Below are 57,671 nucleotides of genomic sequence, written 5' to 3' on the forward strand. Positions count from 1 at the left end.
TGCCTCCTTAATCGCGACCCGCTGATCATCACTGTATTCAATCTCAAGGTGGCGCTCCACTCGGTTAAGCTTCTGGTCAATTCCGGTCACCTTTTTCGGACGCTGATCAAGCAACCGTTTAAACTGCGCAGCAATCTCAACTTCCGCATCGTAAAGCTGCCGCATAAAAACCCGCCCCTGCTTATCGAGGATAACGTGTTCTGCCTTAATTAACTCCTGAAGGTGCACAGCTAATTTTTGCTCCTCGACGACACCCCCTAACAACTGTTGGGTTGTGATAATCAATTTCCGATCATCAACGTAGGTGTCTCCGTTTACCGCTGCGAGTTCCAACTGGTTAAACAATGCCCCCCGTAACCGGGACGGATTATCCGGTGCCATTCCAAGCTGAGGGGCTAAGGAATCAATTCGCCGAAAACTAACATCGGGGACTTCGATTGCAATCCGGTAAGGATCATCATGAAGAATATCCATGGTTGCTTCCCGAAAATGGTCATAAATTTTGCTAGCTAAACGCCCAGAAAAGCCGTAATTATTAAGCTCAATAACAGCCTGTTCAGCACCATTGTTCCGACGAAGCGTTTTCATCAGCGTTTTCTTTTGCTTTGCAGTTAATCCTAACCGGTTTGCTTGTTCCGGATCTTCCATTAAAACGTTAACCGCATCTGCTCCCAAAACCTTTACAATCCGAGCGGCTGTTTTCCGTCCAATTCCCGGAAAATCTTCTCCCGCTAGATAATCGATTACCCCCGCTTCGCTAGTTGGTGCCGTAGCGGTAACCATTTGCGCCCGAAACTGCTGACCGTACTTCGGGTGAGCAACCAGCTCGCCACTAAACTGATACGTTGCGCCTTGCTGGATAGTCGGCATATCCCCAACAACAGTTAACTCATCGTCATCCCATTTGAAATCTGTGTCAGTCACCGCTACCGCAATTACCTTATAAAATGAATCCGGTGCTGCGAAAATAATATGGGTGATTTTCCCCGTCAGAATGTGCATCCCCTGGTTTTCGCTACTCATCGTTCTTCTCCTGTTGGTGACGAACCGTCTGTTGCATAAATTTTTGGGTATCCGCTAGGCGGGCCTGCATTCGCTCATAAAATGCTGAATTCTGCCGCTTAACAAAGGCAAAGTCTGCTGCCGGATCCTTTCCCTGAACCGTTAAGACAACTCCCCGCTGAAACCGTGCCTGTAAATCCTGCCCATTAACCGTTAATGCTTTCGTATAGTAACTATACGCCTTTTCAAAGTTTCCCAGCGTCATAAAAATATTTCCCATCAATGTCAGGGGGGCACTGTCCCGTTTTAGCTGTTCGCTCGCAGTCAATGCAAATACAAGCGCCTGTTGATATTTCTTTTGAGCATAATATGTTTGGGCAATCATCATGTATGCTTGTCCCTTTAAATATTCATCCCGAACCTGCTGAAACTCTCCGAGAGCTTCTTGGTATAAACCACTAGCGTAATAAACGTTACCTAACCCGTAACGTAGTAAACTTTCAGCATGGTTATCACCGTTAAAATGGCTTAACGCCCGTTTTAACAGTTCCTCTGCCTGCGGATAACTCTGTTGTTCCGTAAGGGCTATCCCTAATTCATAGTACCGCTCAACCTCATCTGGATGTGCATCCACCGCAGCTACCAGTTGTTTAATGGCTTGTTGAATTTGGGCCTGTCTTTCTTTCCGTTCTCCCATAAAATTACCCCTTACACGGTATCACTTTCATCAATTTGCCGGTGTAAATAGCTAGTTTCATTAAAGGCGATGCACTTAAAATGTGCTCCCTTATCGCTCGTTTCGAAAATCGAAGTGCTTGTATTAACTAGGCCTCCCCGTTGACGCAGGTCCGCTAAGGAATAACCTAACAAGTGGCCTAACTCCGCACACAATACCCCCCCGTGAGTAACCACTAAGATGTTTCCCGTAGGAAATTTGCGGGCAATGGCCTGTAACCGGGGAGTCACCCGGTTGATTACGTCCACGTATGATTCCCCACCAATTCGCTCGGTTCGGTACTGATCAGGATGATGGCGGAACGCATTACATTCTTGCGGATACTTCGCTGCTGCCGCCTCAAATGTCATTCCTTCAAGTTTTCCCAAATTAAATTCTTTAAAGGCATCATCAACCGTTAAGGGAATCGTTGTCCCTAAATCGTCGATTAAAATGCGTGCGGTTGTTCTTGTCCTGGAAAGTGGGCTAACGTACGCGTGATCGAAGTGAACGCCCTTTAAGTAGTCAGCTAATTCCTGAATTGCTGTAATGCTTTCAGGGAGTAACGGGGAATCACCCCCAGCTCCCTGGTACCGCCGTTCAAGGTTCCATTGTGTCTTTCCGTGCCGAATAAAATAAAACTTTGTCATACTCTCTCTTCCTTCCGCTTTCATTATCACACATTGCCTGAACTAAAAAAAGCCGGACTTAATCCAGCTTTTCAATACTTCGTTCTTCCCGGCCGCACCTAGATTCCGTGACCTAAAGCCCTTATTAATGGGATTTGTTTCCTTACACATACTGGCGTAATTCACCCTTCCAGTATGCATGATCAATCGTTCCACTTCCCAGACACTCCTCGCCATCATAAAAAACAACTTCCTGCCCAGGGGTGACCGCTCGTGTTGGTTTATCAAATAACACATCAACCTTTGTGCGGTCAGTATTAAAGCGCACGGTTACCCCATCATCTTTCTGGCGATACCTGATTTTAGCTGTACAGTGAAATTCATCCCCACGGTTATCAATCGGCGCAATAAAATTTAACTTCGATGCATCTAATTCATCGGCAAACAATCCTTCGTTATCGTAGCCCTGTCCAACATACAAAATGTTTTTGCTAAGGTCCTTTCCAACGACAAACCACGGTTCGTTACTTGTTCCGTTTCCGCCAATTCCAAGCCCCCGCCGTTGGCCAATCGTATAGTTCATTAACCCGTGGTGTTCCCCCTTTACCTCACCGTCAAAGGTCATAATCTTTCCCGGTTGGGCTGGTAAAAACTCACTTAGAAACTTGCCAAAGTTTCGTTCCCCAATGAAACATACTCCAGTTGAATCTTTTTTATGGGCAGTCGCAAGCCCCGCCTCTTCCGCAATTTGCCGAACTTTGCTCTTTAGCATCCCGCCGATCGGAAAGAGCGCCCGCTCAAGATGGTGCTGTGTTAATTGACTCAAAAAGTAGGTTTGATCCTTGTTCGGATCAGTCCCCCGTAAGAGGTGCACCGTTCCGTTCGCATCCCGCCGAGTTTGCGCGTAATGCCCCATTGCGATGTAATCGGCGTCAAGCTTCAGGGCATAATCTAAAAACGCGTTAAACTTAATCTCTGGGTTACACATTACATCCGGATTAGGGGTCCGCCCTCGTTTGTATTCATCTAAGAAATATGTGAATACCCGGTCCCAGTATTCCTTCTCAAAATTAACCGAGTAGTACGGAACTCCGATTTTATTAGCGACTTTTGCGACATCTTCATAATCCTCTGTTACCGTACATACACCGCTATCCTTCTTTTCATCCCAGTTTTTCATAAAAACCCCCACTACGTCGTAGCCCTCCTGTTTTAACAGGTACGCAACAACGGAGGAGTCCACCCCGCCACTCATACCAACAACCACGCGAGTATGCTGCTTATCCTTCATCTCTCATCACCATCACTTCGTTAAATTCTGAATTAACGGATTGAAGGTCACGTAATTCAGTCTTCCTAATCATAGCACGCTGGCATGTAACTTACTAATTAAAAGAGAAGGTGCCCAAACAAAGAAAACGGACGTAATGAAAACAGTAAACCAAACGCCCCATGAATATTGCCGAGACGGTTTACGATTTTTCATTCAGCCCGTTTATGTTGGCACCCAATAATGCGGAAATAGTAAGGAAAAGATTCCTTATATTACAATTTCCTTACCTGCTAACATTTAGTTAACGCTCCGCGGTCAATTAATTCCTGCAACGTAAAATTTAACTGTTCGAGTTCGGTTGCATACTTCTCAGGTTGCTTAAAAATATTAACCGTTTGCATTTCGTTAGCAGTAACTACCGCCATCTTAAACCCAGTTAAATCTTGATTAACGGTAATTTTAAGCCGCACACTCCGGTTATCAGCTTCATCCGGATTAAGTTTCTGGTTAAGTTGAAACCGACCTGCTTTGGTTGAAACAAACCCAGTATCCCGCAAAGTATACTTCTTAATCGTTGTTGCTAACCCAAATCGGCGTGAATCACCCTTTAATTGAACCTGGTTTTCATATGTCATTTTATTTATCCCCTTTTCATTCGATTAATAATCCGCGCTAATTCTTGGACAACCGTGCTAATCTCTTCTTCCGTGTTCATCGGGCCGAAACTAAAGCGGATCGTTTCGCTTATCCGCGGTGAATCACCATACATTGCCCGTAAAACATGGGATGGTTCTAACGAACCCGCCGTACAAGCTGACCCTGCGGCCACCGCAATTCCAGCCAAATCAAGGTTGGTAATCAATGCATCATTGGGAATCCCCTTGAACCAGATACTTAATACGTGGGGCAAATAATCCACACCAAGCCCCCCATTAATTTCAAAGTCAAGCCCTGCTTCCGTCATTTTATCAATAAGGAATTCCTTTAGGGCCTGCTCATGTTCCCGTCGAGCACGTTTAGTGGTCGAATCAAGCAGTGCAACCGCCTTTGCAAATCCTGCGATTGCCGGAATGTTTTCCGTTCCCGCGCGCCGGTCTAGTTCCTGCTCGCCCCCCTTAATTAAAGGCGGGAAGTTTAAGCCCGTACGCCGGTACAAAAAGCCCATGAATTTAGGCCCGTTAAGTTTATGCGCCGAAGTTGCTAGCAAGTCAATGTGATCACGTTGAACGTCAATATCGAGTAATCCGTACGCCTGTACCGCGTCCGTATGAAACCACGCATTGGTTGGCGCTACGAGTTCGCCAATTTCATGAATCGGCATTCGGGCCCCCACCTCATTATTCCCCGTCATTATGGAAACAAGGATTGTATCATCCCGCAACGCCGCCTTTAAATCATTAATCCGAACCATTCCGCGTCCATCAACCGGAAGGTATGTTACTTCAAACCCGTGACGTTCCAAGTACTGCATCGGTTTTAAAACCGCTTCGTGTTCAACCGCAGTTGTAATGATATGCCGTCCTTCACTTTGACGAGCAAGTGCCGTTTGAAGAATTGCAGTGTTATCGCTTTCGGTCCCACCACTCGTAAAAACAATTTCATCATCCTGAGCAGCATTAACTGACTGCGCAATAGTATGCCGACTGTCATCAAGAATAGCGCGGGCTTCGCGCCCAAACGAATTAACGCTGGATGCATTTCCAAAAATTGTTTTCATCACCGTTGTCATCTGGTCAATCACTGCTGGATCCATGGGCGTAGTGGCCGCATTATCCAAATAAATTCGCTCCATTTTATCAATCCTCCGCCCGCTCAAAGAGATTGAGAATCATCTGGGCAGACCGTTTTCCAGCTTGGAGAATAAACTCATCAAATGATTGGCTTGCTTCTTCATCACCAGTATCCGACATCGCCCGAATGACCACGAATGGTACAGCAAACTGGTGGGCAACCTGCCCTACTGCGGCCCCTTCCATTTCACTACATAAAACATCGGGGTAAAGTTTCTTAATATGATTAATCTGTGCCGTTGAACTGATAAACTGGTCCCCTGAAACAATCAAACCACGCTTAACGGGCATCCCAACGCTCTGCGCCGCACTAACAATTTGGTTCGCCAACGTCGCATCCGCCTCAAAGAAACGCGGCTGATCCGGTAACTGACCAGGTGCATAATTAAAGGCAGTAGAGTTCACGTCATGGTACGCCACCTTTGTCGAGACCACCACGTCACCAACCTTCAATTCATCACCAATTCCGCCGGCCGAACCAGAATTAATTACACAGTCAACCTTAAAATGATCAATCAAAATCGCCGTCATCATCCCGGCCTGAACCTTGCCAATTCCTGATTCAACCATTGCTACAGCATGTCCGTTTAACGTTCCCGTTGAAAACGTTGCCCCCGCAATTACTACATCTTCGCGGCTCACTAGCCGCCGGCGTAACTCCTTAATTTCCTCTTCCATCGCACATAAAATTCCGTACCGCATAATGTGCCTCCTTAAAAATTAACAAACCGCATAAATAAATACGTTAACACAATTAAAATCACAAGCACTAGAATCACCCGGTTAAGTTTGCGTCCTAATCGCCGTGTTTTTTCATCATTAATGGCCTGTTGTTCCGCGAACCGGTGCTCTTTCCTAGTAGGGAGTGGTTCGTCCTCATCAGCTTGCCGGGCCCACTCAGGATTTTCCCGGTGAAAGTGTTCAGCTTGTTCACCTTGCGCTGCATCCCACTCCTGATCAAATTCTTCGTGTTGGCGCCGCCTTAACCGCTCATCGCCCATCAATGGTATCCTCCTTCAACTGCCAGTACCATAAAGCCATGATTGTTTTAGCATCACAGATTAACCCAGTTGCAATTTGCTGTTGCATCTCTGTAGGTGTCAGGGAAACAAGTTCGAGGAATTCATCGTCATCTTGGGGCAATTCATTGGTCACTGCCGCCAACCCCGTAGCGCAAAACAGGGTCATCTTCTCATCAGCAAAACCCGGTGACGTGTAAAACTGAGCAATCTGCTTTAAATGCGCGGCTTTCATCCGCACCTCTTCGTTTAGTTCCCGCTTTGCCGTTTGCAGGGGGTCCTCTCCTGGTTCAATTTTTCCGGCAGGAATTTCCAGCGTTACCTGCCGCAGCGGTTCCCGCCACTGTTTTACTAAGATAATCTTGCCATCTTCTGTAAGCGGAATTAGTCCCACTGCCCCATGATGATGAACAATTTCCCGGTTTGCTGGGCGACCATTAGGGAGGCGCACCTTTTCCAACGTAAGATCAAGAACTGCCCCGTGATAAACTGTTTGCTCACCTTCAACGTGTTCTTTAAAGTTGATTTTCACCGCCACCCTTCGATTAAATTCACCGTTTAATTGTAGCATACCCAAAAGAAAGGTGCGCTAAGATACGTAGCGGAAAGACACAAACGAAACATACAACACAAATTTCCCATCCTCGCTTGCTTCACCGCCACTAGTTCCTTCCCCCAAAACAACAAGGGGGCTAAGACCTACGTCCTAACCTCCTTTTACTGCTAAGTTATAAATTTTCCATGTGTTCGTTATACTTCCGGTAGGCTTTTTCATCGAAAACCCGGTCAATTTCACCAATGTATTCGGTTACGCCACCGGTAAATCCAGCCTTATAAACATACAAACCATCCTGCGGATCAGCTTCAAAAATCCCGCCAAAATCATAGTATGGTTTACCGGTCTCAACAGCCCAGTTAATCATATTCCACTGCATTAAGTAATTAGGCATAAGATTACGTTTAACGTTCGTCGAACCTCCATACATATGCCATACCCGGTCACCATAGTTAGCCGTGATTGCACCAGCCAGAACGTCCCCTTCATGCCGTGCAAGATAAATTCGAATATGATCACCTAGCTCATCCATAACCCGTTCAAAATATTCCTTTGGCCGATACGTAATATGTTGGCGTTCAGCCATCGCTTTGTGCGTTTCATAAAATGCATCTAGGTATTCCTGACTATCCCCATAATCAACCGTTACTCCTTTCCGCTTAGCCAAGCGAATGTTATACCGCGTATTTTTACGGAATCGCATCATTAACTCATCAACGTTTTCAGGTGTTACATCATTCAAATTCAATACCATATTCAACCGCGGCATAATTGTACCATGGCCAACAACGTTCTTATTCCGAACAGTAAATCCGGCTTCGCGTAACGCATGATCATATTTTTCTGTATATTCCACTTCCGGATCAGCACGTAAGACAAACACATCCTGTTGTTGTAAGTAGTCGCTCGCCTCATCATAAAGGCGCTTTATAAGCGCCACATCATAAACATCACATACAGGTCCCTTTGAACAGTATGCTAATTTTTTCCCGTCAGCTTGCTTGTTGGCAATCATCAAAATGGACATTGCCCCTTCGAGCCTACCGGCATCATCTGTAACGTACACATAGCACGGTTCCCAGTTTGACTTCACTCGTCCCCACTCAACAGTTTGAGTTAGCTTCCGGTTAGGACTAGCCGCCAAAAAATCCATGTACTGTTTCAATTCAGCCTGGTCGTTCATATTTACAATCGGCATTTTGCTCACCTCATTAAAATTTATCCTTCTAGTTGCGGTGCTTCAAAAGTTCTTGCGCTAGATAATAGTCACCAGCATATGAGACGTGTCCCCCGTTTTTATAAATAAACTTTTCCCGGCCCTTTGCCGCCAATAACACTACATCATCCGCACGGGCATTGTTAATCGCTGCAGTTACCGCCTGTTTTCGATCAATAATCTGATGAACCGTCACGTTGGGTGCAATGTGGGCGATAATCGCCTGCATAATTTTTCGCGGATCTACGTTAGCACTATCATCCTCGGTGATGTATGCCACGTCGGCTTCCTCGGAAACGGCCCGTCCAATATCCGCGCGCCGGGATTCTGCCTTTCCGCCAACTCCCCCAACAACAACCACAACTTGGCCGTGAGGGTGTGTGCGGCGTAAATACTGGAGGGCCCGCTTTAAGCTGATGTAGTTATGTGCATAATCAACGCAAACCGTAAGACCATCTTCCGCCTTAAGCATTTCCATTCGCCCAGAAATAGTTGTTTCCGCTACCCCAGCAACGGTGGCCGGCACATCAGCACCACACAACCGGCTCACAATGATTGCCGGAACAGCATTTTCGTGGTTAAACGCCCCGACCATCTTCATTTCATACTGTCCGTTCACCGGCGGAACGGCAGTATTCATATTTAATAACGAAAAAACCTGCTCGTTGGCCGAATCATTTGCATACCGATAATCTCCTTGGTGTTTTCCATACGTAATCACCCGGGAACACTTTGCCCGCGCCTTAGCTAATAATAAAGATGCATAATCCGTTTCTGCATTAATTACCATTACCCGGCTATTCTTAAACAACTGGGTCTTACAATACAGATAATCATCGAAAGAAGGATGTTCAACCGGACTAATATGATCAGGAGAAATATTGAGAAAAACCCCAATATCAAACATAATTCCATATACCCGGTTAGTTTTATATGCTTGACTGGAAACCTCCATTACGAGATATTTCATCCCATTATCAATGGCCTGCCGCATTGACCGGAAAAGGTCAAATGATTCCATCGTCGTTAGCTTAGATTCCGTGTAATGCATCCCATCAACCGAATTTTCAACGGAAGAAAACTGCGCCACTTTTCCTGGTACCATGTGCTGAAGAATATGCCGGGTAAAGTATACTGCCGTCGTCTTTCCTTTAGTTCCAGTGAAACCAATTAGACACTTAAATTCCTTATCAGGGTAACCATAAAATGCCCGGGCAACCACAGCCATCGCCTTTTTTATGTCAGTTACGATTAACTGCACCACGGTCGCCGGAATTTTAGAAAAAACGTCCTCCGTAACGATCACCGATACGCCTGCCTGAATTGCTTCATCGAGATACGCACGCTTAAAATTACGACCCTTACAAAAGAAGAGGGTGTGGGCATCACTTTGCTTTGAATTGTACGAAATAGCTGTTAATCCCGTTGCTGAATCAATCTTTGGAAAAGAATAAGTCCACTGCTTATTCTGAACGGCCTCCTTAAAAAGGTGTGCGTGTTTCAACAACTCAACAACTGCACTTTCCGCTAACATCTTGTCCCCACCTTCATTATTTTATAATAAATTATTATTCTTCTAATCCATCAGTCATTGCTTCCGGGAAATCCTGCCGAACAACTGCGGCACACCGCCCACATAACAGTGCCAACTCACTATCGGTTCCTAGATCTTCCCGGTACATCCGACACCGGGGGCAAACTTCACCGGTAGCATGCTCAACCGATACGGCAACTCCCTCACCCTGAAGTGCATCTGCCGGCGCTTCATCGAGGGGCCGAATTACTAACTGCGAAACAATCATTACCTGACGAACATCTACCCCAAGCCGCGCGATCAACTCCTGTACGGAAGTATTTACGTAAAGGTTAACCCGCGCTTCAAACGACTTCCCGATTAACTTTGCATTCCGGGCCTCTTCCAGCGCCTTAAGAACGGTTGACCGGACTTTCATGAACTGCTCCCAATCAGTAAGAACACGGTCCTCGTGATTTTGATGTACCACTGCCGGCATTTCAGCCAACTGAGCAAATTCTTCCGGTTCTTTTAGGTACTCCCACACTTCTTCGGTTGTATGCGGAATAACTGGTGTTAATAATTTAGCCAACCGAACCGCAATGTCATACATTACCGTTTGCATGGAACGCCGGGCGTGACTATCATGCGTTTCAATGTAAATAACATCCTTAGCAATATCCATGTAGAAAGCGGACAGGTCAACGGTTACAAAATTAAGAATCTGCTTGTAAATATCCATGAAATTATACGTTGCAAAGTCATCTAAGATAGTTTTTGTAAGCCGGTTAGCCTTCATTTCCATGTACTGATCAAGGGGAAGTAAATCATCAAAAGCAACGTGATTTTCCTGCGGGTCAAAGTCTGCCGTATTAGCCAACAAGAAGCGGAAAGTATTCCGTAGTTTCCGGTAACTTTCAGCAATCTGTTGAAAACTTCCCATCGAAACACGAACGTCCGCTGACGTATCAACACTGAGAACCCATAACCGGATAATCTCAGCCCCCATTTGTTTAATTACCTTTTCGGGGACAATAGTGTTTCCTAGCGACTTACTCATCTTTCGACCCTTGCCATCAAGGGTAAACCCTTGGGAAATAACCTCCTTGTATGGTGCCTTGCCAGTCATAGCAACGCTTGTAATCAAGCTGGAGTTAAACCATCCCCGGTATTGATCCGAACCCTCTAGAACCAGATCCTCTGGGTAAGTTAAGTAATCACGCTCAGCACAAACCCCCTGGTAAGAAGAACCGGAATCAAACCATACGTCCATAATATCCGTTTCTTTGGTAAATTGACCATTCGGTGAATGTGGGCTAGTAAATCCTTCTGGAAGCAGATCCTTCGCCTCACGCTCAAACCACACATTCGAACCATACTTAGCAACCAAGTCAGCAACGTGATTAACGGTTTCTTGCGTAATGATTGCTTCACCATCTTCACCGTAAAAAATTGGCAAAGGAACTCCCCAAACACGTTGCCGGGAAATGACCCAGTCTCCCCGGTTTTTAATCATATTATGCAACCGTTTCTGGCCCCACTCTGGATGGAACTGAACATCATTAAGAGCAGTAAGAATCTCATCGCGAATCTTATCAACTGATGCAAACCACTGTGGTGTCGCCCGAAAAATAATCGGCTTCTTTGTCCGCCAGTCAAACGGATAACTATGCGTGTATGGCATAGACTTTAACAAGAGTTCCTGATCTGCCAGCTTCTTGAGCGCAATATCATTGGCATCCTCGTAAAAGACACCGTCAAAGTCCGCACCCGCTTCAGCAGTCAAGTATCCCTGATCATTAACCGGCGCAAAAATTGGTAACCCATACTTCTTTCCGACTATGTAGTCGTCTTCCCCGTAACCAGGTGCAGTATGAACCAAACCCGTTCCATCATCGAGGGTTACGAAATCACCAAGCATGGTAATTAGCTTTCGGGAGGCATCAAACGGGTGCGCCGCAACAACGTTTTCAAGTTCCGCCCCCCGAACCGTCTTAATAACCTGAACATTCTTCCAACCAAAAAGCTCCGCATTCTTATTAACTAACTCGGCGGCCATCACAAACCGCCGCTCGTCATCATCATGTGTCACTACTGCATAATCGAAATTCGCTGCAATGGTAATTCCCTCTGATGCTGGAATCGTCCACGGGGTTGTCGTCCACACTATCATATACGTTTGGTCATTATCCAAAACACCCTTACCATCAATTACCTGCTCCGCAAAGAATGCTGATGGCGACGTTACATCGTGGTATTCAACCTCAGCTTCTGCTAATGCCGACTCTGATGACCACGACCACCGAACGGGTTTTAATCCCTTATAAATCAATCCTCGTTCAGCCATCTTACCAAAGACCCGGATTTCGGCTGCTTCAAATTCTGGCTTTAGGGTAAGATACGGGTTATTCCACTCGGCACTAATCCCAAGGCGCTTAAAATCCGCGCGTTGTTTATCAACCTGTTTAAGGGCATATTGCCGACATTTTTCCCGAAAATCGTTGACTGAAAGAGTCTTTCGGTCAACCCCTTCTTTTTTAAGTTGTTGCTCGATTGGAAGCCCATGAGTATCCCATCCAGGAACGAACGGCGCGTAATACCCCATCATTGATTTTGAACGAACAATAAAGTCCTTGGAAATCTTATTCATGGCGTGCCCCATGTGAATGTTGCCGTTAGCGTACGGAGGGCCATCGTGAAGGACAAAACTTGGCTTTCCTTCGTTTAATTTTAACCGTTGTTCATAAACCTTATTGTCTTCCCACTGTTTCTGGCGCTCAACTTCCTTTACGGGAAGGTTTCCTCGCATTGGAAACTTTGTTTTCCCCATATTAAGAGTTTTTTTGATTCGCATAAATTTCTTCTCCTTCTTAAAAGTACAAAAAAATCCCGTCGCTCGGGACGAGATTTTCGTGGTACCACCCAACTTTAGGAGTGACAATCACTCCCCTTAGTGTAAAGATAACGGCATTAAGCCGGTAGTCCCTAATTTAGTTCAGAACCACATCCCAGCAACCGATCGCAATGAACGGAGGGAGGACTACCTCACACCATCGTAGCTCGCTGAACCTAATCACGTCCACCACATGTTACTGTTTGGAAATTAATATTACTGTTCGTTATCATCAACGACATTCCCCTGACCGTAATGCCGCCCAGTTGGCTTATCGTTCGTCTCAGGGAAAATTACGACCGTCTGCTCTTCATCGTCATTAGTGCCATCCTCAGCTACATCAGGCTGATTTTCGCTAACAGAGGATTCAGACTCGTCGTTTGTATCTGGAACTACCTGCTGTTCTTGCGGTACATTTGCAGTAAAGGACTGAACCGTCATTGCATCTTCCTTATTCATCGCATCGTCTTCGCGAATAGCATTCTGAATTTCTTCATAGGTACTTGTATCCCCTTGCTTCAGAATTTCATCCCACTCGCTCCCCTTAACAACTTCAAGCTGCGACTCCAACATTACCTGTAACTTCTGCCGGAAAATCCGCGCCTGTTTCTTTAAGTCATCAGTTTCAATTGCAAGCTGTTTAGCCTTAGCTGCAGCCTCATCAATAATGTGACGGGCCTTCTCATTCGCCTGGTCAATAATGTCTTGCCCTTGCTTTTGTGCTTCACGGTTAATAATGTCGGCTTCCCGTTGTGAATTTGCCTTAACCTTGTCAGCTGCTTCCTGAGCAACAATAATTGACTGATTTAGTGAATCCTTTAAATCGTTAAAGTATTTTAGTTTCTCCTCAAACTGCCGAATTTCTTCATTCAACCGGTCATTTTCCCGGAGCGAAGCCTCGTAATCCTTTTGAATTTGGTCAAGAAAGTCAACAACCTCATCCTGATCGAACCCACGAAACTTTATCTGAAACTCCTTGTTATGAATATCTCTTGGGGTCAATGCCATCCCCGACACCTCCATTAACTATCTCCTTGTTAATCGTATACCTTTTATCTAGAAAAGCAAGCTTACCGGTGACTATGGATAACCTCGCCACTAACACACAGTTTTCCCTTCTTGGTACGCTCCGATGCTATCCGCGTGATGCGAAACCGTCCCGCTTTTCTTACAGAAATAATATCATATTCGGCCACAGAATAGTTACCCTGATCGACCACACTCCAGTTAACCCGAACAAATTGGTGAGTAAGAATTTCCCTTACCCGTTGCCGGGAAAAATTAAACACCGCCGCAATAACTACGTCAAGGCGAATCGATGCAACAGTTAACCGTACTGGTTGCCAATCGCTCTGCGGCGTAATGACCGTCACTGTAGGAACTAGACTAACCTTAACCTGACCAATTCGCACAACTTGCGTTTGCAAGTACGTTGCAATTCTCTGCTCGCACATAAACTGCCACACTGTTCCATCGCTAATAATATCTCCCAGTACATTCCGGTCAATTCCACTATTAAGCAGTGTCCCTAAAATTTGGCGATGGGCTAATGTTGCAAACTTAACTGGATACCGAATCGTAAGCGGTGTAACTGCAAAATCAGCGTTTCTCGGGGAAAAGTAATCCGGAAAAACAAGTGCTCGACAATGCTCAGCTTCCGAATAACCGCCGAAAAAAGCCACCTTCACGGAACTACTTCCAGCGAGTGTGCGTAATATATACTGTGTCCGCGGATCAAGAAAGTGCGTCGTTACCGGCCGGTATTCACTTTCCGCTTGTGCAACCACCCCGCTAAGCTGGTCAATTAACGGCCGCTCGGCGGGGCGGAAATGCTGGTAAATATTTGCGTTCATGTTTAACTACAATATCCGCAAAACGACAAATACACCATACTCGATAAACTGTAAAGCAATTAATCCTACCCACGGAGCAAATGAAATCCCGAAAATTGGCGGAATAAAACGCTCAAAAATTTCCAAATATGGTTGACAAAGACGCGTCAGTAATTGACCGAGCTTTGTCTGGTAAGCATTCGGGAACCAGGACATAATGCAGTACACCAAAATCAGCAATGAGTACAGTTGAAAAAGGCCCTGAATAATTTGTCCAATCATCCTTTGCTAATTCCCCCTAGCTTTAATTACCGTTTCCGGTGCCGGAAGAAAGGTGGTTTACTTAACTCATCCTCTTCCTTGGCATCGGCATTATTCTGCTGGTCGTTGTAGACGTTGAAATCATCTTTTTGAATATTCCGAAAGGCATTCTCCCGTTCATTTTGAAAGGCCTGCCGGTTATTCCCGTTTTCCCGACTTAAGTTCCAATTGTTAAACGGATCAGAATGTTGGTTTGAACCCTGACTCATCCCAGCATTTCCACTTTGCCGTGACTGGGAAGCGACTGATTGCTGCATTCCATTTCCGCGACTTCCCCGGTTACGGTTCCGACCAGCCTTCTTCTTATTAGCATCAATTCCCGTTGCAATTACCGTAACAATCACGGTATCCTCATCAAGGTTCTCATTAATTGAAGTTCCAAAAATGATATTAACATCATCGTTCGCAGCCTGGGCAACAATGTCAGAAGCCTGCTGTGCTTCAAATAAACTCAGATCCGGACCACCAGTAATGTTTAACAGTACTTGTTGTGCTCCTTCAATCGAAACCTCAAGAAGTGGTGAATGGATTGCTGCCTTAGTAGCTTCTTCCGTCCGATTTTCACCGCTTGCAGTTCCAATCCCCATTAAGGCAGAGCCTTGATCCTGCATAACCGTCTTAACGTCAGCAAAATCCAAGTTAACGTATCCCGGTGAGGTAATCAGGTCAGAAATCCCCTGAACACCTTGCCGGAGAACGTTATCAGCTTCCTGGAAGGCCTGAAGCATCGGTGTCTTCTTATCAACAATTTCAAGTAACCGGTTATTGGCAATAATAACCAACGTATCAACGTGTTCCTTCAGTTTTGCAATTCCATCAGCCGCAAAAGTTGCTCGCTTCGGTCCTTCGAAACTAAATGGCCGGGTTACAACTCCCACAGTAAGGGCTCCTTGTTCTTTTGCAACCTTAGCAACAATGGGAGCAGCCCCTGTTCCGGTTCCTCCACCCATTCCGGCAGTAACAAAAATCATATCAGCGCCGTCAAGCTGCTGAGCGATTGCATCCTCACTCTCTTCAGCAGCCTTCTCACCAACTTCCGGATTTGAACCAGCTCCAAGTCCCTTTGTAAGTTTGGGACCAATTTGAATCTTAGTCTCCGCCTTAGACTTTTTCAATGCTTGAATATCCGTGTTAGCAACGATAAACTCAACGCCCTTAACGTCATCTTCAATCATCCGGTTAACAGCATTACCACCGGCACCACCAACACCAATGACCTTAATCTTTGCGCCGACTTCGTTTGAATCCATTGAGAATTCCATCCCTTCATCCTCCATTTTCATTAATCCATTGCCCGTTCAAAGAATTCAGACAGCTTCTGCCACCAACGATGAAAAAGCGTTCCAATCTTCGAGGTACCACTTTCCTTCGGTTGCTTGGACGCCACTTCACGAACTGACTCATTTCCCTGTTTCCGTGATTGGAATGGTCGAAATGGCCGTGGATGCCGCTCTTCAATCTCTGTAGAAGAACTTTCCTCTGCACCCTCATCAAGAGGTTGTTCCTGGAAATTATCACTAGCAAGAGCATCCTTAACGATGCGATCAACGCCACGTTGCCGGGCAATATACTGTGTCAACCCCAGCACCCCAGCAAACTTAGGATCACGCAGATTCATCTCTTGCGGGACGTAAACACGCACATTCACGTCTAAAACATCCTCTGCCAGCTCTTTAATTCCAGGCAATGCCGCTGTCCCTCCCGTAAGGACAACTCCCCCCGGAAGTGACAATGCGTCAACCTGTTCCAACTCATCCCGTAACTTTTCAAAGATTTGCTCTAGTCGCGCCTCGATAATTTCAGCAAGATACTCCTCCGTAATTTGTTGCGGTTCTTGCTGGCCCACAACCTGCACGGGGAAAACATCGTCCTTAGAAGCCATCGTGGTATCTGCATAGCCATAATTTTGTTTAAGAAGCTCAGCACTTTCAATTGAAGTATTTAATACAACCGAAATATCACGGGTAACAAAATCGCCACCCTCTTGATCGACGTATGTATACTTCAACTGATGATCATGAATAACTGCGGCGGTCGTTTGCCCACCGCCAATATCAATCGTTACCGCACCGAAATCACGCTCATCATCAGTTAATGCAACGTCAGCAACCGCCAACGGCATCACAACCGTTCCATTAACTTCAAGGCCCGCCCGCTCAATGCACTTTTTAACGTTGTGTACAATTGTCTTAGGACCAGTGTACATAACACCGTCCATTTCCATCCGTACACCGAGCATTCCTCGCGGATCCTGAATCCCGTCAAAACCATCAACAATGAACTCCTCAGGAATAATGTCGATAACCTCACGTTCGGGCGGTAGGTTTTGCACCAGAGCGGCCTGGGTTACACGCCACACATCGTTTGAAGTGATTTCTTTTGACGCACTATCACCCGCTAAACTTACGGCAATTACGCCGCGGCAGCGTTCAATCTGAAGCATGTTAGCGGGAATCCCAACCGTGACTTCTGAAATGGTTTTCCCGGAACGCTGCTCGGCTTCTTTAACCGCAGACTGAATAGCACCGACCACCTGATCAATGTCTACAATCACACCACGACTAAGTCCAGCAGATGGAGCATTACCGTAACCGATAATATTAATTTGATTATTGATATATTCTGCAATTATCACCTTAACGGTTGACGTTCCAATATCAAGGCCTGCAAAAATTCCAGAATCATCCATCAAATTACCCTCCTATCTCTATAATATCTTGCTAATTAAATGTAAAAGCGGACGCTATATCCGGCCTTAAACTTGCATAATTTTAGTATACACAAATCAAGGACGCAAAACCATAGTTCCGCTAGAGTTTTACTTGTTTTTATCACTAAAAGGATAAGAATACGCGCCGACCTCAAAGTCAACGACACCATTCGCCTTCATTTTAGCGGCAATTACCGGATAATACTTCATTTTAGCAGCAAACGTATCAACCCGGGCGATGACCTCATTACCACTGTTCATATATAAGTGAACACGCTGCGGATCAATCCTGTTCGGTTGAGCATGAATCTCTGAAATCGCCTGCCGCACTTTTATGGGTAACCGATTCACTTGTGCCGCCATTGCACGCAATTCACGTGGCTTGAACCCGTAAAAAATAGGATAATTACCGTTAATTCGTTGAATCTTCGTTTGTCCAACAGCACCACTTGCTAAAACCTTATAATACTGACCAGCTTTCCGTTGATAACCAACAATTGGGTATTCCCGTACCCGCAAAACAACTTGCCGGCCAACAATTTGAACCGTTACGCTCCGAACGGAATTAACTTTCTGCTTTATTTGGCGGTCAACCGCAACCATTCGCGGATAAACCATTATTAATGACTGCCGTGGTTGGAGTTGACTGGCTTGCACAATTGCCTGTCCCGTTGCGTTATCAGTTCCCGTTACCCGAACCGAAGAAATCCGGCTAATCGGAAGCACACTAATAACTGTAACCATTACAGCAAATGAAAAGCCGATTACCAATACCAGCGCCCGCCGGCGCACCCGTGACAACCGCCACGGTTCCTTCCTTGGTCCTTGTACTGTAGTTTCCGGCAACCGCTTGCCCGCTTCTTCCTTTAATGGGACTTGCTCACTAGTATCCCGCAGTAATTGCTGCGCTTTTGGCGTTAACTTTTCGGTTTTTTCATCAGAATGACGCTTCTGCTGTCGGAGAGAATGCTTAGTTACCGTTTTTTCTTGCAGCCAACGAAGTGCCCCTTTTTCATTTTTGAGTTTTGCAGCCACCGGTAATTTTTGCGGTTTATCCGTTACATTGCCCAACTTGGTATGATGTTTTTCTGCCCGTTTCTTGCGCCGTTCCGCTCGTTCCCAAGGCGTCAAAGCCTCTTGGTGCGGGCGGTGAAAAATGCTTGCCATGCTTATCCCCCCTATTTCTGTGATGTGGTAATTAATTCACGAAGGATTGCATATACATGGTCAGCAGCATCTGGGACCCCAGCCTGTCGGGCACTCACCGTCATTTTCTGCCGTCTTGAACCATCTGCCATTAACTCATTAGCGCTAACAAAGAGCTTCTTTCCAGTTAATCCCTCTTCAGGCAGAAGTTCTGCAGCACCCCGTTTAACCAAGCTCTTAGCATTTTTTGTTTGGTGATCGTTCGTAACGTACGGACTCGGAATTAAAATCGACGGAATTCCCACCGCCGTGATTTCAGCTAAACTCGTTGCCCCTGCCCGACCGACAATGCAGGCAATTTCCGGTAAGATAGCAGGCATGTCCGGAATATACGACTTCACAACCACGTTACTAGGGACTTTATTCTTAATGCGCTGCATTACCATGTCATAATGCGCTTTCCCCGTCGCAAAAAGGACCTGATATTCCGGATGCTGTCCAAACAATGGTAAAGCGTCTGCAACAGCCTCATTCATATGAAGAGCTCCCCGTGATCCCCCAAAAATCAATAATGTTGGTTTATCCGCCGTTAACCCATATTCAGTTGCTAAACGCCCAGTCGGGTGCATTTGGTTTACCTGTTGTGCCCGGGGGTTTCCCGTTAAAACAACTTTTTTTGAAGGAAAGGCTGGCGCTGCATCCGGAAAACAAATCCCTACCTTGTCAACAAAGTGTCCCAAAAATTTGTTGGTGACCCCCGCAACGCTATTTTGTTCATGAATCATTGTTGGAATATGTAACCGGCTAGCGGCAAAGACCACCGCACTGCAAACGTAACCACCAGTTCCAACAACAACATCTGGTGCAAACTCCCGAATAATTCCCTTTGCCACCTGTATACTCCGCAAAAAAAGTGCAACAGTTTTAATGTTTTCAAATGAAAGTGACCGTTTAAATCCCTGAATCTTAATCGACTTAAAGGCAATTCCAGCATCCCGAACAATCTGACTTTCAAGCCCCTTTTCGGTCCCAACGTAAAGAATTTCTGAGTCAGGCTCATGCCGTTTAACAGTTTCAATCAGAGCTAATGCAGGGTAAATGTGTCCCCCTGTACCACCACCAGAAATAATTAACCGCACCTAGACCACCTCATTTTTCAATTGCTCAATTGCTTCAATGTACTTATCACCACGAACCTCAAACGTTGGCCACTGATCCCAACTTGCACACGCTGGCGATAGTAAAATCGTACTTCCTGGTTGACTATGCTCATATGCAACCGGAACAGCTGCCACAGCATCGTTAACGTGAATAATCTGTGGAACCTGCGCCTGTTTTCCGGCAGTAGCAATTAAATCGGCCGTTTCACCAAATACAATCAACGTATCAACCTTATTATGCATGGCTGGCGCTAACCGTTCAAAAGTGAACCCCCGGTCTAATCCTCCAGCCAATAAAACAACGTGGTCCTTAAAACCAGCGAGCGCCTTTAACGTTGCCTCGATATTCGTCGCCTTCGAATCATTATAAAAGATTCGATCATTAATCGTTGTAACGTACTGTGTTCGATGCCGGACACCATTAAACGTGGTCAAAATATGTTTAATAACGGAATTGTCAACGTTCATTAACTTCGCAACTGCAATCGCAGCGAGCGCGTTTTCAACATTATGGCTCCCGGGAACCTTAATTTCACTCGCTGCCATAATCCGCTCACCGCGAAAATACAGGTCCCCATTCTGTTCGTAAGTCCCTGTTTGAATCCGGTTTTCCCGGGAAAACGGAACAACCTGTGCTTTAGTATGCGCACTTATCTCCTGCCACTCAGGATTATCCCAATTGATCACGAGGTAGTCATCCTGTGTTTGGTTCATCATAATTCTCATCTTAGCCTGCACGTAGTTTTCCCTGGAACCATGGTAATCCGTATGTGCTGTATAAATGTTGGTAATCACCGCAATATGGGGATGGAGTTGTTGAATTCCCATTAACTGAAAACTTGATAATTCAGTTACTAGATAATCATCGCTAGTTACTTGAGGCGCAACCTGCGTCACCGGAACGCCAATGTTTCCAACAGAATAAGCATGTCCTATCAGCGATTCATCAAGCATCTTTGTAATTAACGTCGTCGTTGTTGTTTTCCCGTTTGTTCCCGTAACACTAATAAACGGCGCCTCTGACACGACATACCCTAATTCAGGTTCAGTAATCACCGGGATGGCTCGTTTAACCGCAGCAGCAACAAGGGGATTATTATAGGGAATCCCTGGATTTTTAACCATGAGATCCGCCTTGTCCAAAAGGGAAAGCGGATGACTCCCAGTTATCACTTTAGCACCAGCCCGTTCCAATGCAGCGACTTCTTTCAGATCTTTAGGAGTTTGCCGATCATTCACCGTTACGTTTGCTCCAAGGCGTATCAACAGCTTGGCCGCACTTACCCCACTTTTTCCTAATCCAAGAACTAGAACGTTTTTATTCCGATAATCGCTAACCTTTTTCATCACTGCAACTTCCTTTATAAACTATCAAATAATAACTACTAACGTAATTGCCCCAACAACCGCGCCGACCAACCAAAAGACCGTATCAATTTTCCATTCATTCCACCCGTCCATTTCAAACTGGTGATGAATTGGCGTCATTTTAAATAACCGTTTCCCGGTTCGGTGGTAATAAGTAACCTGAATAACAACGGTTGCTGTTTCAATAACGAAGATGATTCCAATAAATAGCAACGAAAATGGATGTTGCAAAAGAAGTGAAACCGCCGCGAGCGCTCCACCTAATGCCAACGAACCCATATCACCCATAAAAATCTTTGCTGGGTTATGATTAAAAATGAGAAAGCCTATTAACGCACCAACAACTGCAACACAGAAAAGCATAATACCAAATTGATCCTGATAATAAGCAAGGCATGCATATAACGCAAAGGCAATCGCCGCCTGACCAGCAACTAACCCGTCAATCCCATCAGTTAGATTAACCGCATTCGAGAATCCAACCAACCAGAAGATAATAAATAAAACGTACAAAATTCCCAGTTGAATTGGTTGTCCCAAAATGGTGATGCTTAATGGGAAGCCAGCATGCCAGTAGCCAAATGCAAAGAGAAGTGCAAGAATCACTTGAAGTAAAGCTTTCTGCCATGCCCATAATCCTCGGTTCTTCTTTTCAAAAAGTTTAATGGCATCATCCCAAAAACCGATAAACCCATATAAAAGAAGAGTTACAGCAAGCATTACCGCTGCACCCGTTAACTGATGAAAAATTAACGGCACAATTATCCCGGTTATGAAAATTGCAAAGTTAAAAATCAACCCCCCCATTGTGGGCGTTCCTGACTTTTTTGCGTGCCACTCTAACCCCTCTTCCCACGTAACCTGGCCGAGCTTCCGCTTGCGGTCATAGCGAATTAAGACGGGGACAAAAACTACTGTTAAAAGTAAGCTTATAACAAAGGACGTTATTATTTGTAAAATCATCTAACCACCTCTCCATAACTAACGCAGCACAACAATTAACGATTTGTTTTTATTTAAAGTAGACCCTTTTGGAATACTTTGTTTAGTAACAAAGCCACTACCCTTGAACTGAACATTAATCCCAACAAGATTAGCAAACTTTACAACGTCATTTCGTGACCAACCACTAACATCGGGCATTTTTATTTCCCCGTTTGTTATTAAAAATACCTTTGTTCCACTTGTCGCACTGTTTCCAGCATCACTTTGCCGAACAATTCTTGAGCCAGAACCGATTTGAACGGGATGAAATCCCTTTTGATTTAATATTTGGGCGGCATCATTTATTTTCCATTTTTTGACGTCTGGGACCTTACTCATACTGTCACCAATATTTTTAATTGTCGTGCGTTGGGTACTATTTAACAGTTTTTTCATAAAATGAGTATATATATCCGCAATCGTTAAATCACCGGCATTCTTCTTTAATACCTGTGGTTGTTTAACGACAATATATACTAGAAAACGCGGATGATTAACTGGTGCAATCCCAGCCACATCAAAAATATAATCACCAGGCCCCCCACTTATATATCCTTTACCATCTGACCTGGCAATTTGTGCCTGACCATCTTTAATTCCAGTATCAAACCCATTTACCTTAAACGGCTTACCGATCGCTTGAGAATTAATAATATACTGCTGCATCCAGTATCGTACTTGAGATGCCGTTTTCGAAGTTATTGGTCTTCCAACAACCTTAGTCTTTGTTTCATATACTGTTTTTCCTGTATTTGGATTAACTATTTTTTTTATAAACCGTGGTCGAACCATTTTCCCATCATTAGCAATTGCTGTATAAGCTTGAACCATTTGCATAGAAGTGACATCTATCCCCTGCCCAAAAGCAGTATCAGCCTGCTCAATTGGTAACTTAAATAGGATACTACCAGGTCGTTCAATCCCTAATCCGGACTTGGTACTTTCTAAAAATCCAAAGCGTTTAATATACTTAAGCCAAACATTAGAACCCATTTGTTGCTCCATATGGGCCATCCCAACATTCGATGATTTTAAATACGCTTCATAGTAAGGGATTGATCCCCATCCATTCTGATTCCAATCGGTTACTAGGCCACCTCCAACATCGAGTTTACCTGATTGATAATATGCGTTTGGTTGGAAATGACCGCTATCAATAGAGGCAGCCAATAACATTGTTTTCATCGTTGAACCCGGCTCATACGCTTCTTCAGTTAGTGAATTCCGCCAAATTTGATCTAATCCAACTTTTGTTTGGGCGTTAAATGTAGGTCGCTGCGCTGCCGCTAATATTTCTCCAGTATGCGGATCAATCAATACACCTGCCATCTCCACCGGCTTATACTGTTTCTGCGCATACGTCAACGTTTCTTCCAAATAGTTCTCATATTTAGGATTAAATGTCGTGTAAATATCATCGCCGTCGACTGGTTTCCGGTACTTCATTCGTGAACTCGGAAGTTTGATTCCTAATCGATCCGCAGCATATTTTCGTACCCCATTATGCCCCGCAAGATACTCGTTATACTGTTTTTCAATCCCCATTACACCAGTTAAGTTACCGTTCTTTTGCTGGGCAATCCCAATGACATGCGACGCGAACACGCCATAAGGATACATCCGCGCCTGAGCAGGAGTAAACTTAACCCCGCTTAGGTGGTACGATTGAATTTTCTCTTTCGTTGCCAGGGAAATGTTCCTTCCAGCGCTCCCAAATTCAACTTGATAAAGATCACTGTTTTTAGGATTTAAAATCCGATAAACCTTTTTCGGCTCCATTCCCAGGTTCTTCCCAAGAATTTGGGCCGCTTTATGTTTCTGGCTTTGCGGAAGATACTGCTTTTTCCCATAAGCTTGCGCCTTCTTAGAAAGGACCACGTAAACCGTATACGTTGTTGCGTTTTCCGCAATCGGTTGCCCCGTCGCATCGTAAATATTCCCACGCTTCGCCTTAATATCAATCGCATTAGAATACATCTCGCGCACACGAACAGAAAGGTTTTGTCCATCTGCGTGATGGGTGATTCCTACATAAAAAAAGCGACCGATAAAAATCGCAAAAAGAGGGATTACCGCCCAGAAAAGCACTTGACCGTAAAGCTTATTTGGTTTCTTTTTTACCGATTGCTTTTGACGTTTATTCATTTGACTACATTCCTTACGTTCTTTTTGTTCATTGTGAGGCCGTTTTGTTTGGCAATCCCCATCAACCGCGTTCGGCTTCCCAACGTGCCAATTTCTTCTTTAAGGTTGGCGTTCCGGGTCTGAACCCTCGTCACCTGATCGGTAATGGTTTGATAATTAAACTCGGCATGTGTTTGGTTAATATTTGTCGCAATCACCCCGAGCGTAAGTAAAAACATCCACACTCCCGCAAGCGCAAAGCTAACTTTCTCATGCTTCTGCAATGGCGTTGGTCGTCGTAACGTAACTTGGTGTCGATGCGTTATCACCTGATCAGCGTTCTGTGGAGTTACTTTCCGTGCCGTACTTGTTCGTGCCATCCTTGTCATCCTCACTTTAAATCATTTGATCCGTTCAATTACACGTAACTTTGCCGAATGTGCTCGTCGGTTAACCGTCACCTCATCCACGGGCGGGGTAACCGGTTTACGAACAACCAACCGGTAATCCGGCTGATCCTCTTTTGGAATAACCGGTAATCCGGCAGGAAGATTGGGAACCATCGCCCGCTCCCGAAACATTCGTTTTACTAATCGGTCCTCTAGCGACTGAAAAGTAATTACACTAACCCGACCACCTGGTACCAATAGGCTAAGCGCCTGTGTCAATGATTCTTCCAATGCACCAAGCTCATCATTCACTGCAATCCGAATTGCCTGAAAAGTTCGCTTAGCGGGATGCCCTCCCGTTCGCCGGGCTTTAGCCGGAATCGCTTGTTTAATTAATTCAACCAGCTGGCCCGTACTTTCAATTGGTGCTTCTTCCCGAGCCCGCTCAATATGGCGGGCAATTGATTTAGCGTACTTTTCTTCACCATAACGAAAGAAGATTCTCACTAAGTCAGCATATGACCACTCGTTAACAACCGTTCTGGCAGTTAACTGTTGTTCTTGATTCATCCGCATATCTAACGGCGCATCGTTCCGATAACTAAACCCGCGAGTAACATCGTCAAATTGTGGCGACGAAACCCCCAAATCATATAAAACACCATCAACCGTTGTAATCCCCAGTATTTCTAAACGTTTTTGGAGATTTCGAAAATTATCCTGAACAAGCGCTAACTTACCAGCAGTAATCTCCCTCTGGTACTGTTCTTCGTTAAAGGTGATTGCCGTTCGATCTTGATCAAACGCAACCACTTTCCCGGTAGAACCTAACCGGTGTAATAACTCACCGGTATGTCCACCGCCGCCAAGCGTACAATCAACATACAATCCAGTGGGCTGTACATTAAGGTAATCAACCGCCTGGCGCTTCAAAACAGTAATATGGTTAAAGGCGCTCATAAAAGTCTCCTAAAAATCAATATCCATCATATCTTCGGCAATTTCGTCAAAATTCTCTTCAACATTATCAGAAAATTCGCTCCAGCGTTCTTCTGACCAAATTTCAAACCGGTTAGAAACACCGACTACCACACACTTCTTATTAAGCGCAGCATGCGTCCGAAGTGTCTTGGGAATGTTAATCCGTCCTTGCTTATCAAATTCACACTCCGTAGCTGCCGAATAAAAGAACCGAACAAATGCCCGCGCATTCTTCTTCGTTAATGGAAGCTGACGTAATTTTTCTTCAAGGTTATTCCACTCAGTTAGTGGATACCCAAACAAGCAGCCGTCCATGCCCCGAGTGATCACAAATTGCGGGCCTAGTATATCCCGAAATTTTGCCGGAATAATTAACCGTCCCTTTGAATCAACGGTATGCCGGTATTCACCCATAAACATCGGACTTCACCACCCTCCATTACGTCAGTCTTAATGATACTACCACCATCCCCCACTTTCAACCACATGGTTACCCTAATCTCCCACTTCATCCTTTTTTAATAAACATGTTCCGGAGAGCTAAAACTAGCTTTCTCCTCCACACTAATTAAGAAACTTTTACGGGGTATATTCATTCCAAAAAGCGATGATTTTAAATACAACAAAAGAGGTCGCAACTCTTGTTGCAACCTCTTCTACAGGCTTAAATATTGTACTTAACTAAATAAACTTACTAGCCAATCCAACCAATAGGCCGACATAGGTGACTACCATTAACAAATCCAACAAGCGCCAAATTCGGATAAAGAACGTTGTTATTCGAAACGGCGTATCTTTTATAAAAATAACTATCGCCATTAATAAACCCATTACCGCAATGATTACTGCGATAAATGGTAATACTGAAATTGCGAAGACTTGAACGGATAAAAAATGTGCTCCAATTAACAACAACACACACTCCACATCAAGCAAATGCAACCGTGCGGGCCAAAAACGGGGAAACAAGCGGCGAATAAACTTCATTATTAGCCATAAAATTACCATTAACGTAATTTGTCCGTACCAGTGTGTAATCATGAAATATCCTCCGTTTCGCACGACCTACTCCTCATTATTATAATGCTCCCCCCTTAGAATGCAACGCTCCCACCATTGACACTTTTATCATTCCCCGGTAAACTACCACGTGAAGTTTAAAATGAGGAATGATTAAAATGGCGCGTAATAAAAAGAAAAAATCAACATTTCAAAAAATTACTATGTTCGTTGTATGGATAATGTTGATTTTTACTGTGGGTGCTGTAATTATTGGCTCAGTTGGCGCTCTTATCGGTTATTAATACAAACGACTTATCCATAACAGTCACGTTCAATGATAGATTTATAAATATAATCAGCCAATAATCCTCAACGGCATGGGGGTTCAGTATTAATAAATTTTCTATGAAATTGTTTTTTATCACGACTTTGTAACCAAATTAATTTGTTTGCTATATTTAAATTATAATTATGCTTTATAATTAGTAAATAATTAGCATACATGTGAATTAACACTTCACATTCTAGTTAATTCACATGTATGGTACGCTAAGTAATATTTGAATTTTGTTTCGATTATTAACACTCATGTAAACTTAATAATCGCAAAACAAAAAGCAGTCTACTAAACTGCTTTGTTGAATATTTTTGTTAATCGTTAATATAAATTCAAATATATATTATTTATTATCAACACCCTTAACGCCTATTTCGCGAATCATATTGATATCTACTAATAATTTATTCATTGAAGGAATAGCATACTCAATAACAACAGGTATTTCTGCCGGAAGGCGGCTAACCATTAATTGCCAGTTATACTCCCCCAACCTACTGAGTTCAACATTTTTTTGATTAATAATATTTTTTAAGTGAAATGTAGTTATCTGCGGTAATAAGTGCTCGAATGCACGCATACTATCCTCTTCAATCCAACGCCAATTTCCACTATCAAAACAATATCCTATCCGCACACTATGTCCAAATAAATGCTTAAAATTAGATTCAATTACCGATAAGCGACCATACTTGTTCGGTTGGTTTTCAAGTTCAACCAGCATCCCCTGACAAAATACTTCCTTCAATGAATGTTCTAAACCATCGTCTATTACTGGTTGTTTTCCCCAACTAAACTTCAACTCATCCAAATCATAATCCTTTGCCAGACGTAAATAATCAAAAATTTGTCCATTTATTTGAGAAGCATCAAAAAAATCATGCGCTACCGACAAATAAAATTTCCAGTTGTTTTGGTAACATACCTCACGGATTAAGCTCAACTCTTTATTCATTGTTGCAGGATTGAATAATTCACTTCGAACTTGAATGCCATCAATTGGAAGTCCTGCTAGTTGTTGAACTGCTTGAACTTGTGTCATCTTATTTGGAATTTGATTACCAAATACAGCTGTGTTAATAATCACCTTCATCTAAAATCACTCCATTATAAATGGCGCGACTGCACCATAAAGCGCTGCATCGTTATGTAGCTGTGCAGCTTTGATTTCGGTATCAAGAAATCCTTTTGGTAAATGACGCCTAACAGCCGTTTTTAAAGGCTTAATTAGGCATTCTTCTTGAAGAGAAACTGCTCCTCCAATCAATAATAATTCCGGATCGATAATCAGAATAATATTAGCAAGTCCTCTTCCAATTTCATCAAACCATTTCATCATAATATGCCCGACATTTGGATCTCTATCCATCTGCGCAAAAGCGTCAATAGGTGTTAATCCTAGACCTGACAATCGTTTTTCTAAAGCAATAGTGGACGAACGCTGCTCCCATGTTAAATAGTTATCAAGACCAGCATCCATATATCCTACTGAGTTTGCTCGCCAATGAGCGCCGTTGATTAATTTTCCATCAACGTAATGAGCTCCCCCAATTCCTGTTCCCAGGGCTACACAATACACATCTGTATACGATTGTGCGCAACCACACAACAACTCACCCAACAATGCCGCATCAACATCATTTACCACGCGAATAGGAAGATGAACACTTGCACTAAGTGTTGACCCCAGTTCAGTCCCCATATACCCTGGAATGGTTGGCCCAGCATACATAATCCGACCATTTTTCTCATCAACAATACCAGCGGTACTAATCCCCACCCCGCTGCAATGCTCACACGCACAAACTTTACGACTAACTTGATCAATTATTTTAAGAATACAATCATTTTGATTACGGTTTGTTGAATACTTACCGACATAGGTAATCCCTTGAGATTCGTCTATCAATGCCGCTTTAATAGTGGTTCCGCCCACATCAAAAGCAAGGTACTTGTTCACGACCAATCACCTTCCTAAATAATCAACCCTCCAAAGCATCTGTAAATCTTTTAGTGATCTGCTGTGGGCGCGTAATGGCTCCTCCAACCACAACCGCATGAGCACCTAAATCAATGACCCGCCGTGCTTTCGCTGGACTATCAATTTTTCCTTCACAAATTACTGGAACATTAGCCACCTTTAAAACCTCTTTAAGATATTCAAAATCGTTGTCTGCGATGTTTAATCCCGTAGTTTCCGGAGTATACCCATGCATTGTTGTTCCAATCAAGTCAAATCCCAATTCGTTTGCAGCACGCACATCTTCAATCGAACCCGTATCGGCCATAACCAATGTTTCTGGAAATTCCACATGACATTTTTTAACCATTGCTCCTAAATCAGTCCCCTGAGGGTGCGGTCGATTAGTACAATCCGTTGCAACTACTGCCACCCCAGTTGCAGCAACAGCCCGCATCTCTTTCATTGTTGGTGTAATATACACTGGACTGTCATCATAATCACATTTAATAATTCCAATAATTGGCAATGAAACTTCATCCTGAATTGCCTGAATATCAACAATTGAATTAGCTCGAATTCCTGCAGCATTTGCCTGGCTCGCCGCCCTTGCCATCCTAGCCATAATAAACGAACTATGCAGTGGTTCATCTTCTAAAGCCTGACACGAAACAATTAGCTTGCCTTGCGTTTGTTCTAAAAAAGCATTCATTACCTACACTCCTTTACACTATTTCAAATATTTAACTGCAATTTCATGAGCTTTCCGTTTCATTTCAGCAGTAGGTTTCCTCATTGGCTCACGGGTAAATCCAGCATGCACACCTTGCTCTTGTAAAAGCAATTTAATACAGTTATATAAATCATTGTCGAGAATCGCTGAAATTAAATCATTAGACTGCCGCTGCATTTCCCTAGCTGTAATAATATCGCCTTCATTAAACGCTTTAATTTCCCGTTTTACCCGCGGAGTGTTAACGTTAAATGTTGAACCAATACAGCCATCAACCCCAAGCACAAGTGCTGATAATAACATTTCGTCAAACCCAGAATAAATTTTTTTATCCGGAAATTTATTCCTGAGACGTTCTAACAGATAAAAGTCATTGTTTGTGTATTTAATCCCAACTATTTTAGGATTTGCTAATAATTCTTCAAATTGTTTAAGTGACAAAGCCACCCCCGTCAACGCCGGGATTGAATATACAATTAATCGTGTATCTAAACCTTCAACAATGGTATCATAGTAGTTTTTAATTTCATCAAAATCAAAATGATAGTAAAATGGCGTTACCGCCGAAATCGTTGAATAACCAAGAGTATTTACTACATAATTTGCCAGCCTTTTTGCCTGAACGAGATTGGGTGATCCCACTTGAGCAATTAAATCACATGCGCCAGCCGCTTCCTCAATTGCAATCTTAAAAATCTTCTTTTTCTCTTCTTCATCAATTAAAAATGCTTCACCTGTACTTCCGCCTACATATAGCCCATCAACGTGCATTTTATCAATGTTATAACGAATAATTTCCCGAGTCCCTTGTTCATCAAGATTACCATTCTTGTCAAACGCCGTCATCAATGCTGAATATACCTTTTGCATTTTTATTCACTCCTTATTTAATATTTTTATTGATAGTTTTTAATGTTAATCCAACAATATCCTTAGTGCTCTTTTTAAACAAACTGAAAACATATCCTAAGACCATACTTCCAATGAAGCCAATACAACTTACCAACAGTGCGTTTACTCCGTGAGATTGAATGAAATAACAAATTAAAGATGTCAATAACATTCCTAACGTAGCGCCAAAACCATTAGCACGTTGGCTTAAAATCCCCAACGCAAACGTCCCGGCGATTGGAACACCAAAAAGACCGAAAAGCGACAGATATGCATCTAACATATCTTCCCGATGAACTTTAATTAACATTAACGTACAGATAAGACTCATCAACCCAACTACTAAAATTGTAATACGAGTTAATTTCATACTCATTTCATCGCTTTTATCCTTCATAAACCGTTTTTGAAAATCAGTTACTACACAAGCAGCGGTACTATTTAAACTAGAGGCAATCGTTGCTTGTGATGCTGCAAAAATAGCGGCAATAATTAACCCTGCGATTCCTGCTGGAATTTGGGTTAAAACAAAGTATGGGACAATTGCAGCAGTGTTAAAACCTACCGGTAAATGCCCGCCATTGTGATAGAAACTAAATAAAACAGTCCCCATTCCATAAAATAATGGAATTGTAATTAATGATAAAATTGCATTTGTCCAGATTGACTTAGCAATATGTTTTCGATCCGTCGACGTTGTATACCGCTGAACAACATCCTGAGAAGCCGTATATTGATATAAACTATTAAAAATTTGCCCCAATAGAATAACTGGAACAGTTGCTTTAACAAGACTCCATGAAAAATCACTCCGAGTTAAGATTTTTCCTTGACTAACCGTTGTCCTCATTACTGAATTCCATCCACCATGAGTCCGATAAATTGCAAATCCAATTATGATTGCTGCACCACTTAACAATAAAATCCCTTGAATAACGTCACTCCATATAACACCTTCCATACCACCGTGATACGTATAAACTATACATAATCCTGTAATTAACAATGCAACCCAATACGGATTAATCTTAATGATCGATTCCAACGCAACCGTTGGTAAATAAATAACAATGGCTATTCGTCCTATGTGGAATAGTATAAATAACAAGCTACTGAATATTCTGAGAAACGGGTTAAACCTTGCTTCTAAATATTCATATGCTGTAGTTACGTTTAATTTTTGAAAAAAAGGAATATATAAACTGATAATAATTGGTGCAATTAAAAAGATAGACAAATTCCCAAAAGCGTACGCCCAATCAGTATCAAAAGATTTAGCTGGCGTCGACATATAAGTAATTGCACTTAGCGTTGTTGCAAAAATACTAAAACCAACTGCCCAGGCTGGAACGTGACTCCCTCGAGCTTTGAAAAATTCCTGTGAATTTTTATTACTTCGCTTTTTGAAATAATAACCCACAAACAACATCAAAATTAGATAACCAATTAACACAACCCAATTTAATGTACCAAACCCGTGCTTTGCCATATACAAGACCCCTTTCAAGGAACATGTAATCGCTTTCTAAAAACAAGTACATTGTACACCGGTCTAGTCCAAAATTCAATCAACTCATGCTAATTTCACAAAATGGGCGATAATAATCGGGAAAAATACTGCTTAAACTTCAACCATCCGGACTGTTTGTCGAAATCTTCCGCCGTTAAGCGGGTACAATCTGCAAGGTCATTCTCAAACGTTGCCGCCAGTTCTGTCGCTAACTCCCGATCATAACAGAACGCATTGCATTCAAAGTTAAGTTTAAAGCTTCGAAAATCGACGTTAGCCGATCCCACCGAGCAAATTTCCCCATCACTAACAAACGTTTTAGCGTGCAAGAAACCGTTGTTATACTGGTAAACTTCAACCCCATTTTCAATTAACGCCCGCGCATAATACTGGGTAGCCCGGTAAACAAACGCGTGGTCTGGCATGCATGGAATCATAATCCGCACCCGAATACCTGAAGATGCCGAAACACACAATGCCTCGAAAACAGAATCATCTGGAATCAGGTACGGCGTTTGAATATTAATGTAGTGGTCCGAACTATTAATTAACTTTAAATATCCAAGTTTAATTGCCTCTGTATCACTGTCTGGGCCCGAAGAAACAACCTGGATATTCGTTGCTCCGTAACCATAGTGAACCGGGAAGTAGTGATCCGCATAGTCAACCTGGGCAGTCGTTCCCTTTGTTGTTGCATTCCAATCCATCAAAAAACGGGTCTGCATCGCGAGAACCGCAGTTCCTTCAATCCGCATGTGTGTATCCCGCCAGTTTCCAAACCGGGGATTCTTCCCGAGATATTGGTCACCAATATTAAATCCACCAATGTAACCAACCTTACCGTCAATAATGGCGAGTTTCCGGTGTTCCCGGTAATTTAACCGGGGACTATGAATCGGCGCGCGTTTCGATCCTAAAAATGGTTCTGCCTGACCACCATGTCGTTCAAAGTCCTTAAAAAAGGAATGCCGCTGTCCCCGCGAGCCCATGCTATCATAAATTACCCGCACTTCTACCCCCCGATCAAGAGCGGTAATAAGGGCATCCCGGATCCGGGTACCAATCTCATCACTAAAAAACGTATAGTATTCCAAGTGAATATGATCATGCGCCTGCGCAATATCAGCTAACAACGCATCAAATTTCGCAACGCCATCCGTATAAAGACGAACCGCATTGTCATGCGACATCACCGCCTGATCGACATCAAGGAGCAACCGAGACAGCTGGCGAGAATCATTATTGGAAAGTGCTGCTGGTAGCAACCGTCCCGCTTGCCATTCGTCCTTCTGTGCCGTAACCAACTTATCAGTTCCCAACCGTTCCTGCATCTTTAAATTAAAAATTCGTTCACGCGAGATCTTTTTCCCCGCAAAAAGGTAGATAATAAAACCGATTCCCGGTAAAAGCAACAACACAAGCAACCATGCCCATGTCGCCGCAATATCTCGCTTCTCGCGGAAAACCGTAATTACAGCCGCGATGATGTTTAAAAAAAGAATTGCAATGATAATTTGCCAAATCACTAATTCGCGCTCCTAACCTCCACAGTATTATCGTCCTAATTTTACCATACGCAATTATGCCATAAAAAAAACGATGTTTAGCATATCACGTTAACGCCACTAAACCCCGTTTTATTACGCTATCCTGTTTACAAACTAACCGCGCTTAAACCATGCCCGTAGCCGGCTAAAGAACCCACCATGGTTCCTTTCCCCATACTTTTTTCCGTTAATTTTCATCAAAGGAACCGTTTCTCCCTCTAACCGGCGAGCAACGTTTCGGTAACCCTGACCGGCCTGGTTCCCTTCGTCTAAGACAACCGGTTCCCCCTTATTGGTTGCCGCGATGACCCCATCGTCTTCAGCAATCACCCCCACCAGCTTAATTGCCAGGTGGTGAGTAATTTCATCGACATCCATTACCTCACCGTTATTCATCATATCAGGGCGTACCCGGTTAATCACTAACATCGGCTCTGTTTCTAAATCCTGCTGTTCTAATAAGCCAACTACCCGATCAGCATCCCGAACCGATGAATTCTCCGGGGTCGTAACAACAATTGCCTGATCCGCACTTGAAACTGCATTAATAAAGCCCTGTTCAATACCCGCTGGACAATCCAACAAGACATAATCAAAATCCTTCTTTAACTGGGTCACAATTTCTTTCGTTTGCTCGGGTTCCAGCGCAGACTTATCCGTGTTTTGGGCCGCTGCTAATACATACAGCTGATCATCAAACCGTTTATCCTTAATCAGGGCCTGGTGTAGCTTTGCACGCTTTTCTGCAACGTCAACAATATTATAAATAATCCGGTTTTCTAACCCCATCACAACATCAAGGTTTCGTAACCCAATATCAAGGTCAACGAGACATACGCGCTTCCCTTTTAGGGCGAGAGCCGTTCCAACGTTTGCGGTCGTTGTTGTTTTACCAACACCGCCTTTCCCCGAAGTTACAACGATTGTCGTTCCCATTTAAAACACTTCCTTTTCTGCAAAGAACTCTGGCTTTTTCTTTAAAAATTCAATTAACGGCGCAAACTTAACCGTCTCATCTTCGACAAAAGCAACGGTGGTTGGAGCGCTTAACTGCGTCTCATCCTCATCAGCAATAATTGCAACGATTGTTCCAATCCGCACCTGTTGCACCTTACTCAAATCTCCAACAATCACTGCATCGGCACGCTTGGTCCCAGCACAAATGATTCCTTCAAGCGCCCCTAGTGCGTAAATATTTCCTTCAGCACGAAGAGTCCCGCCATCATGAACAGTTCCCATGAATAAAACATCACCGGTTAGCTGTTTGTCTTGACCACTCCGAACGATACTCGTATCAACCCGCGTTTGAACATCTGCGACAACCTTCGCTGCGGTCGTACGTAAAACAACCGTTGATTTAAACCCCACAACTGACAACAACGGGTATGGTTTGAACAGCTTCTTTAGCTCATCCTCCTGCGGGGTCGTTAATTGACGCATTCCGGTTTGAACGGTCACGGTCATTTCTTTATTCTTATACTGTTTATCCTCATTCACTTTCGCTAAAAGATCCGCGAGTTCTTTTTTTATCTGGGTAAAGCTAGCCGTATCGTGAACCACCAGTTCAAACCGATCCTTATATCCTTTTAAACTTACTGCTTTCATGACTTCTCCGTTCATTTATGAATACCGCCTTAAGAACCGATCCAGCGGGTAATACAACAAAACAAATGCCGCTAAGTTAAATGCCAACGTTGGGCCTAGCGTCTGCGCAATCATCGCAATCAACGAGCCGTTTGCCATCCAAAACGAATAAATTCCGTATGACAAAACCGTCATTACAGTAACATCAATTAAATAGATCATAATTGTCACCAAAAACGATGGCGCGAAGTACTGGGCAATCCACCGGGTAAAAATCACCATCACGGGTAGAATCAACACGTATACACCGAGAATTCCCGTATAGAACATATCAAAAAACAAGCCAGCAATTACCGCCCATAACCCAATGTGTTTAACCCTGTCACCGCAGACACAAATCGTCATTACAATCCACAATAAAACAAGCCGACTCTCCACTGAAATCGTAGTTGAAAAGAACTGGGTGGAAAAAAGGTGACTTAAAGATCCGTCTAACATTAACGCCAGAAATAATCCTATCGGGAAAAAATACCTCATCTTCGCGATTCGCATGCTTCTTCACCTACCGTTTGATAACCGTTACAACGCTAAGGTTTGTCATATTAGCTGCTGGTTGAATGTAAATCTTAGCAGGCATCCCATAATCAGCACTCTCAACCCGGGTAACCTTTCCAACAAGCAATCCCTTCGGGGTGATACCACCAAGTCCCGAAGTCGTAACCTGCGTCCCTACCTTAACGGCGTCCTTATTAGTAACTTGCCCCATGATCAACTGGTTAGTCGTACTGTTGTAGCCGGTAATTAGCCCGTTAACGGTAGTTCCCTTAATATTCTGAACCTCTACCGGGAACCGGTCAACGGCATCATCCTTCGTCGATAAAAGCTCAACCTTGCTATTATTTTGGCTGACCTCAATAATCCGACCAATTAAACCGCGTTGTGACATTACAGCCTGGTTTTTCTTGATTCCGGCCCGGGAGCCCTTATTAATAACAATAATGTTTTGCCAACTCGAAGGGGCCCGCGTTACTACGGCAGCCGTAACTTTTTCGTATGCTGTTAAACTATGATTTAAGGATAACTCTTGTTGAAGTTGTTTATTCTGCTGACGCAGCGCTCGGTTTTCCGCCCGCTGCTCCCCCAGCTCCGTTATTTGCTTCTTCAGCTGTTCGTTTTGCTGATACGTATTTTCTAACGCCGCTGCTGAACTTCCAATCGTTTTTAATCCGTTTAAAGGAACTGCAACAACGTCATCAACGATAGTTGCTGCATCATTCCCAATTTGCTGAATAAAAGGCGGTGTTTGCCGGTTATTCCGTACATCAATTGAAAAAGCAATTAACAAGAAACTCCCAATTATCGCCACCAACGCTACAACGAGTTTCTTATTTAGCCCAAACTTCCGCATGAATTATCCTCCTACCTGACTACCATTCAAAAAGTTAGAGGCTGGCGTAAACCACCCTCTAACTCTCTCCCACAAAGCTACTTCTTAATCGCACCAAACCCCTTAAGGGCCTCACCGGTTCCAATCGCAACGCAGTCAAGCGGGTCCGTTGCAACAAAAACGGGTACTTTCGTTACATCCGCAATTACTTCGTCTAAATTCCGTAATAACGCGCCCCCACCGGTTAATACAATTCCTCGGTCAATTACGTCTGCCGAAATTTCCGGTGGCGTCTCTTCCAGAATGTCCTTAATTGACGTGATAATTGCCGTTACTACTGGCTGAATAGCTTGTGCAACCGCACTTGCTGGAATGTCAACTGTTTGTGGCAATCCACTCTCGAGATCACGTCCCCGAACAGGCTGATCATCCAATTCATCCGCCTTCTTTAATGACGCCGATGCGGCATCAAACTTTAGTCGTTCGGCCGTACGCATCCCAATTAACAACTGAAAATGCTCTTGCACATAGTTCGCAATTGCTTCATTTAGCTTATCACCAGCCATCCGAATTGACCGGCTAGATACAATCCCACCTAATGAGATTGTCGCAATATCAGTTGTTCCTCCACCGATATCAACCACCATACTTCCAGTGGGATCATTAACTGGAAGATCCGCTCCAATTGCTGCAGCGAAGGGTTCCTCGATCACGTCCGCATTTCGGGCACCAGCAACCTGTGCGGCATCAATCACCGCCCGTTTTTCCACCTCAGTTGCCCCACTTGGAACACAAATCATAATATTGGGCCGGCCAGCAAGTCGTCCCCCAACGGCCTTTTCAATGTAGTATTTCACCATCGCAACCGTCGTATCATAATCGGCAATAACACCGTCTTTCATCGGCCGGGTTGCAATAATACTTTCAGGCGTCCGGCCAATCATATCACGCGCGTCAGAACCGACCGCAATAATTGCCCCTGTTCGCGTATTTTGGGCAACAACTGAGGGCTCACGTAAAACAATTCCCTTACCTTCAACGTACACGATAGTATTCGCCGTCCCCAAATCAATTCCAATATTTCTCGTCCCGAATCCAAACACGCTCTTCTTCATCCCTTTACCTACCTCGGCCAATCAAAACCGTTATTCGTACCGCAATTATACCACATTCGTTCTAACAATCGTTATCAGATTCAAGCGGATTCTCCCCAATTAACCGAACATTAATCGCCTGGAACCCCCGGTGACCTTCCATTACTTGAAAGGTCACTCTTTGCCCAACCATGAGCCTTCGCAATTCCCGCTCCTTAATTGCGGTAAAGTGAACAAAAACATCATCTGCTGCTTTGTCCGGGGTGATAAAACCATACCCCTTCTTGTCATCAAAAAAATGAACCGTTCCTTCCATTTTATCCTCCGTATCCTTAATTCATAACCTTATTTTTTAAAAAAGGGACGCACCGTTGCAACAAAATATAACGAACCAGTGAATAAAATAACATCATCTGCCGTAGCGTTCTGAATAATCGCCATGAATGCAGCCCGCCAGTCTGCGATGTACTCAACGCCTAACTCCTGCGCATCCTTTGCCCCAACTAATGGTCGCGGAGGGCACTCAAATCCCGTCAATACCACCCGTACGCCCTTAATTCGTTTCAATTGCTGCACCATCGCTACTGCATCTTTATCGGCAAGAATTGCCATAATAACATTGATTGTCCTACCACGGTACCGCTGTTTAAGCGTGTCTCCTAATACTGTTATTGCTGCAGAGTTATGGGCTCCGTCTAAGAGAACAAGTGGCTCGCCAACAACCTGCTCTAATCGTCCCGGCCACCGAACGTCTTCTAACGCCCGGGTAATTTCTCCCGGCTGGGGGGTAATATGTGCTTGCTCACAGCATATTTCAAACAGCCGGAGGGCCACCGCCGCATTAATCACCTGATATTGACCCTTTAATGCGGTTGTTACCGTTAATACCGGCCAGTTCTTATCGTGATACGTTAACCGCTCTCCGGTAGGCATTTGGTGATGATCCAGCACTAAAAAATCCTCGTTATACACCGCTAGCGGCGCATGTTGCTGAATCGCTCGTTGCCGAATCACCGGATAAGCTTCATCAGGAACCTGTCCCACAACAACCGGACAACGCGGTTTTATAATTCCCGCCTTTTGGGCAGCAATTGCCGTGATGGAATTGCCTAAAAGCTTCATGTGATCATACGCAACTGTCACAATTGCACTCGCAACCGGATGCGGCAGCACGTTAGTTGAATCATACGTTCCCCCGATCCCTACCTCACAGATAACAAAATCAACTGGATGTGTTGCAAAGTAACAAAACATCATTGCGGTAACGACCTCAAATTCAGTCGGGCCTTCCCCCGTCGTATCCATTTGTTTAATTATTGGTTCCAGCTTCGTTACCAGGGTGACAACCTCGGCGTCCGTAATCATTTTGCCGTTAACCGCAATTCGTTCATTAAACCTAACAATATACGGCGACGTAAACGTCCCAACGGTTAATCCCTGCCCGATTAGGAGATTCCGAAGCATGGCAACTACTGAGCCCTTTCCGTTTGTTCCGGTTACGTGAATAAACCGCCCGTGTTCCTGAGGATTTCCTAAAAGCGCCAGAAATTGCCGCATCCGTCTTAACGTTGGTGCCTTTTTTAAGCGCGGCCGGTTATGAATGAACGCCAGTGCTTCATCGTAATTCATCATTTTCCCCCCATTAAAAAAGAGAAACCGGTCACCCAGTTCCTCTTTCTTGGTGTCCGGTTTAAGTTTACACCGAAACCAACACGCCTTCAGTAATTAAATTCATTTTACGGCACTCAATTCATCAATCCGTGCCTTAGTCGCAGTTAATTTTTCTTGGTAATCCGCCAACTTTGCCCGTTCCCTATCAACAACGGCTGCCGGTGCATTCGAAACAAAGCGTTCATTTCCAAGCTTCTTTTGTGCCCGCAACACTTCTGCATCAAGCTTAGCGGCATCTTTCTTTAACCGCGCAATCTCATCTTCCAGATTAATTAATTCAGCAAGCGGAAGTAAAACCTCCCCACCTGAGATTGCCTTGGTAACAGCTAATTGTGGGGCCTGTACGTCCGCGCCAATCGTTAGTTCCTTTGCATGACAGAACGCAGTAATGTAATCAGCGTTGGCCGTTAAGATGGTCTGAACCTGCTCGTCAGTTGTTTTAACTAGAACGTCAACGGCACTTGACATCGGCGCATTAACCTCTGTTCGGATATTCCGGACCGCCTTGATCAATCCAATTAGGACCTCCATCTGCCGTTCCGCATCCGCATCAAGCTGGTCTTCGTGGACCATTGGGTAAGCGGCCGTTACGATTGATTTCCCGTCATGAGGCATCGTTAACCAAATCTTCTCCGTTACAAACGGCGTAATCGGGTGCATCAACCGTAAAATTTGATCCAGAACGTGACATAAAATATGCTGCACAACTTGCTTACGGTGCGTATTTGTCCCGTTCAAATCTCGTTTTGTAAACTCGATGTACCAATCACAAAAGTCGTTCCAAATGAAGTTATAAAGGGCCCGATCAGCTTCACCAAATTCATATTCTTCAAAGAAACGGAGTACCCGTTTCGTCGTCTGGTTTAACCGGCTAATGATCCACCGGTCAGCTAACTGCCAATCGCCCTTAGCAGGCAGTTCGGTGGTGGTATTATCATCCAAATTCATGATGACGTACCGGCTTGCGTTCCAAATCTTATTGATAAAATTCCAAGCCGCATCCATTTTCTGGTAGGAGAAACGAATATCTTGTCCGGCGGTTGTTCCAAACGTTAAAAACCACCGGAGCGCATCGGTTCCGTACTTATCAATCACGTCCATCGGATCAATTCCATTTCCCAACGACTTACTCATCTTCCGCCCTTGTTCGTCCCGAATTAATCCGTGCAAGATTACATCCTTAAACGGCCGCTTTCCGGTAAATTCAAGGCTTTGGAAAATCATCCGAGAAACCCAGAAAAAGATAATATCGTACCCGGTTACTAAGGTACTTGTCGGGAAGTACCGCTTGTAATCAGGATTATCCGTATCCGGCCACCCCATTGTTGAAAACGGCCAAAGAGCACTTGAGAACCACGTATCCAACACATCCGGATCCTGTTCCCAGTTTTCAATGTCCTGCGGAGCTTCTTCCCCAACGTAAATCTCCCCGGTCTCCTTGTGGTACCACGCCGGAATCTGGTGGCCCCACCAAAGCTGCCGGGAAATAACCCAGTCATGGACGTTTTCCATCCACTGCTTAAACGTGTGTTCAAACCGTTCCGGTACAAAGTTAACCTTATCAGGACCCTCTTGGTTCTTTAAAGCCGCTTCTGCGAGGGGTTTCATTTTCACGAACCATTGCGTTGACAAGCGCGCTTCTACCTGCACGCCAGTCCGTTCAGAATGACCCACACTGTGAACGATTGGTTCCACCTCTAACAAGTATCCTTGATCTTCAAGATCCTTAACGATCGCCTTCCGGGCCTCAAACCGGTCCATCCCCTCATATTTTCCGGCATTGGCGTTCATCGTCGCATCCTCGTTCATCGTGTTAATCCGCTTAAGGTTGTGCCGGTTTCCGACTTCAAAGTCGTTGGGATCATGCGCCGGCGTAATTTTTACCATTCCGGTTCCAAACTCGGGGTCAACGTATTGGTCAGCAATGATCGGAATGTGACGCCCTTGAAGGGGAAGCACAACTTCCTTTCCAACAAGTTCCTTATACCGGTCATCATCCGGATTAACGGCAACAGCAACGTCTCCCATCATTGTCTCTGGTCGGGTCGTCGCGATTTCGATATAGTTGTTACCGTTAAACGTTGTTCCGTCAACAAACGGATACTTAACGTGGTAAAAGGCCCCCTTGTCATCCTTATGGATTACTTCGATATCCGACAGCGCCGTCCGCGCCTTCGGGTCCCAATTAATGATGTATTCGCCACGGTAGATTAACCCCTTCTTATAAAGAGTAACAAAGACTTTCCGCACTGCCTTGGACAGTCCCTCGTCCAAGGTGAAGCGTTCCCGGTCATAGTCAACGGAAATCCCCATTTTTGCCCATTGCTGGTGAATGGTTGCGGCATACTCATCCTTCCATTCCCAAACTTTCTTGACAAATTCCTCTCGCCCTAGATCATAACGAGAAATTCCATCCTCAGCTAACCGGGCTTCCACCTTTGCCTGAGTAGCAATTCCAGCGTGGTCCATTCCCGGAACCCACAGCGTATCATATCCCTGCATCCGCTTTAACCGAATTAAAATATCTTGCAATGTTGTGTCCCAGGCATGGCCTAAGTGGAGTTTGCCGGTTACGTTCGGCGGTGGAATTACAATCGAATATGGTTTTGCATCCGAATTACCACTCGGCTTAAAGACCCCATCCTTAACCCATTTGTCATAACGGCCCGGTTCGACGTCTTGCGGATTATACTTGGGCGCCATGTCAATTTCCCGTGTCATTTTCATCACAATCCCTTCTAAAAAAACAACGACGCAGCCATCCATCATAGGACGACTACGCCGCGGTACCACCTAAATTGGGGAACATCCCCCACTTTAATCATTCATTAACGGTTGATCATTCCGGTTAGGCCTACTAATTCAACCCAACAGCTTCCACAAGCTACACGGCTACCTCCCGGAGAACATCACACCATGCGTTCCTCGCTGTACCGGAAGACCGGTAGCCGCCTCTTGGTCATCGCTTTTCCTTATTACCCCACCATTTTAGCGAAAATTCCCTAATTGTCAAGCTACAATAGATCAGCAAACTCTTCCTGCTGCTGATTAAGAAATTGTTCTCCTACATGAATGGCACTAATCTTTGTCCCGGCAAGGGCCCGGTCAATCAGCCCGTCCACGTCAAGCCGCTGTTCGTATTCGCGGGCCCGCTCAATCCGGGGTTTAGTCTTAGGAGCCGGCGGAGCAAAAATCGTGCAGCAATCTTCAAATGGTTGAATCGAAAGATCAAACGTTCCAATTTTCTGAGCTAACGCAATAATTTCCGTTTTGTCCAACGAGACCACCGGTCGAATTACCGGCATCGTTGTCACGTCGTTAATTGCAGCCATACTTTCAAGCGTCTGGGAAGCTACCTGTCCAAGCGCTTCCCCGTTAAAAATGGCTAACCCGTGCCGTTGCTCGGCAATTCTTTCCGTCAATCGAAGCATAAACCGCCGCTGAACGGTCATCAGGTAACCAGATGGCAGATTGTGTTTAATTGTTTCTTGAATCTCAGTGAACGGCACTTCGATAAACTTAATTGTCCCAGTATATGGCGTTAACTTCGCCGTTAATTCCTTCGCTTTATTTAAGGCCTGCTCACTCGTGTACGGTGGACTGAAGAAGTGAACCATTTCAACCTCCACCCCCCGCTTCATCGCAAGGTAGGCGGCCACTGGTGAATCAATCCCCCCTGAAAGCATCATCATTCCCTTTCCGGCAGTGCCTACTGGCATTCCACCGGCAGCCTTAATTTTCCCCAATGAAAGATAGATTCCATCAATCCGAACCTCAACACGAATAAGAATCTCTGGGTCCTTCATTTGCACCTTAATTCCCGGAAACGCTTCAAGAATTGCTCCCCCTAGTAAATCATTCATCTGGTTGGTGTCATACTTAAACTTATGGTCGGCCCGCCGGGTGTTAACTTTAAACGTCATTCCGGGTTCAAACAGTTCTTTAACCAGTGCAATCGCCGCCTGCTTAGCGGCAGCAAATTCCTTTTCAACCCGCACGGTTGGTGAGTAATTTTGTATCCCGAAAATCCGATCAAGCCGTGCGGTAACTGCCTTTGAATCTGTTCCGTTAAGTTTAATGTGCATCCTATCCCGGTGCGCTTTGATTTCAAGACGCGGAAAATCCCGCAGTGCTTGCCGGGTATTATGGGCTAACCGGTCGATAAAACTTTGCCGGTTCTTACCCTTCGTTGAAAGTTCCCCATACCGCACCATAATTTCGGTGTACTGCATAGCATCCTCCTATGAATTAATCATCTTAAACCGTTCGTAAAGCCGGTCAAAAACAGCGTTAAACTGGTGGGCTTCTTCAAGTGTATTGGACCCATCCAAACTTATTCGCACGACTCCAGTCACTAGTTCCGGAGCAACCCCCATCGCACTGAGAGTGCCAGAACCTGCACTGTCCTTAGAGGAACAGGCACTCGTTGTCGATAAATAGATTCCTTCGTGCTCAAAAGCATGCACCACAGTTTCGCCGCGCACCCCTTCAATTGCAAACGTTAAGATATGGGGAGCAAACGTTGACCCCATTGCCGAAAAAACGTGGACCTTTTCCTTAGAACTAATGTGGTCAAAAATAGCCTGCCGCACACGTTGTTCCTGTTGAACGTTTTCGTCTTCATGTTCGAGGAGCAGCCGCATTGCACGAGCCATTCCCACAATTGCCGGTAAATTTTCGGTGCTACTCCGCTGGTTCTTTTCTTGACCGCCACCAGTAATTAAAGGTTCTAACTTTCGTCCGCTCTTTTTGTATACAAACCCCACTCCCCGGGGAGCGTGGAATTTATGCCCAGAGAAGCTAACAAAGTCAACCCGGTCGTTCATAAAAAGGGATTGAACGCCCTTCCCAAGCGCTTGCACCGCGTCGACATGAAAGTGAACTTTCGGGTAAGCGCGCAAGACAGCTGCTAATTCGTTAATTGGCTCAATTGCACCTACTTCATTATTCACTGCCATTATTGAAACAAGAATTGTATCTGACCGCAGCGCTGCTTTCAGATCAGCCGGCCGAACCCGCCCCTGATGATCAACCGGCAAGTAGGTCACGTCAAACCCCAACCGCTCCAATTGTGCCATCGTACTTAAAACAGCAGGGTGTTCAACGCTTGAAGTAATCAGATGTTTACCATGCATGTACTTTGCCATTGCCGTTCCCTTAATCACCCAATTATCACCTTCAGAGCCACCACTCGTAAAGAAAATTTCATGATCAGCTACTCCCAGAAGATCCGCAATCTGATGTCGGGCCTGTTCAAGAAGATTATGCGCCTGCATTCCAAGCGCGTTTAGCGACGATGGATTGCCCCAAACCTGCTGACTAACCTTGTCATACGTCGCCAGCACTTCCGGGGCAACCTTTGTTGTTGCACTGTTATCAAAATAAATCATGGCTACTCCTCTCATTAAATTTATTTATTGTGGTAAACCGCTATCTTATAACGTGGAAATCACGCTCTATTCTATCACAGCAAAGAACTCTCCGCACTCTTCGTTTCTTCACAAATAATGGTTTAAAAAGGGAGACTCACACAACGAAAACGGACGTGGCGGCTATGGGATATAACGAACCAACCAGAACATAAAGAATAAATTCAGCGACTGGTTCACTTTCACTGGAATTCGTTTATTTTGATACTGGATTAGTTGGAAATAGCAAAGAGACTGCAACTTATGTCACAGTCTCCCCGTACTAACCATGTATTTCTATTAATTTGGTTGATCTTTCTCAGCCAATTCGTCGTCATCAACAGCCGGCGGTGTTAACTGAACATCCGGGATTTGGTACTCAACCCGATTTGTCCGCCGGTATTCCGCTAAGAGCTGTTTATAAATTCCCGGCGCAACATTGCCGAGCGCTGTTGCAATGGTATCCAACGCCCGCGCATAATCATACTGCTGCTCAAATTGAGCAGTCGCTTTCTCATATGCCTGCGCCACGGCCTCGTTTTGATTCCGATACCGGTTAGCGTACTGAAGCAGTTGCTCTGTCAGAATCGAACTTTCAATAATCTTCTTGGTTTTATTTCCCAGAACAGTCAGGTCAGCAGCAGTATCCTGAACCATGGTACTAATCTGATCCATGTTAACCTGGAGCCGATTGAGGGAATGATCCAACTGTTCAATTTTATCGCTCACATTAAAGAAGAAATTTAGGTACTCATCTTTCAACCCTGGAAGGTTAAGCCGCTCAACATCACGCCGCATATTATGAATCTGGACGTCAAATGCTGACACCGCCTGTTGTGCAACCTTTTCCTCATCCCACAGATGCGTAACTCCATCACGAATTGCTTTTTGCCGCCGTTCAATTGCCGTCAGTTGCTCCTTCATCCGTTCCTGCTGTTTTTGAATTGCACTGTACAGAACCGGTCCGTTGCTTGACTGTTTCAACGACTCATCGTAATCTTTCTGAATTATCTTAAGTTTCTTATCAAGCTCCTGGGCGTTTTCTTGTTCACTATGTGTTAATTCGTAATTTTGCCGAATCCGGTCAAGCTCAATTAATAGATCATGTTCCTGCTTAACAGCATGCGCAATGAACTCACTTAGGGTCTTTTGTTGTTTTTCAACACGTTGCCGGGCTTGGTATTCCTGTTCGAGTAGATCATAGGCATGATCAATTGCCTTGCTGATCTTTTTGTCATAGCCTTCAACATTTGTAATGTTAAGCTTCTTCAGGTCAGTTAAACTATCCCGTCGGTTATCACGAATTTCCTTCAACAATTGCGGAAAATCACCGCTGAATGCATAATTATTCGCGGTAAAGTTACTGAAATTTTCTTCAATTTCATCCAGTTGTTCCGGAAAAGCATGCACAAGATTTTCCTGAAGCGGCGGAATTTTTTCCATTAACTCCTCTAGGGAAGCCATCTTCTTCCGCAGTTCAGCCAGTGTTTTCCCTGAAGTAACTAAGTCTCCACTCGTCGAAACGGCGGTGAAATCATCAAATTCCTTCTCCGCATCAGCTAACCGTTCTTCAAGGGGAGTTGCCGCTTCGCCATACTCAGCATTATCGGCCAATAATACCTTATGCATTTCCTTAAACTTAGTCCGTAACTGTTCAATTGCCTTCGCGTGTTCATCAGCACTTTGTTGAATCTCTGTTAGCTGTTCCTTAGTGGCGCGAATCTTGTTAATGGCAGTGCTTGATTGCTGCTCATAGTTATGCATTTCATTCCGGGTTTTAATAAACTGATACTGTGAATTATACTGCTTAGCTCGCTCAATACTATCAGTTAATTCCGGAATAGTTTTCGCCTTTAATTCCCGGTAATTCTGATCGAGTTTTTCAAACTCGGCGAGACTTTCCCCCGTTAAGTTAAGCCGATTGATCGCCGCTAATTCTTTATCGAGATTAACTTCTTCAATTTGCTGTAGGTTTCCCTTGTCCCGTGCAATTTGATCGGCGTAGGACTGTTGGAAATACAAAATTCCCAGATAAATACCCACGGCGATAATAATAATTGCCACGAAGAATAATGCCATCACGATCCCGTCCTTTTCATCACATTAATTAATTACCATTATTATAATTAAATTACAAATTTCCGGTAAAAATCCAGCCTTAATTATACCATATTCACTTCTTTTTTTACGCATAAAGCCCCAATTAATTACCTTGATTTCGCCATCTATTCTTGGTAAACTGGGACTCGTGTAAAATAATGCAGCAGTGGACGGTAAACACGTCCCCAGTTCGTTGCTGGCAACAGTATTACAAGTAACCCAGCTGCAAGGGTGAACGGTCAAAACGAACTGCACGAATACTAAGTTCACATTCGTTATTTTACTCCAAAAAACTTTTATTGGAGGAATTACCTTATGTCACGTTACACAGGTCCAAGTTGGAAAGTTTCACGGCGCCTAGGAATTTCCCTTTCGGGTACCGGGAAAGAATTGTCACGGCGGCCATACGCCCCAGGACAGCACGGTCAAAACAACCGGCGGAAACTGTCCGAATACGGCATGCAGCTGCAAGAAAAACAAAAGCTACGGATGATGTATGGCTTGACCGAGCGGCAATTTGCCAACCTCTTTAAGAAGGCCGGTAAAATCCGCGAAGGAAAGCATGGTGACAACTTCATGATTTTGCTTGAACAACGGCTTGATAACGTTGTTTACCGGCTGGGATTAGCAACTACCCGGCGACAAGCACGGCAACTTGTAAACCACGGCCACATTACGGTTGATGGTAAGCGGGTTGACATTCCATCATACGAAGTTCAACCAGGCCAAGTGATCTCCTTACGTGAGCGGTCCAAGAACCTGCAAATCGTTAAGGATGCCCTTGAGGCAGTTGTTGGCCGGGCACCATTCGTTACGTTCGATGAGAACAAGATGGAAGGTTCCCTGGTACGACTTCCTGAGCGGGATGAACTTGATATGGATATCGACGAATCACTCGTTGTTGAATACTACAACAAGCTGTAATTCGGATTCGATCACAAAAACAGGAATGCGCTACTTGACGCATTCCTGTTTTTGTGTACTATGGAGGATTATTTACTTAATCCCAATGAACAACCGGTGACTCCGGGGAAACTCTACGTTCATTTGCTTATCAAGAAGTGTAAGGACCTTTTGCTGATTTAATCCCTTCTTATTAAGCCGGTCATAACCATTTTCTCGAAAAACAAACGCACCGTTATTTGCGATAATTTCAATCCGTCGGTCTCGTTTCCACGTTGTTAACGTAATATGGAAACTTTTGCTGGTTTTCACCCGCTTAGTAATCATCATTTTTGCCGTTGTTCGCGTTGTTTCCTTCATTGCCTCTCATCCCTTCACTTCCATTGTACGCTTTTCCTTCGGCTTAACGCGACGATTTTGACTTACATAAAATGGCTAACACTTTACCCGCAATATCCTGGGGAGTTGGCTGAAGAAGAACCCGTTCATGCATCCCGTACTGGGGCGTTGAATGAATCCCTAAAAAAGCAAACTGCCCCGGTTTCTGCGTGTATGGCTGGTAGATATTCGGGATAATCACATCCACCCCACCATCATGTAATCCCACCGCATTTAGCGTCTGAACGATTATTCGCTGGTAGGATTCATCCACACTAGAACCAACTTCGCGGGTTTGAAAGCCCGTCCCATTCGTTGCATCAAACCGGAGAAAGACCTGCGTTCCCCGGGACGGAACACTTGTTGGCCCCAATCCTTGCCGAATCAAAGTTTCTCGCTCAAGTTTTCCCAGATGCAAAGGAACCCGATCAGGATATCGCTGATTAGTAACCCTTACCAGTTCCTGAATTGTGCGGTGCCCATCCCCTACTACGTTAGCAGGAATCCGTTCAACTAAACTACAAATTTGATCGTTTATGACCAACGCCCGGTAACACGAACCAGGCAAAACCTCTTCAACGTATGCCACATGTCCCGTTACCAGGATCCGGTTTATGGCCGTCATAAATTCATCTTGCCGGGGAGCTAACCGAAAAACAGTAGTGTTCATCACTGCTGTTTGGGCAGCCTTAACGGTTAACGCTCGCCCCTGGATATACGGGTACAGTTCTTGGGCAGCATGCCGGTTAGTAACCACCCATCCGTTCAAAACCGGAACAGCTTGCCGGGCAACCAGCCGCTTTACGGCATCCTTATCCGAACTCAAAGCAACCCCAACCGCCTGGTTCTTTTGGGTAATTACCCCGTTTTTCACTAACCGCCCGTTTATCCGTAAAAGACCTGCGGAAGCATCAACAACTTGCCAAGCCACCCCTTGCCGGAGAGCGGCTCCGGCCAATGACTGTGAATTGCTATCAAGCGTCGCGGCCAAATCATCCGCCTGCTGCTGCAGCTGCGCGCCCACTTTAGGAGACCACTCGTCATCAGCTACTGGTGCTGCCGACGCTAACAGTTGGCGACAAAGCCCCTGCCAGTCAACTAGCCCGTACTTAAGCGCAAACCGTTCGATAGCTGTCCACAACCGGATACATTGTGCCGGAGAAACCGCAGTTTCTTGCACTTTACAGGCAACATTATCCCATTCGGCTGGCGGAACTCCAGGAGTAAGCAGAACATATCCTGTCACCATCGCTAAGGTACGAAGCATCATCGGTGCAATCATTTCCGGGTACTTGGAGGTTAACCTCCATCCTGGTAACTCCAACAGACTAATTCCTTGGTTTTGCGTAGCACCCTGTAAGATAACCGGCATCTTCCCGGAAACAGCACTTTGAACGTACCGCGCTGGCGTACGATAATCCGGAAGTTGCCAGTTCTCCGATTCCTGACCCCACTGTTGGGATAAAACAACTCGGTGAAGGGCAAGACCCTGGGCAAGTTTCATATAAATTTGGTCCCGGAACACCCCGTAATCCAATTCCATGGACTGAAATCCCCGTTCGTATAGCTCCGTTAAAAAGGTTTCCGGAAGCATTAGCCGGACGGTCCCCCCTTTATTTTTTTTCTGATCTGGCAATAGCAATAATCTCTGCTGGGCTAACTCCTGTTGAAGCAGTGCTGTTTGGCGTCTTACAGCGGTGATCCCGGCATCAATCCCAATTGTTGGATACGTTATCGCCGTTAATTTCGGTCCGTTCACCCGAAGCGTCTCCCCGGAAACAAACGGATTCTCTTTAACCGGATTCCCCGCACGATCGCAAACAACAAGGTGCCGTTGAACCTGCCACCGTATGTTTTTCAAAACCATTAACAGGCCGTTATCAACTATTTGCTTCCCAATTTCATCTAACGCCACGTGCCATTCCTCCCGGATCATTATTGCAGCCATTATACCATTTACTCCCTCAGCAAACCGAAGAAAGAATGTGTGCTATTCTTAAGGGGAAACTAATTAGATTGGAGGAGTAATCCATGAAACCATTGGCGTACCGGATGCGGCCAACTTCACTCGATCAAATCGTTGGGCAACAGCACCTTGTCGGCCCCGGGAAAATCCTCAACCGCATGGTCAAGGCAAAGATGCTTTCATCAATGATTCTATACGGCCCGCCGGGAACGGGAAAAACGAGCATTGCCAGCGCCTTGGCCGGAACAACAAAATACGCTTTCCGGAAACTTAACGCCGTAACCGATTCAAAAAAGGCCCTCGAACAAGTCGTCGCTGAGGCTAAAATGAGCGGGACGGTTATTTTAATGCTTGACGAAATTCACCGGTTGACTAACCCCAAGCAGGATTTTTTACTACCACACCTCGAAAACGGTCAAATTATCCTCATTGGGGCAACAACGGAAAATCCCTATATTACCATTAACCCCGCTATCCGGAGCCGGGTTCAAATTTTCGAGGTTAAACCCCTAACCGCCGCCGATATTGCCACGGCCCTTGACCGGGCACTCTCCGATAAGGAAAACGGACTCGGAAACTATCAGATTAATCTTGATCCCACCGCCAGAAAACTCCTGATAACGGCCACCTATGGGGACCTTCGCAGCGTCCTTAACGCCTTGGAACTCGGAGTTAAATCAACTACTCCCGCGCCTGATGGAACCATTCACCTAACCCGCGCAATCATGCAAGAATGTCTCCAACACAAGGGGTTAGTGGCCGATAAGGACAGTGACGCACATTACGATGTGCTTTCAGCCTTCCAAAAGTCAATTCGGGGATCGGACCCAGATGCTGCCATTCACTACCTTGCCCGCTTAGTTGACGCCGGCGACCTTCCAAGCATTGAGCGCCGGCTTGCAGTTATTGCATACGAGGACATTGGGTTAGCAAATCCAGCAGCAGCAGCCCATACCATTGCGGCAATTAAGGCCGCCGAACAGGTAGGTCTTCCCGAAGCCCGGATTCCACTCGCTGATGCGGTTATTGAACTCGCCCTTTCTCCCAAGTCAAATAGCGGTATTACCGCCATTGACGCGGCGCTTAGAGATATTCATGCCGGCAATGCTGGCAATGTCCCTGATCATCTCCGTGATAGCCACTACCAAGGAGCTGATCAGTTAGGACGCGGGGTAACGTATAAGTATCCGCACGACTACCCGCATGACTGGGTCAAACAGGACTACCTCCCCGCTACCCTGAAAAACCGGGAATATTACCACCCCAAGGAAAACGGACGGTACGAACAGGCTCTTGCTACCCAACTCCGGCGACTCAAGGCAGCCCGTAAGCGTCATTCCCGGTAGTTGTCTGTTTGAGCTAAACGTGGTACCATTACGTTGTTTCTGAGGTGTACGCATTGTCCTTTAATGTAAGGTTGACCGAACACTTTTATCATATGGAACCCGGAGCTCTGGTCGGATGACAAGCCGGTTGTCCGGACGCCAGAAGGCAGATTATGGGTTCATCCTGCGTTGACGCGGGTTCAACTACGTGGACGATTAACGGCACTACCGGACTAGGGGATTGCGCTTACGCAATCCCCCTTCTTTTTACTTGATTTACGTACCGTTTAATGAATGGGGGATTACCATTGACCGGAATAGTTAAATTCTTATTGATTCTCCTTGCAATCATCGTCCTGCTTCTTGGAGGTTACGTTCTTACTCACCGTAACCGTCAACTCCTTGTTCTCCACCCTGAAAACAACCATGGACTTCGCATTCTCCTTACGGTTTGGGGACTACTGTTGGTTATCCTAGCGGGCGCCACCCTAGTAGTCGTTTTCACCACCAGTAAGTTACTTGTAGCCGTTATGCTTGTACTGGACGCCATCGGAGTAACGGGTCTTTCCGTTATTGGCTGGGCATATACAACAAAATAAATCGATTAACGTGGTGAAACCCTTTCATTTTTGGAACTGATAACGTAGAATAAAGGTGTAAAGATGATGAAAGGGTGATTCCAATGTTACAAAACTACAAGAATATTTTAGTTCCCGTTGACGGATCGTACGAAGCAGAATTGGCCTTCAAGAAGGCGGTCGCAGTTGCCAAGCGGAACGGCGATGGGGCCCGGATTCACCTGGTCCATGTCGTTGATACACGGGCATTTCAAAACATCTCTAGTTTCGATACTGCAATGGTCGAGCAGGTGACCGATACCGCTAAACAGACCATGCAGGAGTACGTTGACGATGCTAAAAAGAACGGTTTTAGCAATGTTGACTACTCCGTTGAGTACGGTGCCCCTAAAGCGGTAATTGCTAAGGAGCTCCCGGAAGATGAAGGTATTGACCTGATTATTATCGGGGCAACCGGGTTAAACGCAGTTGAGCGGCTCTTAATTGGTTCGGTAACAGAACACGTTACCCGGACAGCACCGTGTGACGTTCTCGTTGTAAGGACGGATACTAATAACCACTTCACTACGGAAGCGGAACGACGGAAAATCCAACGGGAGCGGGAAGCTACAAATAAAGGTGCGTTTTAACTAAAAATCAACTTATAAACAATAAAACGTCGGCGTATATCGCTGACGTTTTATTTTACTATGAATAATACCGTTTTCCCTGATAAAGCCAAATCAACCAACACGAACTAATAATATAAACAAACACCAATACCCCTTCAACCTGTAAAAATGGAAGGTGCTGGTCAAGTAACCCGACAATCCACAAAGTTAAAATTGAAATCCCGCTGGCACAGGTTTCCGTTAGCGACATCATTGATGACATTACATTCGCCGTGACCTCCTGCTGCATGTTTACCATTAGTTGACTATTATAAATATTAAATGGAAACAAAAAGCAAATAACTAAAAGTAAAAAAATATATTTGCTTGGAGCCATTATGGCTAAGAGAAACCCTCCCCCCAACAGAATAACCAACTTTGTTAAGGCCTGACTAAAATCACAGTGACTAAACCAATGATTACTAATAATTGCAATTACCTGAAAAACAACGTAAAAAATCCCAAAATACGCCTTTGAAAAGTGTTGCTTTAAAAAATTAATTTGCCAAAATTGAAAAAATAACTGTGCCACGATTTGATAAACGCTACATAATCCAATCACACATAAAATCCGACGACGTCCAAGTAACATTTTAAAATCACTCAGTACGTTCCGCCATGACGGGCGTACGCTGTGGCCATCGTTTTCATTTCTCTGCGGATGAAACCCACCCACAATTAGTCCAAACGCAACGACTAGTAAAATTAACGAAAGCCAATACATCCTAATATTCATAAACTGATAGATAAATGATCCAACGCCCCCGCCAATCAACCCACTATATAACGTTGTATGATTAATTAAAACGTTTACGTGCTTAATTTGTTCATTATCACCATTTGCACGCCTAATAAAATAGGCATCTAATGACCCATTTATTGTCGCTGAACTTATCCCATAAATAAACCACGAGCAGCACAGTACAATAAATGAAGATGAAACCATTGTGAGCATATAAGATACCGTAATTAGAATCAAAGATACCTCATACGTAAGCTTCTCAGACCATAAATCTGTTAAAAATCCTGAAGGTAAATCAAAAATAATTGCTGCCAACATGAAGAAACTCTGAATAATTGCGATTTTGGCAACGGTCATCCCTTTATTTAATAAAATCACCGTTAATACTGCATGGGGTAAGACACGTGCCAAATTATAAATAAAAAGACTACCGAGATAAATGGCGCGATTATCATTTACTAGCCGTAACTTGTTACTCATTAACATTCCCCCACAACCTACTAGGAATCCTATTTTGATCCGATTATAGCAAAATTAGATTATAATGTGAATGAAATGAGTAATATTAAGCGTGCTATTCTACCATAATAATAATATTGCCAAAAAACGTGCCCCTCATCAATCACGTTTCTTCCCATCATATTTATCCCTTGCAGGACAACCCATTAGATGATCATTCACAATCCCTACTGCCTGCATAAACGAATAACAAACCACTGGTCCCACAAACATAAACCCTGCCTGTTTTAACCGGTGGGCCAAAGCTTTCGCGGCAGCCGGAGCTTGTGGCACCTCGTCACTTGTTTGCCAATGATTAACCACCGGGGACTTATGCTGCCACACAAATTCATCAAATGACATGTCATTTTCATGGAGTGTGACGATTGCCCGCGCGTTCTGCACCACTGCCGTGATTTTTCGCTTATTTCGAATAATTCGGGCGTCCGCAATTAACCGCTTAATCATTTCTTCATCGTACTGGGCAACTTCCGTAATCCTAAACCGCGCAAACGCCTCCCGTAACGCATTACGCCGCTGTAAAATTAGTGTCCACCGTAGCCCAGCTTGAAAAATTTCTAAGCTCAACATTTCGAATAACCGGTCATCATTATGAACGGGACGCCCCCATTCACGGTCATGGTACTCCCGCACCAGTTCATTAATTCCTGCCCATGTACACTTTGGCATTTCATCACCCCTACCTTATAACTACGCCATTTAATCGCATTCTTGTAACATCACTTGCATCCGGGCTGTAATCCGGACCGCTGGCGAATGCAAATCACGGATTACCCGCCGCACCATTTCAGGCCGATCAGTAATCACCCCGTCGCATCCCTCAGCAATTAACTGCATGGCAATCCGTTGATGATTAACCGTCCACCCCCACACCGCAACGTGCCGTGCATGTAAGATCCGCAATGCAACCGGCGTTAAGGTATGATAATCCAGCGAACACTGTTGGATTTTTCCCCGCGGAAAACCACATAAGACAAACGGCAAGATTAACGCCCGTTTAATGTGGGGAGCCTGTTTGGCCAAAGTTGTAATCATTGCACCGTCAAGCGAATGAAATTGAGAACCAGCTGGTAACCCGGACTGGTAATCACGAAGAAACGACCGGACGACTGCCTGTGCGTGGGGAGCCGGCTTAATCTCAATTAAAAGGGGTTGATGAGCTTTTCGCGCCGCTTTAATGTATGCCCCCGCACCATTCAAATAACTTGTTTCCCCGTCATCGGTTACCCTGATTCGTTTGGCCTGAGCCAATGAAAGACTACGAATAGCAACCCGTTTTCCGTACACAGTAACGGTCGAATCATGGTTTATGACAAACCGGTGGTCCCTGGTCTCCTGAACATCACACTCACTCAAGGCCGGATGCACTCGCTGGCTGGTCGTCACTAACGCCTGCATCGAATTAGGACGCCCAGCCCCGTCACTCATCCCTTTATGCGCAATCACCTTGACGGGTGACCTAAGCGGTTGATCAAGAATCCGGGCAGTTTGCAGACCAATTCCACTCCAGCCGCCAACCATGAGCATTAACCCGAGCCATGACCAACCGCCCCACCGTGTTTGACGTCTAAGTGTCGCGAAAACCTGGGTTCCCCCATTAACCTCAAAAAGCCAGAACATCCATGCCCAAAACAAACCCAAAACGAGCAGTTGCCCACCAATCATGAGCAACGTTGCCACCACCACGTTTGCCGGAAATAACTGGTGGATTAACACTGCTCCCTGAAAGACAACCTGCTTGGCAATAACAAAAAACATCCCGCTTCCTACCATTATTCCCAGCTGCCGCCAATACCTTCCCCGGCTATTCTGCCAGGCTGCTTTAAACGGGTGCACGGCCCCATGAACGCCGATAAAAAACGCAGGTACCAACCGAGCCATCCCCAACCACCAGCCAATATAAAGGACTCCGCCCATAAACCCGATATTCCGCCGGTGAAGCACCACCCAGGTAACAACCTGGCCGGATAAAACAAGGTGTGCACACCACGCTAGGAGTAACCGAATCCCCCCAAACGGAAGAAGCCACAACGCAAGTAACACCCAAGCGCTAATTATTCGTCCAAAAGCTCGCAAAGAAAACTGCCTATTGGGGGCCAATATCATGGCGGTAATAACGGGGGCGCCGATAATTACCGAAAGAATCCCCCATCCTGTTTGCTTCATTAAAAACAATAGTCCCGGGAAAGCTCCCCATCCCAGAACAATTCTTAACAACATTGTTTTTTGCCGTTCATTCACTTGACTAGCACCCCTTTAAACTAGTTCGCTCACGCATCCCAGCCTAGTTACAAAAACAGTGATTGTGTTATTCACAACCACTGTCTCATCGTTACTTAACTGTCTCCAGTTTACTCCCTATAAATCTTCTTGCCAACGTGCTCCTCTCCCAACTTAATGAAGTCGTAGTGAAGTTTCGCGTTGTCGTTATACTCATCAATGGCCAGTTGAATTAGCCGGTCAATTAAAGCACTGTACTTAATTCCAGAAACCTCCCACAACTGTGGGTATAGCGAAATATTCGTAAATCCTGGCAATGTATTTGGCTCACCAAGGTACGGGACGTTGTTCTCATCAACCAGAAAGTCCATCCGGGCCATTCCCCGGTTCCCGAGCACCTTAAAAGCCTGAAGCGCCATGTTCTGAATTTCCTTTGCCAGGTCAGCAGGTAAGTCAACCGGCATGGTAAACGTTACCCCAGAAGCATCAACAAACTTATTGTTATAATCATAGAACTCGTCGTCTTCTGGAACAGTGACCGCTCCTAGCTTAGAAACCTGCGGGTGCTGGTTTCCCAAGACAGAGCATTCTACTTCGCGGGGGTTCTTAATACACTCTTCAATTAGTACCTTGTAGTCATACTGGAGCGCATCTGCTACCGCATCGTTAAAGGCTGTTTCATTATCCACCCGATGAATCCCCACAGAAGATCCCTGCCGGGCTGGCTTAACAAACAGCATTCGCCCAAGTTTTTGACTACACTTTGCATATGTCAATTCATCCTTATTTTCTGGCGTAATGACCACATACTTCGTGTTGCGAATCCCGTGATAGGTTAGCAACTGCTTGGTAAGGTCCTTATCAAAGGAAATGGCTGACGACGCAATTCCACTCCCAATCCACGGCTTATCCAGTAGCCGAAAAAGGCCCTGAACCGTCCCATCTTCTCCCATATTTCCATGGATCACCGGGTAGAAAACATCAACATCACGGACTTCTGACAGATTTTGAATGTTTGCCAGCGGGTTACTAAAATCAACGCCTTTCGTTGCTTCTGCGACCACCGTTTCTTCATCGGCTCCGTTAAAAATTTTCATTGAGTCTTCGTTTCCGAGTAAGAAACCATCCTTGGTAAACATGAAAACCGACACATCGTACTTATTCCGATCAAGCGCATCATAGATGTTATGAGCAGAGCGTTTTGAAACGTCGTGCTCTGATGAATTCCCGCCAAATAGCAATGCAATGTGTAATTTTTTTGTCATGGCATTTTCCCCTATAAATTTAGTTTTAACCTTTCTTTCTAAAAGCCCATTTTACCATGCGAAAACAACGAGAAACAACTATCTTCCCTCGACAAAAAAAGGCTGTGTCACTTGTCACAGCCGTTATATTCCATTAATCAAACGTTGTCCGGTCACTAAACATGTAACTCTTGTAGTGATACCTCATTGACATTACCATTCCAATTCCTAGCATATTCCCAATTAGGGATGACCCTCCCTGACTAATAAATGGAAGCGGAATCCCAGTTAACGGAAGGAG

At 44.8% G+C, this 57,671-nt stretch carries 55 protein-coding genes, 1 other RNA gene and 1 other annotated feature (2 of these 57 only partly in view); of the genes, 6 read left to right on the forward strand and 50 right to left on the reverse strand.

The window, feature by feature from the left end:
• The 26 genes from ACI3E1_RS01415 to ACI3E1_RS01540 all read right to left on the reverse strand — a co-directional run.
• Nucleotides 1-1,023, reverse strand: the beginning of a protein-coding gene (locus ACI3E1_RS01415; RefSeq protein WP_405023897.1) for an ATP-dependent RecD-like DNA helicase. It extends 1,380 nt beyond the left edge of the window; the window shows 1,023 of its 2,403 coding nt (coding positions 1-1,023); the start codon lies at nt 1,021-1,023; its stop codon lies off the left edge, out of view.
• Complete coding sequence (locus ACI3E1_RS01420) at nt 1,016-1,699, reverse strand: tetratricopeptide repeat protein (protein WP_405023898.1); 684 nt, start codon at nt 1,697-1,699, stop codon at nt 1,016-1,018. The genes ACI3E1_RS01415 and ACI3E1_RS01420 overlap by 8 nt, the downstream gene beginning before the upstream one ends.
• Before the next feature lie 11 nt (nt 1,700-1,710).
• Nucleotides 1,711-2,367: a histidine phosphatase family protein gene (locus tag ACI3E1_RS01425; RefSeq protein WP_405023899.1), complete on the reverse strand. Its 657-nt coding sequence runs from the start codon at nt 2,365-2,367 to the stop codon at nt 1,711-1,713.
• 142 nt (nt 2,368-2,509) lie between these two features.
• Nucleotides 2,510-3,637: a tRNA 2-thiouridine(34) synthase MnmA gene (mnmA, locus tag ACI3E1_RS01430; protein ID WP_405023900.1), complete on the reverse strand. Its 1,128-nt coding sequence runs from the start codon at nt 3,635-3,637 to the stop codon at nt 2,510-2,512.
• Nucleotides 3,638-3,909: 272 nt separating this feature from the next.
• A complete protein-coding gene (locus ACI3E1_RS01435; protein WP_405023901.1) occupies nt 3,910-4,254 on the reverse strand; it encodes a cysteine desulfurase in 345 nt (114 codons plus the stop codon).
• Between the two features lie 5 nt (nt 4,255-4,259).
• The gene (locus tag ACI3E1_RS01440) at nt 4,260-5,411 is read right to left on the reverse strand and encodes a cysteine desulfurase family protein (protein WP_405023902.1); all 1,152 of its coding nucleotides are present in this window, start codon (nt 5,409-5,411) and stop codon (nt 4,260-4,262) included.
• A gap of 4 nt (nt 5,412-5,415) precedes the next feature.
• Nucleotides 5,416-6,111, reverse strand: a complete 696-nt coding sequence (locus ACI3E1_RS01445; RefSeq protein ID WP_405023903.1) for a 5'-methylthioadenosine/adenosylhomocysteine nucleosidase — start codon at nt 6,109-6,111, stop codon at nt 5,416-5,418.
• Between the two features lie 11 nt (nt 6,112-6,122).
• Nucleotides 6,123-6,410 (reverse strand): hypothetical protein, encoded by a 288-nt coding sequence (locus tag ACI3E1_RS01450; RefSeq protein WP_405023904.1) that lies wholly within the window; start codon nt 6,408-6,410, stop codon nt 6,123-6,125.
• Nucleotides 6,400-6,954, reverse strand: a complete 555-nt coding sequence (locus ACI3E1_RS01455; protein WP_405024046.1) for an NUDIX hydrolase — start codon at nt 6,952-6,954, stop codon at nt 6,400-6,402. The genes ACI3E1_RS01450 and ACI3E1_RS01455 overlap by 11 nt, the downstream gene beginning before the upstream one ends.
• A 202-nt stretch (nt 6,955-7,156) precedes the next feature.
• Nucleotides 7,157-8,182: a lipid II:glycine glycyltransferase FemX gene (locus ACI3E1_RS01460; RefSeq protein WP_405023905.1), complete on the reverse strand. Its 1,026-nt coding sequence runs from the start codon at nt 8,180-8,182 to the stop codon at nt 7,157-7,159.
• A gap of 28 nt (nt 8,183-8,210) precedes the next feature.
• Complete coding sequence (gene murE / locus ACI3E1_RS01465) at nt 8,211-9,734, reverse strand: UDP-N-acetylmuramyl-tripeptide synthetase (protein ID WP_405023906.1); 1,524 nt, start codon at nt 9,732-9,734, stop codon at nt 8,211-8,213.
• Between the two features lie 34 nt (nt 9,735-9,768).
• Nucleotides 9,769-12,567 (reverse strand): isoleucine--tRNA ligase, encoded by a 2,799-nt coding sequence (gene ileS / locus ACI3E1_RS01470; RefSeq protein WP_405023907.1) that lies wholly within the window; start codon nt 12,565-12,567, stop codon nt 9,769-9,771.
• Between the two features lie 255 nt (nt 12,568-12,822).
• The gene (locus ACI3E1_RS01475; RefSeq protein ID WP_405023908.1) at nt 12,823-13,614 is read right to left on the reverse strand and encodes a DivIVA domain-containing protein; all 792 of its coding nucleotides are present in this window, start codon (nt 13,612-13,614) and stop codon (nt 12,823-12,825) included.
• A 62-nt stretch (nt 13,615-13,676) separates the two neighbouring features.
• On the reverse strand, nt 13,677-14,459 hold the full coding sequence (locus ACI3E1_RS01480) for an RNA-binding protein (RefSeq protein WP_405023909.1): 783 nt from the start codon (nt 14,457-14,459) through the stop codon (nt 13,677-13,679).
• Nucleotides 14,460-14,465: 6 nt separating this feature from the next.
• Entirely contained in the window at nt 14,466-14,720 is a 255-nt protein-coding gene (locus tag ACI3E1_RS01485; protein ID WP_405023910.1) for a YggT family protein, read from the reverse strand.
• A gap of 26 nt (nt 14,721-14,746) precedes the next feature.
• Nucleotides 14,747-16,021, reverse strand: a complete 1,275-nt coding sequence (ftsZ, locus tag ACI3E1_RS01490) for a cell division protein FtsZ (protein ID WP_405023911.1) — start codon at nt 16,019-16,021, stop codon at nt 14,747-14,749.
• A gap of 20 nt (nt 16,022-16,041) precedes the next feature.
• Complete coding sequence (ftsA, locus tag ACI3E1_RS01495; RefSeq protein ID WP_405023912.1) at nt 16,042-17,448, reverse strand: cell division protein FtsA; 1,407 nt, start codon at nt 17,446-17,448, stop codon at nt 16,042-16,044.
• Nucleotides 17,449-17,577: 129 nt separating this feature from the next.
• Nucleotides 17,578-18,636, reverse strand: coding sequence for a cell division protein FtsQ/DivIB (locus ACI3E1_RS01500; RefSeq protein WP_405023913.1), 1,059 nt, complete (start codon nt 18,634-18,636; stop codon nt 17,578-17,580).
• A gap of 11 nt (nt 18,637-18,647) precedes the next feature.
• Entirely contained in the window at nt 18,648-19,754 is a 1,107-nt protein-coding gene (gene murG, locus ACI3E1_RS01505) for an undecaprenyldiphospho-muramoylpentapeptide beta-N-acetylglucosaminyltransferase (RefSeq protein WP_405023914.1), read from the reverse strand.
• On the reverse strand, nt 19,755-21,122 hold the full coding sequence (gene murD, locus ACI3E1_RS01510; RefSeq protein ID WP_405023915.1) for a UDP-N-acetylmuramoyl-L-alanine--D-glutamate ligase: 1,368 nt from the start codon (nt 21,120-21,122) through the stop codon (nt 19,755-19,757). It abuts the gene before it with no gap.
• A gap of 24 nt (nt 21,123-21,146) precedes the next feature.
• Nucleotides 21,147-22,106: a phospho-N-acetylmuramoyl-pentapeptide-transferase gene (mraY, locus tag ACI3E1_RS01515; protein WP_405023916.1), complete on the reverse strand. Its 960-nt coding sequence runs from the start codon at nt 22,104-22,106 to the stop codon at nt 21,147-21,149.
• An 18-nt stretch (nt 22,107-22,124) separates the two neighbouring features.
• On the reverse strand, nt 22,125-24,272 hold the full coding sequence (locus tag ACI3E1_RS01520; RefSeq protein WP_405023917.1) for a penicillin-binding transpeptidase domain-containing protein: 2,148 nt from the start codon (nt 24,270-24,272) through the stop codon (nt 22,125-22,127).
• On the reverse strand, nt 24,269-24,631 hold the full coding sequence (ftsL, locus tag ACI3E1_RS01525) for a cell division protein FtsL (RefSeq protein WP_405023918.1): 363 nt from the start codon (nt 24,629-24,631) through the stop codon (nt 24,269-24,271). The genes ACI3E1_RS01520 and ftsL overlap by 4 nt, the downstream gene beginning before the upstream one ends.
• A 21-nt stretch (nt 24,632-24,652) precedes the next feature.
• A complete protein-coding gene (gene rsmH / locus ACI3E1_RS01530) occupies nt 24,653-25,600 on the reverse strand; it encodes a 16S rRNA (cytosine(1402)-N(4))-methyltransferase RsmH (RefSeq protein ID WP_405023919.1) in 948 nt (315 codons plus the stop codon).
• A 9-nt stretch (nt 25,601-25,609) separates the two neighbouring features.
• A complete protein-coding gene (mraZ, locus tag ACI3E1_RS01535; protein WP_405023920.1) occupies nt 25,610-26,041 on the reverse strand; it encodes a division/cell wall cluster transcriptional repressor MraZ in 432 nt (143 codons plus the stop codon).
• Nucleotides 26,042-26,302: 261 nt separating this feature from the next.
• Complete coding sequence (locus ACI3E1_RS01540) at nt 26,303-26,662, reverse strand: DUF3397 family protein (RefSeq protein ID WP_405023921.1); 360 nt, start codon at nt 26,660-26,662, stop codon at nt 26,303-26,305.
• 137 nt (nt 26,663-26,799) lie between these two features.
• On the opposite strand from ACI3E1_RS01540, the gene ACI3E1_RS01545 reads away from it, so the two are divergent.
• Entirely contained in the window at nt 26,800-26,925 is a 126-nt protein-coding gene (locus ACI3E1_RS01545) for a DUF4044 domain-containing protein (RefSeq protein WP_405023922.1), read from the forward strand.
• A gap of 378 nt (nt 26,926-27,303) precedes the next feature.
• Here the strand turns inward: ACI3E1_RS01545 and ACI3E1_RS01550 are convergent, their stop codons facing one another.
• The 17 genes from ACI3E1_RS01550 to ACI3E1_RS01630 all read right to left on the reverse strand — a co-directional run bounded on the left by ACI3E1_RS01550 (nt 27,304) and on the right by ACI3E1_RS01630 (nt 46,824).
• Nucleotides 27,304-28,053 (reverse strand): hypothetical protein, encoded by a 750-nt coding sequence (locus tag ACI3E1_RS01550; RefSeq protein WP_405023923.1) that lies wholly within the window; start codon nt 28,051-28,053, stop codon nt 27,304-27,306.
• Between the two features lie 6 nt (nt 28,054-28,059).
• Nucleotides 28,060-28,920: an ROK family protein gene (locus tag ACI3E1_RS01555; protein WP_405023924.1), complete on the reverse strand. Its 861-nt coding sequence runs from the start codon at nt 28,918-28,920 to the stop codon at nt 28,060-28,062.
• A gap of 22 nt (nt 28,921-28,942) precedes the next feature.
• Nucleotides 28,943-29,632 carry an N-acetylmannosamine-6-phosphate 2-epimerase gene (locus ACI3E1_RS01560; RefSeq protein WP_405023925.1) on the reverse strand — a complete coding sequence of 230 codons (690 nt, stop codon included), beginning with the start codon at nt 29,630-29,632 and terminating at the stop codon, nt 28,943-28,945.
• A gap of 18 nt (nt 29,633-29,650) precedes the next feature.
• Nucleotides 29,651-30,523 carry an N-acetylneuraminate lyase gene (locus ACI3E1_RS01565; protein ID WP_405023926.1) on the reverse strand — a complete coding sequence of 291 codons (873 nt, stop codon included), beginning with the start codon at nt 30,521-30,523 and terminating at the stop codon, nt 29,651-29,653.
• A gap of 13 nt (nt 30,524-30,536) precedes the next feature.
• Nucleotides 30,537-32,033 (reverse strand): sodium:solute symporter, encoded by a 1,497-nt coding sequence (locus ACI3E1_RS01570; RefSeq protein WP_405023927.1) that lies wholly within the window; start codon nt 32,031-32,033, stop codon nt 30,537-30,539.
• Nucleotides 32,034-32,128: 95 nt separating this feature from the next.
• Nucleotides 32,129-33,580, reverse strand: coding sequence for a cardiolipin synthase (gene cls / locus ACI3E1_RS01575; RefSeq protein ID WP_405023928.1), 1,452 nt, complete (start codon nt 33,578-33,580; stop codon nt 32,129-32,131).
• A gap of 135 nt (nt 33,581-33,715) precedes the next feature.
• Nucleotides 33,716-34,537 (reverse strand): septum site-determining protein MinD, encoded by an 822-nt coding sequence (minD, locus tag ACI3E1_RS01580; RefSeq protein WP_405023929.1) that lies wholly within the window; start codon nt 34,535-34,537, stop codon nt 33,716-33,718.
• On the reverse strand, nt 34,538-35,221 hold the full coding sequence (locus ACI3E1_RS01585) for a septum site-determining protein MinC (RefSeq protein WP_405023930.1): 684 nt from the start codon (nt 35,219-35,221) through the stop codon (nt 34,538-34,540). It abuts the gene before it with no gap.
• The gene (gene mreD / locus ACI3E1_RS01590; protein WP_405023931.1) at nt 35,222-35,737 is read right to left on the reverse strand and encodes a rod shape-determining protein MreD; all 516 of its coding nucleotides are present in this window, start codon (nt 35,735-35,737) and stop codon (nt 35,222-35,224) included.
• Between the two features lie 10 nt (nt 35,738-35,747).
• The gene (gene mreC / locus ACI3E1_RS01595) at nt 35,748-36,593 is read right to left on the reverse strand and encodes a rod shape-determining protein MreC (protein ID WP_405023932.1); all 846 of its coding nucleotides are present in this window, start codon (nt 36,591-36,593) and stop codon (nt 35,748-35,750) included.
• Between the two features lie 77 nt (nt 36,594-36,670).
• Nucleotides 36,671-37,675 (reverse strand): rod shape-determining protein, encoded by a 1,005-nt coding sequence (locus ACI3E1_RS01600; RefSeq protein ID WP_405024047.1) that lies wholly within the window; start codon nt 37,673-37,675, stop codon nt 36,671-36,673.
• 73 nt (nt 37,676-37,748) lie between these two features.
• A complete protein-coding gene (locus ACI3E1_RS01605; protein ID WP_405023933.1) occupies nt 37,749-37,982 on the reverse strand; it encodes a cold-shock protein in 234 nt (77 codons plus the stop codon).
• Between the two features lie 29 nt (nt 37,983-38,011).
• The gene (locus tag ACI3E1_RS01610) at nt 38,012-39,295 is read right to left on the reverse strand and encodes a bifunctional folylpolyglutamate synthase/dihydrofolate synthase (RefSeq protein WP_405023934.1); all 1,284 of its coding nucleotides are present in this window, start codon (nt 39,293-39,295) and stop codon (nt 38,012-38,014) included.
• 102 nt (nt 39,296-39,397) lie between these two features.
• Nucleotides 39,398-42,058 carry a valine--tRNA ligase gene (locus ACI3E1_RS01615; RefSeq protein ID WP_405024048.1) on the reverse strand — a complete coding sequence of 887 codons (2,661 nt, stop codon included), beginning with the start codon at nt 42,056-42,058 and terminating at the stop codon, nt 39,398-39,400.
• A gap of 44 nt (nt 42,059-42,102) precedes the next feature.
• Nucleotides 42,103-42,309 (reverse strand) — a binding site (T-box leader).
• Between the two features lie 42 nt (nt 42,310-42,351).
• Nucleotides 42,352-43,569, reverse strand: a complete 1,218-nt coding sequence (gene thiI, locus ACI3E1_RS01620; protein ID WP_405023935.1) for a tRNA uracil 4-sulfurtransferase ThiI — start codon at nt 43,567-43,569, stop codon at nt 42,352-42,354.
• A gap of 9 nt (nt 43,570-43,578) precedes the next feature.
• Nucleotides 43,579-44,727, reverse strand: a complete 1,149-nt coding sequence (locus ACI3E1_RS01625) for a cysteine desulfurase family protein (RefSeq protein ID WP_405023936.1) — start codon at nt 44,725-44,727, stop codon at nt 43,579-43,581.
• Nucleotides 44,728-45,045: 318 nt separating this feature from the next.
• Entirely contained in the window at nt 45,046-46,824 is a 1,779-nt protein-coding gene (locus tag ACI3E1_RS01630) for a septation ring formation regulator EzrA (RefSeq protein ID WP_405023937.1), read from the reverse strand.
• Nucleotides 46,825-47,160: 336 nt separating this feature from the next.
• Here ACI3E1_RS01630 and rpsD point away from each other — a divergent pair, with 336 nt between their 5' ends.
• Nucleotides 47,161-47,769: a 30S ribosomal protein S4 gene (rpsD, locus tag ACI3E1_RS01635; RefSeq protein WP_405023938.1), complete on the forward strand. Its 609-nt coding sequence runs from the start codon at nt 47,161-47,163 to the stop codon at nt 47,767-47,769.
• Nucleotides 47,770-47,841: 72 nt separating this feature from the next.
• On the opposite strand, the gene ACI3E1_RS01640 is transcribed toward rpsD, so the two are convergent.
• On the reverse strand, nt 47,842-48,108 hold the full coding sequence (locus ACI3E1_RS01640; RefSeq protein WP_405023939.1) for a hypothetical protein: 267 nt from the start codon (nt 48,106-48,108) through the stop codon (nt 47,842-47,844).
• Nucleotides 48,109-48,151: 43 nt separating this feature from the next.
• A complete protein-coding gene (locus tag ACI3E1_RS01645; RefSeq protein WP_405023940.1) occupies nt 48,152-50,074 on the reverse strand; it encodes a hypothetical protein in 1,923 nt (640 codons plus the stop codon).
• Nucleotides 50,075-50,157: 83 nt separating this feature from the next.
• On the opposite strand from ACI3E1_RS01645, the gene ACI3E1_RS01650 reads away from it, so the two are divergent.
• The 4 genes from ACI3E1_RS01650 (at nt 50,158) to ACI3E1_RS01665 (ending at nt 52,624) form a co-directional block, all read left to right on the forward strand.
• Nucleotides 50,158-51,438, forward strand: coding sequence for a replication-associated recombination protein A (locus ACI3E1_RS01650; RefSeq protein ID WP_405023941.1), 1,281 nt, complete (start codon nt 50,158-50,160; stop codon nt 51,436-51,438).
• A gap of 33 nt (nt 51,439-51,471) precedes the next feature.
• Nucleotides 51,472-51,656, forward strand: a non-coding RNA gene (gene ssrS / locus ACI3E1_RS01655) — 6S RNA.
• Between the two features lie 69 nt (nt 51,657-51,725).
• Nucleotides 51,726-52,016: a hypothetical protein gene (locus tag ACI3E1_RS01660; protein ID WP_405023942.1), complete on the forward strand. Its 291-nt coding sequence runs from the start codon at nt 51,726-51,728 to the stop codon at nt 52,014-52,016.
• 83 nt (nt 52,017-52,099) lie between these two features.
• Entirely contained in the window at nt 52,100-52,624 is a 525-nt protein-coding gene (locus tag ACI3E1_RS01665) for a universal stress protein (RefSeq protein ID WP_405023943.1), read from the forward strand.
• Between the two features lie 58 nt (nt 52,625-52,682).
• Here the strand turns inward: ACI3E1_RS01665 and ACI3E1_RS01670 are convergent, their stop codons facing one another.
• The 5 genes from ACI3E1_RS01670 to ACI3E1_RS01690 all read right to left on the reverse strand — a co-directional run.
• Nucleotides 52,683-53,867, reverse strand: a complete 1,185-nt coding sequence (locus ACI3E1_RS01670) for an MFS transporter (RefSeq protein ID WP_405023944.1) — start codon at nt 53,865-53,867, stop codon at nt 52,683-52,685.
• A gap of 138 nt (nt 53,868-54,005) precedes the next feature.
• A complete protein-coding gene (locus ACI3E1_RS01675) occupies nt 54,006-54,575 on the reverse strand; it encodes a DNA-3-methyladenine glycosylase I (RefSeq protein ID WP_405023945.1) in 570 nt (189 codons plus the stop codon).
• 30 nt (nt 54,576-54,605) lie between these two features.
• Entirely contained in the window at nt 54,606-56,147 is a 1,542-nt protein-coding gene (locus tag ACI3E1_RS01680) for a glycerophosphodiester phosphodiesterase family protein (protein ID WP_405023946.1), read from the reverse strand.
• 110 nt (nt 56,148-56,257) lie between these two features.
• Complete coding sequence (locus tag ACI3E1_RS01685) at nt 56,258-57,391, reverse strand: D-alanine--D-alanine ligase family protein (RefSeq protein WP_405023947.1); 1,134 nt, start codon at nt 57,389-57,391, stop codon at nt 56,258-56,260.
• A 133-nt stretch (nt 57,392-57,524) separates the two neighbouring features.
• Nucleotides 57,525-57,671 carry the 3' end of an FtsW/RodA/SpoVE family cell cycle protein gene (locus ACI3E1_RS01690; RefSeq protein WP_405023948.1) on the reverse strand. Its footprint extends 1,047 nt past the window's final position, so the window shows 147 of its 1,194 coding nt (coding positions 1,048-1,194); the start codon falls outside the window, past its right edge; the stop codon is at nt 57,525-57,527.

The sequence above is a fragment of the Ligilactobacillus sp. LYQ139 genome (assembly GCF_045033025.1).
GTDB lineage: Bacteria > Bacillota > Bacilli > Lactobacillales > Lactobacillaceae > Ligilactobacillus.

Bases quoted from the DNA above. Each gene is read 5' to 3' on its own strand.
- ACI3E1_RS01420 (WP_405023898.1), bottom strand. From the start codon at position 1,699: ATGGGAGAACGGAAAGAAAGACAGGCCCAAATTCAACAAGCCATTAAA.
- ACI3E1_RS01425 (WP_405023899.1), bottom strand. From the start codon at position 2,367: ATGACAAAGTTTTATTTTATTCGGCACGGAAAGACACAATGGAACCTT.
- mnmA (WP_405023900.1), bottom strand. From the start codon at position 3,637: ATGAAGGATAAGCAGCATACTCGCGTGGTTGTTGGTATGAGTGGCGGG.
- ACI3E1_RS01435 (WP_405023901.1), bottom strand. From the start codon at position 4,254: ATGACATATGAAAACCAGGTTCAATTAAAGGGTGATTCACGCCGATTT.
- ACI3E1_RS01440 (WP_405023902.1), bottom strand. From the start codon at position 5,411: ATGGAGCGAATTTATTTGGATAATGCGGCCACTACGCCCATGGATCCA.
- ACI3E1_RS01445 (WP_405023903.1), bottom strand. From the start codon at position 6,111: ATGCGGTACGGAATTTTATGTGCGATGGAAGAGGAAATTAAGGAGTTA.
- ACI3E1_RS01450 (WP_405023904.1), bottom strand. From the start codon at position 6,410: ATGGGCGATGAGCGGTTAAGGCGGCGCCAACACGAAGAATTTGATCAG.
- ACI3E1_RS01460 (WP_405023905.1), bottom strand. From the start codon at position 8,182: ATGCCGATTGTAAATATGAACGACCAGGCTGAATTGAAACAGTACATG.
- murE (WP_405023906.1), bottom strand. From the start codon at position 9,734: ATGTTAGCGGAAAGTGCAGTTGTTGAGTTGTTGAAACACGCACACCTT.
- ileS (WP_405023907.1), bottom strand. From the start codon at position 12,567: ATGCGAATCAAAAAAACTCTTAATATGGGGAAAACAAAGTTTCCAATG.
- ACI3E1_RS01475 (WP_405023908.1), bottom strand. From the start codon at position 13,614: ATGGCATTGACCCCAAGAGATATTCATAACAAGGAGTTTCAGATAAAG.
- ACI3E1_RS01480 (WP_405023909.1), bottom strand. From the start codon at position 14,459: ATGAACGCAAATATTTACCAGCATTTCCGCCCCGCCGAGCGGCCGTTA.
- ACI3E1_RS01485 (WP_405023910.1), bottom strand. From the start codon at position 14,720: ATGATTGGACAAATTATTCAGGGCCTTTTTCAACTGTACTCATTGCTG.
- ftsZ (WP_405023911.1), bottom strand. From the start codon at position 16,021: ATGGAATTCTCAATGGATTCAAACGAAGTCGGCGCAAAGATTAAGGTC.
- ftsA (WP_405023912.1), bottom strand. From the start codon at position 17,448: ATGGATGATTCTGGAATTTTTGCAGGCCTTGATATTGGAACGTCAACC.
- ACI3E1_RS01500 (WP_405023913.1), bottom strand. From the start codon at position 18,636: ATGGCAAGCATTTTTCACCGCCCGCACCAAGAGGCTTTGACGCCTTGG.
- murD (WP_405023915.1), bottom strand. From the start codon at position 21,122: ATGAAAAAGGTTAGCGATTATCGGAATAAAAACGTTCTAGTTCTTGGA.
- mraY (WP_405023916.1), bottom strand. From the start codon at position 22,106: ATGATTTTACAAATAATAACGTCCTTTGTTATAAGCTTACTTTTAACA.
- ACI3E1_RS01520 (WP_405023917.1), bottom strand. From the start codon at position 24,272: ATGAATAAACGTCAAAAGCAATCGGTAAAAAAGAAACCAAATAAGCTT.
- ftsL (WP_405023918.1), bottom strand. From the start codon at position 24,631: ATGGCACGAACAAGTACGGCACGGAAAGTAACTCCACAGAACGCTGAT.
- rsmH (WP_405023919.1), bottom strand. From the start codon at position 25,600: ATGAGCGCCTTTAACCATATTACTGTTTTGAAGCGCCAGGCGGTTGAT.
- mraZ (WP_405023920.1), bottom strand. From the start codon at position 26,041: ATGTTTATGGGTGAATACCGGCATACCGTTGATTCAAAGGGACGGTTA.
- ACI3E1_RS01540 (WP_405023921.1), bottom strand. From the start codon at position 26,662: ATGATTACACACTGGTACGGACAAATTACGTTAATGGTAATTTTATGG.
- ACI3E1_RS01545 (WP_405023922.1), top strand. From the start codon at position 26,800: ATGGCGCGTAATAAAAAGAAAAAATCAACATTTCAAAAAATTACTATG.
- ACI3E1_RS01550 (WP_405023923.1), bottom strand. From the start codon at position 28,053: ATGAAGGTGATTATTAACACAGCTGTATTTGGTAATCAAATTCCAAAT.
- ACI3E1_RS01560 (WP_405023925.1), bottom strand. From the start codon at position 29,632: ATGAATGCTTTTTTAGAACAAACGCAAGGCAAGCTAATTGTTTCGTGT.
- ACI3E1_RS01565 (WP_405023926.1), bottom strand. From the start codon at position 30,523: ATGCAAAAGGTATATTCAGCATTGATGACGGCGTTTGACAAGAATGGT.
- ACI3E1_RS01570 (WP_405023927.1), bottom strand. From the start codon at position 32,033: ATGGCAAAGCACGGGTTTGGTACATTAAATTGGGTTGTGTTAATTGGT.
- minD (WP_405023929.1), bottom strand. From the start codon at position 34,537: ATGGGAACGACAATCGTTGTAACTTCGGGGAAAGGCGGTGTTGGTAAA.
- ACI3E1_RS01585 (WP_405023930.1), bottom strand. From the start codon at position 35,221: ATGAACGGAGAAGTCATGAAAGCAGTAAGTTTAAAAGGATATAAGGAT.
- mreD (WP_405023931.1), bottom strand. From the start codon at position 35,737: ATGCGAATCGCGAAGATGAGGTATTTTTTCCCGATAGGATTATTTCTG.
- mreC (WP_405023932.1), bottom strand. From the start codon at position 36,593: ATGCGGAAGTTTGGGCTAAATAAGAAACTCGTTGTAGCGTTGGTGGCG.
- ACI3E1_RS01605 (WP_405023933.1), bottom strand. From the start codon at position 37,982: ATGGAAGGAACGGTTCATTTTTTTGATGACAAGAAGGGGTATGGTTTT.
- ACI3E1_RS01610 (WP_405023934.1), bottom strand. From the start codon at position 39,295: ATGAATTACGATGAAGCACTGGCGTTCATTCATAACCGGCCGCGCTTA.
- ACI3E1_RS01615 (WP_405024048.1), bottom strand. From the start codon at position 42,058: ATGACACGGGAAATTGACATGGCGCCCAAGTATAATCCGCAAGACGTC.
- thiI (WP_405023935.1), bottom strand. From the start codon at position 43,569: ATGCAGTACACCGAAATTATGGTGCGGTATGGGGAACTTTCAACGAAG.
- ACI3E1_RS01625 (WP_405023936.1), bottom strand. From the start codon at position 44,727: ATGATTTATTTTGATAACAGTGCAACAACAAAGGTTGCCCCGGAAGTG.
- ACI3E1_RS01630 (WP_405023937.1), bottom strand. From the start codon at position 46,824: ATGGCATTATTCTTCGTGGCAATTATTATTATCGCCGTGGGTATTTAT.
- rpsD (WP_405023938.1), top strand. From the start codon at position 47,161: ATGTCACGTTACACAGGTCCAAGTTGGAAAGTTTCACGGCGCCTAGGA.
- ACI3E1_RS01640 (WP_405023939.1), bottom strand. From the start codon at position 48,108: ATGAAGGAAACAACGCGAACAACGGCAAAAATGATGATTACTAAGCGG.
- ACI3E1_RS01645 (WP_405023940.1), bottom strand. From the start codon at position 50,074: ATGGCTGCAATAATGATCCGGGAGGAATGGCACGTGGCGTTAGATGAA.
- ACI3E1_RS01650 (WP_405023941.1), top strand. From the start codon at position 50,158: ATGAAACCATTGGCGTACCGGATGCGGCCAACTTCACTCGATCAAATC.
- ACI3E1_RS01665 (WP_405023943.1), top strand. From the start codon at position 52,100: ATGTTACAAAACTACAAGAATATTTTAGTTCCCGTTGACGGATCGTAC.
- ACI3E1_RS01670 (WP_405023944.1), bottom strand. From the start codon at position 53,867: ATGAGTAACAAGTTACGGCTAGTAAATGATAATCGCGCCATTTATCTC.
- ACI3E1_RS01675 (WP_405023945.1), bottom strand. From the start codon at position 54,575: ATGCCAAAGTGTACATGGGCAGGAATTAATGAACTGGTGCGGGAGTAC.
- ACI3E1_RS01685 (WP_405023947.1), bottom strand. From the start codon at position 57,391: ATGACAAAAAAATTACACATTGCATTGCTATTTGGCGGGAATTCATCA.